This window comes from Microvirga sp. GN3 (genome assembly GCF_055792825.1).
On the sequence record NZ_JBVVAK010000023.1, the window covers coordinates 1 to 56,606 of the forward strand.

The window sequence follows — 56,606 nt, forward strand, 5'->3', positions numbered from 1 at the left end:
CTATCTGACCGGCACCCGGGCCGTGATGGATGCGATCCGCAGCTTCGCGCCCGGCTTCATCTTCACCACCGCCCTGCCCCCGGCCGTCGCCGCGGCCGCCACCGCCTCGATCCGGCACCTCAAGGAATCCTCCGCCGAGCGTCAGCAGCAGCAGCGCCAGGTGGCCCGCACCAAGGCGGTCCTGACCGGCGTCGGCCTGCCCGTCATGGACACCGTCACGCATATCGTGCCGGTGATGGTCGGCGACGCGGAAGCCTGCAAGGCGGCCTCGGACCGGCTGCTGAACAAGCACGGCATCTACATCCAGCCGATCAACTATCCCACCGTGCCCCGCGGCACCGAGCGGCTGCGCATCACTCCAGGACCGTTCCATTCGAACGCCCATATCGACGCCCTGGCCGCCGCCCTGGTGGAGGTCTGGACCGCGCTTCGTCTCCCCCTGGAGCCGAAAATCCAGGCGGCTGAATAAAGATCATTTTCAAGCTTGCATGGAGGGCTGCCCTGTGGCAGTAAGCGGCCCTCCCCGTTGGCGCGCTGCCGTAGCTCAGTGGTAGAGCACTCCCTTGGTAAGGGAGAGGTCGAGAGTTCGATCCTCTCTGGCAGCACCAGCCAAACGCCTGACGCGCGGCGGTTCTAATCTCGATCCGGACCGGTCGCTTTCCGGAAAGTATTGGCGTCACTCCCCGACATCTGAACCTGTTCAAAAGTGCAGTTTCTTTCCGGCTGCAGCTTTGCCATACTTGTGACCTAGGAACACTTGTCACTTAAGGCAGGCATTCCGTCCAAAATGACCGGGGAAAACTCCGGCATAAGGGGGGACATCATGAAGGATGCGGCCACGGCGCCCGAGATCGCGGATCCCTATGCGACGCTCGAACAAATTCTCAAAGTGATCGGCAGGACGTGGCTGAGCGAGGAATGGCGGCTTGAAGATGTTCGCCTTCTGGCTCAGGAGGCGATCGCAACGCGCGATAAAGGAGTGAGTGGGGAAAGCGTCAGAACCGCAGTCTCACCTCTTCATACGCAAATCCGCTTCAAAGCGAGTATCCGCCAAGCTCTCGCCAAACGGGGCGGGCGTCTTTCCTCATAGGGACAGAAAAACCGGTCGCAGAAAGCCCTGACACAAGATGTCCCGGAACCGGCGTACAAGGAATGCTGCCATGCGGCATGTTGTCGGGCGAGGTAATATTCAAGCAGATCCGCTTTTAGTCCTCTCGAGAATCCGTTATGGGCTCTGAAGCGATAAAGTTCGCGCGAAATCAACTGACGAAAACAATCTCGCTGGGGCCTCCATTCGATGGCATGCCATGATCTATTGTAACGCTTTGCGTTGCAGCGCAGTCGAACGGCACGCTTAAGCTTTCCGGAAGAGATTTTTCTTATTTTCCGAAAACAAGGCTGCTTTCCATTTGCCGGCCAGATCTCGCACGAACCTTCGCCTTATCAGTTTCTGCTCTATTCGATTGAAGAACCATGCCTGCTGTCGAGACATATAGTTCAACGGGAAACGCTTACATCGATGCCATTCTCGGCAACATCAAATGGGTGCCGAGCAACCTGACCTACAGCTTTCCCACGACCGCCACCTCATACGGTTCGTCCTATGGAGATGGTGAGGCCGCGAAGGGGTTTGGCGCGTTCAATGGTGGGCAGCAATTCGTTACGCGTTCGGCGCTGAATCTCTACTCGGCCGTCAGCAATCTGACCTTCCAGGAGATGGACAGCGCAAGCGGACCATCGGCCGATCTGCGCTTTGCGCAATCGGACCTGCCGAGCACCGCGTGGGCTTACTTCCCGACAACGGATGCAACGGGCGGCGACGTCTGGATCAACCATTCCAGTCGCATCTATGCAAGCCCTGCGAAGGGCAATTACGCCTATCTCACCATCGTCCACGAGATCGGGCACGCCCTCGGCCTCGAGCATGCCCATGAAGGGGGCATGCCGCTCGATCGCGACGGCATGGAATATACCGTGATGAGCTACCGCTCATATGCGGGCGCTTCGGCCGATATGGGCTATACCAATGAGACCTGGGGCTATGCCCAGTCTCTCATGATGTACGACATCGCCGCGGTCCAGCACATCTACGGCGCAAACTATGCGACCAATGCCGGCGACACGTTGTATTCGTGGAGCCCGTCGACGGGTGAAATGATTGTGAATGGAGTCAGCCAGGGCGCTCCCGGCGGCAATCAGATCCTGCTGACCGTCTGGGATGGCGGCGGTTCCGATACCTACAGCTTCGCCAACTACACCACCGAGCTCTCCATCGATCTCCAGCCCGGAGCCTGGACGACCACGTCCCAGGAGCAACGTGCGAAGCTGCATTGGGATGGTTCGAAACTTGCGGCCGGCAACATCGCCAATGCTCTTCTCTATCAGGGCAACACGCTTTCCCTGATCGAGAATGCCTCTGGCGGCTCCGCAAGCGATGTCATCAAGGGCAATATCGCCGGCAACTCACTTCGCGGGAATGGCGGCAACGACAAGCTTTATGGCTTGAGCAACAACGACGTGCTGATCGGCGGAAGCGGCAAGGATCTGCTGAACGGCGGAACAGGCACCGACATTGCAAGCTACGTCGCGGCGAAGGCCACCGTGACCGCCGATCTGCAATCCTCGTCAAGCAATCGGGGCGACGCCTCGGGCGATAGCTATGCGAGCATCGAAGGTCTTGTCGGCAGCGCCTATGGCGACACACTCCGCGGGAACGGCGCCTCCAACACGATCAAGGGTGAAGGCGGCAAGGACACGCTCTACGGGCGCAGCGGCAACGATGTGATCGAAGGCGGCTCGGGCAGCGACAAGCTCTGTGGCCAAAGCGGGAAGGACACGCTCACCGGGGGCAGTGGAGCGGATGCTTTCATCTTCCAGGCTGTGAGCGACTCCCGCAGATCCGTCATCGATACGATCACGGATTTCCGTCGCGGCTCGGATCATATCGATCTGCGCAGCATCGATGCGAAGACCTCTGCGACGGGCAATCAGGCCTTCACTTTCATTGGGAAGAACGCTTTCCATGGCAAGTCCGGTGAGCTGCGCTTTGCCGACGGCATCGTATCAGGTGACGTGAACGGCGATAAGTCAGCAGATTTCAAGATCAATGTCGCAGCGCTCTCCGCATTGTCGAAAAGCGACTTCTATTTGTGATCAGGTTTTTGTGATCGGCCGCCTCAGAGAGGCGGGTTGCCATCTGGCAAGTGATGATGCGAGGAGGGTTTCTTCATCCGTTGAACAGACTCGACCTTGGGAGCCGTGAATGAAAACATCCATCGCCGCCTGCCTCGCCCTGTTTGCCGGATTGGCCGCTCCGACTTTCGTTCTCGCGGCCGACAGCGAAAAGCCACTGCCCGAGACGGATCTTGCCGCCTCCTTCCGCTCGACGGAGCGCACCTATTTTCGTGAGCATCGGCTGCGGGCCTATGAGCGGACCCGCGCGGGAATCCGCCAGGGCTCGACCTGCGTGACACCGAAAGGTGTGTGCTGGATCGCCGAACCGCTCTCCAGCGGCGGCGATTGCTCCTGCGAAAGCCGGCGCCTCGGAACGATCCACGGGACGATTGGTGGTTGACTGAAAATTATGTGTTAACCATCTGGACAGACGGCAAGCTTAGGCATTATCCACATCGCAAGACCTTCCGGCTTGAGAGGAAGCGCGATGGATCAAACGGGAAAACGCCACCCCGCCAATGATGCCCTGGCCTATCTCATGAACCTGATCGCCCTTGCGTTCAGCTTCAGCTGCCTTTGGATTGTGGCATCCGCCGCGAAGATGTGATTCAGTATCGATTTCGCGCGTTCAGCGGGAGCGTAACTCCCTGGCCGCATCGGCGGCCTGATAGCTCCAATAGGTAAGCTGAACTGCGGCACGGCCGAAGACGCCGCCATTCCATGCCAGATCGAACGGCGCAAAAAGGCGATAGCGATCGCTCTCTCCGGTAATGCCCTCCGCGATCACCGTCCCGCCAATCGCCGTCGTGTTCATGCCGTGGCCGCCGAAGGCCGTACAGTACCACACACCCGGCTTCCATTGACCGATCTGAGGCATCAGGTGCCGGGCATAGGACATGAGGCCTGACCAGGCGAGTTCGACCTTCAAACCGGACAGTTGCGGATAGGTCGTCACCATCTCGCGCCTGAGCAGGGCCGCGATATCGCTCGGATCAGTCGTGCGCGTGGTGATACGTCCGCCCCACAGGATCCGGTTTCCGTCATCGACGAGTCGATAATAATCCCCTGCCCGGCGATCATCGAGGATGGCGGCCCGCGTGCGGATGGCGCTCTGCACCAGATCCGGCGCCTGTTCCGTCAACAGGACGTAAGTGGCAATGGGCAGGAAGGCGCGCTTGAGCGCGGGCAGGATGCCGCCGGTATAGCCGCCCGTTGCGAACACCACATGCTCGGCCGAAATCTCGGCATGCTTCGTGCGGACGACCTTGCGCACGCCGTCGAGATCTGCAGAGACCACCGGCGAGTGCTCATGAATCGAAGCGCCCAGGCGTGTGGCTTCGCGGGTCAGCGCACGTCCGTAATTCAACGGGTGGAAGTGGAAGGCGCCTTCATCCAGAACCGCCTCGTGATATTTCGGCGAGACGAAGAGTTCTCCCACCTCTTCGCGAGGCAGATACCGAAGCTGCAACCCGAACTCGCGCTGCTGGCGCTCGCGCGCAGCCTGCAGGGCTCCGTGCGAGTCGTACCGCAGCGCCTTCGCAATGCCGGGTACTGGATGCGCATCCTGAATCCCGAACTCGCCGATATTGCCGTGGACGATCTCCACCCCCTCCATGGAGAGGCGGAACAGCTCTCGCGCCTGATCGGGCCCGACACGGCGCTCGATGGCAGCGAGTCCTGTGGCATAACCTGCCGAGACGAAGCCGCCGTTACGACCGGAGGCGCCCCAGGCCACGCGTTGGGCTTCGAGCAGTACGACCTTTCGCCCGCTGCGCACAAGCTTCAAAGCCGCCGTCAGTCCAGCTAATCCGCCGCCAACGATACAGACATCCGCCTCGATCCGTCCCGTCGCCTGCGGATAGGTTTCCGTCGTGGCGGCGGTCCGGCTGTAATAGGTGTCGATATAGGCGGGCTGCATATCTGAGGACTAAAGTGGGAACTCGGAAGCCTTGAGATAGATCTGCACCAGCTTCTCGCAGCCCTCGCGATCCTCCTCGTCGAACCGGTTCGGGTTGGGACTGTCGAGATCGAGCACGCCCAGCACCTTGCCGTCCTTGATGAGCGGCACGACGAGTTCGGAGCGGGAAGCACTGTCGCAGGCGATGTGGCCGGGGAAGGCATGGACGTCCGGCACCACAATGGATTCCTTGCGCTCCACCGCCGTGCCGCACACGCCGCGCCCGACCGCGATGCGCACGCAGGCGGTCTTGCCCTGGAAGGGAGCGAGAACAAGGCCCTCGCCGCGCATGAAGTAGAACCCGGCCCAGTTCAGATCGGGCAGGAACTGATAGATCAGGGCCGACATGTTGGCGGCATTCGCAATCGCATCCGGCTCGCCTTCCAGAAGTCCGGAAAGCTGCTGGGCGAGCGAAGCATAAAAGTCCCGCTTGTTGTCGGAGATGGGGATGTCTTTGACTTCAAACATGGGATTTTCCTTAGGATTCTGAAGGGACCTTGTCCAGATCCCTATTCGGCAGCCATGTCGGACCGGGGCGCCTTGGCGAGATCCAGCCCCTGGTGGTCGCAGAGGCGGCGATAGAGGCCGCCCTTGCGATAGAGGGTCAGATGATCCCCCTCCTCCACCAACCGCCCCTTGTCGAAGACGAGGATGCGGTCGAGGGTGCGCACGGTCGAGAGGCGGTGCGCAATCACGATGGAGGTACGCCCCACCATGAGCCGCTCCATCGCCTGCTGGATCAACACCTCGGACTCCGAATCGAGCGCCGAGGTCGCCTCGTCCAGGATCAGGATTGGCGCATCGGCCAGGAAGGCGCGCGCGATGGCAACCCTCTGACGCTCGCCGCCCGAAAGCTTCACGCCGCGCTCGCCCACGAGGGTGGAATAGCCCTTGGGCAGGCTCATGATGAAGTCGTGCGCATTGGCGAGCCGTGCCGCCCGCTCGATCTCCGCCATACCGGCACCGGGACGAGCATAGGCGATGTTCTCGGCCAGCGTGCGGTGGAACAGGATCGGTTCCTGCTGCACGATGGCGATCTGCGAACGCAAGGATGCCTGCTCGGCCTGGGCGATGTTCTGTCCGTCGATCAGGATCTGCCCGCCCGTCACGTCGTAGAGACGCTGGATCAGCTTGACGAGTGTCGTCTTGCCCGATCCCGAGGGCCCCACGAGGCCGACGCGCCCACCCGCCCGGATCGTCAAGGACAGATCCCGGTAGAGCGGCGTATCATGTCCCGCATAGTGGAACGTGACACGGTCGAACGCGACCTCGCCGCGCGAGATGCGGATCGGCTTCGCATTGGGCCGGTCGGGCACGCCGACGCGCTCCCGGTGGATCTCGACGAGCTCCTCCATGTCGTTCACGGAGCGGCGTAGGTTATTGATGTGCATACCGACATCGCGCAGGTAGCCGTGGATCACGAAATAGGTCGTGAGCACGTAAGCGAGATCACCCGGTGTCGCACGATCCTGCCACCACAGCCAGATCGCCGTACCGATGATGGCAGCTCGGATGCCGAGCAGCGCGATGAACTGCACCGTGCCGCTGTTGGTGCCGCGCTGCCAGACGCGGCGCGTGCGGCTCTGCCACTTGCCCAGCACCCATGTAAGGCGCTGGTCCTCGCGCACCTCCGCACCGAAAGCCTTCACGACGGGATTGCAGCTCAAGGCATCGGCGAGAGTGCCGCCGACCCGTGTATCCCACGCATTCGCAAGCCGCGCCGCCGGCGCGACATAGCGGGTCGCGAGAAAGCCTGTCATAACGATGTAGCCAAGCGCGCTCAGGCCGATGACGACGCCCATCACCGGCCAGCGCAGACCGAGCACGATCATCGAGCCGGCAAGCACCGTGAGCGAGGGCAGTAGAGCGAGCAGGAGCGTGTCGTGCATCAGGTCGAGCGCCCACATGCCGCGCGTGATCTTGCGCACGGTGGAGCCGGCGAAGGAATTCGCGTGCCAATCGGTCGAGAAACGCTGGACGCGCGCAAACGCATCCTGCGCCACACGCCCCATCACCCGCAGCGTCAGCTCCACGATGCCGTAGAACGCCAAGTGCCGCATGACGATCATCAGTAGGCCGAGGCTGGTCATGAAAGCGAAGGCGACGAGGGCCGCATGCAATGCAGCATCGCGGTCGCTGACGCCCATGGCGATGGCATCGACGAGGCGCCCCGCGAAGACGGGCATGAACACGTCGGCGAGTGTCGAGACCATCATGGTGACGACGATCAGCACCACATAGCGCGGTTCCTCGCGCCAATGGCGGAAAGTGAATCTCAAGACGTCGCGGGTGGCGTCCCCGCTCTTCTTCTGCTGGTTCATGGAAGCGAACAGGCGGCGCCTGGAGCGCACACCTCTCCCCGAAGTTTTGAAGAGCGACAGCGGAGACGGCGGCTTACAGCGTCCGACGTCGCTCGAAGATCATGAATGATGGAAGCTTGGTAAGGGTTGCCGGGCCTTGGAGCCCCGTCTGGTCGGACCTAAAGTCCGAACGCGGGAGGAACGTTCAGCAAGCACACAAAAGCCATGCAGTCCTCCCTCTCTAGAAATTAAACCTAAGCGCAAAGTAGTGCAGTTCGTTCAACTTGGCAACTGCAGTTTTGTTTCATCGACTCGAGAAAGGTCAGACGACCTCGAGAGGCCGGTGCGGTTCGGATGGCATTTCCACCCGAATGGCATCGCCCGCTTTCACCTCGCCGCCTTCGAGAACGATGGCCATGACACCGGATCTGCGGATGAGATTGCCATGATCGTCCTTGTCCAGAACCGCCTTCATCAGGCCCTTCTGAAAGCGGTCGATCTGAACGCAGGGATTGCGCAGTCCCGTCACCTCGATCACGGCGCTCTCGCCAATCAGCAGACGTGAACCGGCCGGAAGGGCGAGAAGATCGATGCCGCGCGTGGTGACGTTCTCGCCCATGTCGCCGGCCGATACGGCAAAGCCCTTCGCCCGTAGCTCGTCGTGCAGCTCTGCGTGGATCAGATGAACCTGCCGCAGGTTCGGCTGGCTCGGATCCTTCGCCACGCGGGAGCGATGCTTGACCGTTGTGCCGCGATGGGCATCGTCCTCGACCCCGAGGCCAGCGAGAAGGCGGATGGAATCGCGGGTGGGCTTGCTGAAGCTATGGCTGGGACTACTGCTCACCGCCGTGACGACTGCCTGCATCTCTTGCCCTGCCTTCCTGTGCCCCTCTCGCTTGTAGCGTCAGAGAACCGTCAGATCCACCGTCTCGAAGCCCCTCTCGGCGAGACGCTGGGCCAGAATGCGCCGATGACAATTGGCCGGATCGCGCTCGAAACAGAGCAGGCAAATCGGCTGGGCTTGAGCGAGAGCCTCCAGTTCGCGAAAAGCCTCCTGAGCCGGTTCAGTGGCCAGAACCTCGTCGCAATAAATCCGGCGCATCAGGTCGCCGTCACCGGCCCGAGCCGCCTGACGTCCCTCCTTCGGCGTGCCGAGCTTGATGAAATGCTGATAGCCAATATCTTGGCTCGTCAGGGCATCGCAGAGAGCCGATTTCGAGAAACCGCGCTTGCGCGAGAGCGCAACGGCGCGGACGTCTGCGAGGGTTGCGACTCCTGCGTCCTTCAAGGTTGTGAGGAAGCGGTCCACATCCGCTCCCTCATATCCGATGGTAAAAACTGGCGGCTTTGTCATGCCGCGAAGTTACATGGACGGCTGAGGATGTCGAGGCGATTCTGGTTGCGTATAGGGCCGCAGCGCCTCGGGCGTGCGGAAGTCCCGCGGAACCTCGAAATCGCTGGCCGCACCACGACTTTGCTCGATACCGCGCGGATAGCCGGTGCGGTCGGAATAATCCTGTAACGGCTCCAGCGGATGCGGGCTTTCGCGGCTTAAGGTCTGCGCACAATAGACATCGAGTGCCGTCATGCCGGCGACCGCCGCCATGGCGATGCCGACATTGCCCTTCTGCGGGTTGTCGCCTTCGAGAGCCGTCGCCAGCGTTGCAAGGTCGAGCCCGTCACCGGCGACACGCCCCCAGATCCAGGGTGTCGGGTCCTTCGATGCCAAGATGCCGATGCCGGTTGCGATTTCGCGCATGCCATAGCCGGCGATCAGCCCCTCCTGCCCTTTCAGGCCGAGCGCTCGTGCCAGTGCACGAGGTGCTGCCACTTCGGCGATCCCGAGAGCGATGGAGAACAGGCCGAGCCCGCGGGCCAAAGTGTCGGTTGCCGTGTCGGCTTGACCACGGCGGCGCGTTCTTTCGGTTTCGTAGCGCATGATCTCACCTGTCAGGGTTTGATGACGACCTTGATGCAGCCGTCCTGTTTGTCGCGGAAGACCTTGTACATGTCAGGCCCCTCATCGAGGGACACCGTATGCGTGATGACGAAGGACGGATCGATCTGACCTTCTTCGATGCGGCGCAGAAGATCGTCGCTCCAGCGGTTCACATGTGTCTGGCCAGTACGGATAGTGAGCCCCTTGTTCATGATTGCCCCGAAGGGAATCTTGTCGAGCAAGCCGCCGTAAACGCCGGGAATCGAGAGCGTCCCGGCCGGGCGGCAGACATAGGCCATCTCGCGCAGCACATGCGGACGATCCGTCTCCATCATCGTCGCCTGTTTCACCCGGTCATACATGGAATCGATCGTCGCGGTCGCATGCGCTTCCATGCCGACGGCATCGATGCACTTCTCGGGCCCCTTGCCATTGGAGAGTTCGTTGAGGCGCTCGATCACGCTCTCTTCATCAATGTTAATCGTGACGGCGCCGCCGGCCTCTGCCATGGCGAGCCGTTCGGGGATCCGGTCGATGGCGATGACCTGCTTCGCCCCGAGCAGAACGGCGCTGCGGATCGTCATCTGGCCCACGGGTCCGCAGCCCCAGATCGCTACCGTGTCGGTCGGCTGGATGTCGCATTGCACGGCAGCCTGCCAGCCAGTGGGGAAGATGTCGCTGAGGAAGAGAAGTTTCTCGTCCGGTATACCGTCCGGCACCTTGATATGGGTGGCATCGGCAAAGGGCACGCGCAGATACTCCGCCTGCCCGCCCGCATAGCCACCGGTCAGATGCGTGTAGCCGAACAGGCCCGCCGTCGCGTGGCCGAATGCTTTGGCCGCGATATGACCGTTGCGGTTCGTGCGCTCGCAGACAGAGAAATTGCCGCGCTTGCACTGCTCGCACTCGCCGCAGATGATCGTGAATGGGATCACCACCCGGTCGCCGACCTTCAGTTTGCTCTTGGACTCGGCACCAACCTCAACGACTTCGCCCATGGTCTCGTGCCCCATGATGTCGCCAGATTTCATGCCGGGCATGAAGTGGTTATAGAGGTGAAGATCGGAGCCGCAGATGGCACAGCTCGTCACCTTGATGATTGCGTCGCGCGGATGCTCGATCTGCGGATCGGGAACCGAATCGCAACGAATATCGGTGGTGCCGTGCCAAACAAGCGCCTTCATCGAAGTCTCCTCACTGCATGGAAATGGTCAAGCTCCGCCGCTTGACCGCATTCGTCAGGGGAAAGACTTCTTGAAGGGCCGCGGGTTCCCTGGGCTTCCGTAAATTCCGCCCGCTACCCCACCGATGCGAGGGGTTGCACATGCTCGGGCAGGCTTCGGATGAGATCGGCGAGCGCCGGTTCCAGAACCTGATGCGCCGCCTCTTCCACCTCGAACCACTGGGCTCTGCGTTGCCCCTTTTCACGCCAGGACTTGAGCTGCTTGGAGACTTCGAGCGGATAGACGTTGACGCGGCAGAGATCGAAATGCGTGGTCCGGCGCTTCCAGTAATCGTAAAAGCCGAGAGGCTTGTTCTCGATCTCGCCCTTCACGCCGGCCTCTTCTTCGGCCTCCTGAGCAGCTGCCTTGTGCGGTTTCTTGCCCTTCATCGGCCACCCCTTCGGAATCAGCCAGCGCTTGGTCTCGCGCGACGTGACGAGAAGCACCTCGATCCTGCCGTCCTTGATTCGGAAAGGGAGCGCCGCAACCTGGCTGAGTTCTTCTTTTGGTGTCTGGGGCATTCGACGAGAGTAGAATTCCTAGTGAGATAGTTTGTAACATAGATGATTTGAGCCGGCTAAGGAAGGATCAATTCGAAAAGATATGAGGACATCGTCGATCTCCGCCCTCATACGATTCTCCATCCTCTCAAAGTTCCATGACTGCCACATAACATTGGAAACGCCGTTTTTGATCCGGAAGGACACCCCGACACGATGACGACAGACAGCCTGGAGATGAGATTTGCCGCCGCCTGCGCCATCGCCCGGGAAGCGGGCGTGTTGGCGCGAAAGCGCTTTCTGGAACGGCCGCGCTCGCAGCGGCCGGATTTCAAGGGCCCCCAGGACTTCCTGACCGCCACCGATGCAGAGGTGGAGGAGCTGATCCGGCGCCGTTTGAGCGAGCTATTTCCCGACGATTCCTTCTTCGGTGAGGAGGGCGGCGGCTCCTTCGAGCGCGATGTCTGGGTGGTCGACCCCATCGACGGTACGGCGAATTTCGCCCGCGGCATCCCACACTTTGCCATTTCCATCGCCTTCGTGCGCGAGGGAACAGTCGAGATCGGCGTGATCTATAACGTGATGCAGGCCGAGCTCTACACCGGCCGGCGCGGTCGCGGCGCGCTCCTCAACGGCGAGGCGATCCGTGTCAGCGGCCTTGCCGACATGCGGCAGGCGACCGTGGAGGCTGGCTGGTCATCACGCCTGCCGCCGGAACCCTACATCGCCGCCGTCGACAGATTGAAGAGGAGTGGCGCCAATGTGCGCCGCGCCGGCTCGGGCACGCTCGGCCTCGCTTACGTTGCGGACGGTCGCATCGATGCCTATTGCGAGCTCCACATCAATTCCTGGGATGTCCTAGCCGGGCTTCTGATCATCGAGGAAGCCGGAGGCTGGACCAACAATTTCCTGGCCAAGGACGGACTCAGGAAGGGCAATCCGGTTCTCGCCTGTACGCCAGAGCTGGCCGATGTGCTGATGGCCGCAACCGGCATCTCGCAAGAGCCTTGAGTCCGGCATCTTATTCTAAAGATTCAGATTTGAATGGCCGGCTAGGCTCTTGACCCGCTGCCCCAATGGAGAGAGCTTAGCCGACCAATCAATAACAAAAACAATACCATGGGAGGATAAAATGAGTGTGAAGAAGAATTTCGTTGCAGCAACCATGCTGGCGGGCACCATGACGGCCCTGTCCTTCATGTCCGCAGGCACGGCCCAGGCGCAGGGCGCACTGGTCATGTATTGCGGAGTCCAGGAGGAATGGTGCCGTGCCATGACGACCGCCTTCGAGCGCGAGACGGGCATCAAGGTTTCCATGACCCGCAAGAGCTCCGGTGAGATCTACGCCCAGGTCAAGGCCGAGGCTGCCAATCCCCGCGCCGACGTCTGGTGGGGTGGTACAGGCGACCCGCACATGCAGGCGGCAGAGGAAGGGCTGACCGAAGAATACAAGTCGCCGAAGATGGGTGACCTGCAGGATTGGGCCATGCGCCAGTGGGAGCAATCCAAGAACCGCACCGTCGGCATCTATTCCGGCGCACTCGGCTTTGGCTACAACACCGAACTCGCGCAATCGAACAAGATCGGCGAGCCGAAATGCTGGGCGGATCTGCTGAAGCCGGAGCTGAAGGATGAAGTGCAGGTCGCAGATCCAAACTCCTCCGGCACCGCCTATACGCTTCTCGCCACCATCGTGCAGATCATGGGCGAGGACAAAGGCTTCGAGTACCTCAAGGCCCTGCACAAGAACGTCAATCAATACACGAAGTCGGGTGCTGCCCCCGCCAAGGCCATGGCCCTCGGCGAGACCACCGCCGGCATCGCCTTCATGCACGACATCGTGACGATGGTCGTCGACAAGGCGCCGGTGAAGGTGGTCGCTCCCTGCGAAGGCACGGGCTACGAGATCGGCTCCATGTCGATCATCAAGGGAGCCAAGAACCTCGACAACGCCAAGAAATTCTACGATTGGGCGCTCACCGCCGATGCGCAGAAGCTCGGCGCGGAAGCCAAGTCGTATCAGGTACCGTCCAATAAGAACACGCCGGTTCCCCCCCAGGCGCCGAAGCTCACCGACATCAAGCTGATCAATTTCGACTTCGCGAAATACGGTTCCTCGGCCGAGCGCAAGCGCCTCCTGTCCAAGTGGGACAACGAGGTGAAGAACCTGCCGAAATAGTCGGACATAAAGCATGCCTTGGCGAAGAGATGTTTCACTTCGCCAAGGCATCCCCATACCCTGATCACAGTGAAGACCGAGCTTCGCATCGGTCTTGAGGCGAGAACAGAAGATGTCACGGGCAACCCTTGGCTGGATCGTTCTGAGCTGGGTCGGCTTTGCCCTCCTGCCCTGGTACGGCTTCGACCGGACTGCCGTTCCCACCCTCGCCGATTATTTCGTCAGCGGATCGGCTCTGGTCCACGGGTTCAAAGGCGCGTGGTGGCTCCTGCCGATCCTGGCCCCCCTGTGCATGGCGTTGGCTCCGGTGTTTCGCCCTGCGGCGCAAGCCAACGGCAACTGGCTCATCGCATCGGGCCTTCTCGGCCTCGCTTTCGTCGTTCTCCAAGGCTTCTCCATTGGCCTCAACGGCTGGACGCTCGATATTCTGAAAGGTCTTTTCGGCGAGCCCGGTCCCAGCCAGGCCGGCATGGGCTATGGCGCAGCCCTGACCGCGACCGCCTTCCTCATCATCCTGTGCCACGGCCTTGCGGCCCATGGCTGGTGTCGCGGCGATGCCTTCGTCACCTCGTCCATTGGCGTCGTCATCGCCCTCATCACTGTCTTTGTCTTCTTCCCGGTCACCACGATCCTCGCGAGTGCCTTTGCCGACAACAGCGGCAACTTCGCTCCATACGAATTTTTCGTGAAGTTCCTGGACCGTTCGATCTGGGGTCTGGATTGCCTGTCGAGCGATCTGCGCTGCGGCGTTGCGTGGAACACGCTCTTCCTTGGGCTGCTCGTGGGCGTCGGCACCACGGCACTGGGCTTGGCCTTCGCGTTGATCGCGACGCGCACGAGCTTCCGCTACAAGAAGCTCCTGCGCGTGATGAGCGTTCTGCCCATCATCACACCGCCCTTCGTGATCGGCCTCGCTCTCATTCTGCTCTTCGGCCGCTCGGGCGCGCTCTCCGCGGTGCTGTGGGAATGGTTCGGCGTGCCGCGCTCACGCTGGATTTACGGCCTTCCCGGCGTGCTCATCGCACAGCTCCTCGCCTTCACGCCGATTGCCTTCCTCGTCCTGATCGGCGTCGTGCAGGGTATCAGCCCGACACTCGAGGAGGCTTCACAAACCCTGCGCGCCAAGAGCTGGACGACCTTCTGGACGGTGACGCTGCCGCTCATGCGTCCGGGTCTCGCGAACGCCTTCCTCCTCGGCTTCGTCGAGAGCCTCGCCGATTTCGGCAATCCGCTGGTGCTGGGCGGAAACTACGAGGTTCTTTCCACAAAAATCTTCTTTGCCGTCGTGGGCGCGCAGCAGGATCAGGGCCGCGCAGCCGTGCTCTCCATCATCCTGCTGGCCTTCACACTCGGGGCCTTCTGGCTGCAGCATGCCTGGCTCGGCAAGAAGGTCTACACCACGGTGACCGGCAAGGGCGACGCCGGCATTCCCCTGCCGCTCCCTCGCCGGGTGGCACTGGCCTCCTATCTCACGGCGCTGCCCTGGGCGCTCTTCACCGTCGCCATCTACGCGATCATCGTGGTCGGCGCCTTCGTCCGTTCCATGGGCCGCGATTACACGCCGACCTTCGAGCATTTCCTCACGGCCTTCCGCATCGAGCGTTCCGGCTCGGGCTTCTATTTCTCCGGCTCGGCCTGGGATTCGTTCTTCGCTACCGTGAAGGTGGCCGCACTCTCGGCACCGCTGACCGCCGCCATCGGTCTTCTGACCGCCTATCTCCTCACCCGCCAGCGCTTCTCCGGCCAGCGCGCCTTCGAGTTCGGCACGCTCCTGAGTTTCGCCATTCCCGGCACCGTCGTCGGCGTGTCCTACATCCTCGCCTTCAACGTGCCGCCGATCGAGATTACCGGCACCGGCTTCATCCTCGTGATGTGCTTCGTCTTCCGCAACATGCCAGTGGGCGTGCGTTCCGGCATCGCGACCTTGAGCCAGATCGACAAGAGCCTGGATGAGGCCTCATTGACGCTGGGCGCCCGCTCGTCGACCACCATGCGCCGCGTGGTGCTGCCGCTGCTGCGACCGGCCATCGTCGCCTCGCTCGTCTATTCCTTCGTGCGCGCGATGACGGCCGTGAGCGCCGTGATCTTCCTCGTCACCGCCGAGTACAACATGGCGACGACCTATATCGTCGGCCGCGTCGAGGCAGGCGAATTCGGCCTCGCGATTGCCTATTCCACCGTGCTCATCCTCGTCATGCTGCTCGCCATCGTGGCGATCCAGCTGGCCGTCGGCGAGCGGCGCCTCGGGCGCCGCAGCGCGAGCACCTCTCCCTCTCCCGTTGCCGTCCAGGCCGTCCCATGAACAAGATGTCCTCCATCAGCACCCTGTCCCGCCCGGTAGCCTCCAAGAAGGAGGCGGCATCGGTGGAATTCCGCAATGTGACGAAGCGCTATGGCAACGTCACTGCGGTGGACGATGTGTCCTTCACCATCGAGCCGGGTCAGCTCGTGACCCTGCTCGGGCCCTCCGGCTGCGGCAAGACCACGACTTTGCGCATGATCGCAGGGCTTGAGATGGCGAGTGAAGGCCAGATTCTGATCGGTGGCCGCGACGTGACGAACCTGTCGGCTGCTGATCGCGATGTGAGCATGGTGTTCCAGTCCTATGCGCTCTTCCCGCATATGTCGGTGCTGGAGAACGTGGCCTATGGTCCCTCCGTGCAGGGCGTGTCGAAGAAGGACGCCAACGAGATGGCGATGGAGAAGCTCGAACTCATCGGCCTGAAAGGGCTTGAGAAGCGGGCGCCGTCCGAACTCTCCGGCGGCCAGCAGCAGCGCGTGGCGGTGGCCCGCGCGCTCGTGCTGGAGCCGCAGGTCCTGCTTTTCGACGAGCCGCTCTCCAACCTCGACGCCAAGCTGCGCCGCCGGGTGCGCGAGGATATCCGCGAGCTGCAGCGGAGCCTCAACCTCACTGTCGCCTATGTGACGCACGACCAGGAGGAAGCGCTCGCCGTCTCCGACCACATCATCGTCATGTCCAACGCTCGCATCGCCCAGACCGGCGCGCCGCGCGAACTCTACGAAGAACCGGCGAACCTGTTCGTCGCCGACTTCATCGGCGATGCCAACATCATCTCCGGCGACCTCGTGAGCATCTCGGGATCGACGGCGCAGGTGAATGTCGGCAATGTAGGCCTCCAGCTTCCACACAGGAATGCGAGCCAGGGTGCTGTCAAACTCGCCGTTCGGCCGGATGCCATTTTGATTGACGAGTCGGCGGTCGCCTCCGGCGCGCTCGTCGGCACAGTGCGGAAGGCGTCCTATCTCGGTACGCAGGTGGAATACGAGGTGGAAAGCGCCATCGGGAACCTGTTCGTGGTTCAGTACGGCCGCAAGGAACCGATTGCTCCGGGCACGCCCGTATCGATCTCATTCGTGATGCAGCGCGGCGTCGCCATCGTCCCGAACGCATAACGCGTTCAGATCGCTCCCTCGTCCGGAATATTGAGGGTCGTGCCGCAGGCCTTGCAATGAACCGCGTCTCTGTCATGCCGCTGCAGGCCGCAGACGGGACAGGGAAAGCGCACCTTGTCGGGACGGAGAAGCACCTGCACGAGCCGCAGGAAGAGTGTGACGCCGAAGATCATGATGATGACGGAAATCAGATGTCCCAGCGTCCCCGTCAGCGTAATGTCGCCGAATCCCGTGGTGGTGAGAGCCGCGATAGTGAAGTACAGCGCGTCGATGTAATTGCCGATTTCCGGATTCGTCCGGCGCTGCGTCTCGTAGACGAAGCCGGTCATGACGAAGATGAAGACACAGAGATTGACAGCGGCAATGATGATATCCTCGTTGCGCCTGAAGAAGACGCTGTCGGTGCGCAGGCGCGCGAGCAGCTGATAGGTCCGCAGCAGGCGCAGCGTGCGCAGGATTCTCAGGAATCCTAAGCCCTCCCCAATCCACAATGCCAGAAAGGACACGATCGTGACGATGTCAGCCCAGGTGGTCGGATGGGCCAGATCCCTCCATGGCGTCCGGCTGATGGCGAGGCGAGCCGAGAAATCGGCCAGAATGATCAGGCCGATGATTATGTCCATCCACTCGAAGGCCGGGGATCGCGGCAGGAAGGAGGTGACGACGATGAAAAGGATCGTCGTCACGTCGAAGACCAGGAGCGCATAGCGAAACTGGTGCGCCTCCTGCGTGTCCCCCTCGTAAAGAAGCCTCAGCTTATCGGTCACCCGCATCGGAAGATCTCATCGATTGAGCGGGAAAGGATACGAACCATCGGTGGGATCACGCTTTATACGGTTTATCAGGTCCCCGATTATCTATAGAGCAGGGTTGCAATTCCAACGGGGTGCCTTCCGAGGCGAAGCGGGCTATCCCTCGCCCCGAGGCCCGACATTGTTGAGAGACGTCCCGATGCTCAAAGCTCTGATCTTCGATATGGATGGAACATTGGTGCACAGCGATCCTGTCCACCTTGAGGCTTTTGCCGAGGTCCTCAAGGATGAGGGCGTGGCGATCGACGAGGAGATCTACCGCTCGAAGATCATCGGGCGAACCAACGAGGCCATCTTCGCCTCGCTCCTGCCGCATCTGCCAGTCGACCGGCACGAAGCCTATGCCGACGAGAAGGAGGCCACCTTCCGCCGCATGGCTACACAACTGAAGCCGCTGGAGGGCCTGCTGGATCTCCTCGATTGGGCCGAGGGCAGCGGCATCAAGATCGCGCTCGTCACCAACGCGCCGCGTCTCAACGCGGACCACATGCTGGAAGTGCTCGGGCTGGCAGGGCGGTTCAAGGTTGAGATCACTATCGAGGAGGTCGAACGCGGCAAGCCCGATCCCCTGCCCTATCTGACAGCGCTGGAGCGACTGGGAATCAAGGCGGAAGAGGCCATCGCCTTCGAGGATTCACCCTCCGGCATGAGGGCCGCCAAGGCTGCCGGCCTATTCTCCTTCGGCGTCCTGACGGGACTCACGGCGGACGAGATGCGGGATGTCGGCGCCGATGGTGCCGTCATGACCTTCCGGGACCCCGCGCTCTGGGAGATCCTGGAGCACCGGACCGGTCGCTAAATCAGGCAGCGTCGAATTTCCGCGAAACGTCGCCGTCAGCATCACCGCCCTCGTCGAAGCGTTGCCGGGCTGCCAGAATCTCGTCGCGGTTGGCGATCGCCCATTCGCCGAGGCCGCGTACAGTCCTGAGCAAGGAGCAACCCAGTCCTGTGAGCTGGTAATCCACCCGCGGCGGAATGGTCGGGTAGACGGTACGGGTCACGAGCCCGTCGCGCTCCAATCCGCGCAGCGTCAGAGTCAGCATGCGCTGCGAGATCCCCGTTACCGAGCGGCGTAACTCATTGAATCTCTTAGGTCCTTCGCCCATCTGGACCACAACCTGGACGCTCCACTTGTCGCCGACGCGCGACAGGATTTCGGTCACCGTCCGGCAATGGTCAGGCACATGGATGTGACTGGGTGACATGAAAGTGCCTCCTTGCAAAGCAGCCGATAAGTTACTTAATGAGCGTCGGTTACAAAACGGAACTTACGGGTTCCACTCACCGATTGCAAATCAAGGACGCCCCATGAAGCCCAAGCTTCACATCATCATCGGCAGCACCCGTCCCGGCCGGATTGGCCCCAGCATCGCTGAATGGTTCAGCAAATACACGGCCGAGCATGGCAAGTTCGAGCCGGTCCTGGTCGACCTGGCGGAGTTCAACCTGCCGGTCTTCGACGAGCCCGAGCACCCGATGAAGCAGAACTATCGTCATGCTCACACCAAGGCTTGGGCCGAGAGCGTGGCTGCCGCCGACGCCTTCGTATTCGTGACGCCCGAATACAACTACGCCCCGCCCCCGGCGCTCGTGAATGCGTTGAACTTCCTCTCGCGGGAATGGAACTACACTCCGGCCGGCTTCGTGAGCTATGGCGGCATCTCGGGCGGCCTGCGCTCCGTTCAGGTGGCGAAGCAGATCGTCACGACCTTGAAGATGATGCCGATCCCGGAAGGCGTTCCTATGCCGATGGTGTTCCAGAACCTGGACGAGAACGGCAATCTCAACGCTCCCGACATCTACAAGACCTCGGCGGCCACGATGCTCGACGAACTCTTCCGCTGGACGGAGGCTCTCAAGTCGCTGCGGGCCGAGCGCAAGACGCCTCTGAAAGTTGCCGCCTAAACACCGGTCATCATCTCTCAAATCAAAAGGCACCGCTGATATCCGCAGCGGTGCCTTTGTCATTGATCGAGCGATGTTCTTTTAGCGCATCGTGCGGAAAAGTGGACCCGGTTTTCCGCGTCGAACGATGCGCTCTTCAAAGAGTGGAACATTGGATTGAATCCCAAAAGTGGGTCCACTTTTGGGTCCGATGCTCTAGAGCCGTCCGGCCAGCGCATCCTCGAAGAGCTTGCGGGCGCTCTCCTTGGTGATCGGCACCGGATTGCCGCCGGCGGTGGGATCGTTGGGCGCCATCTCGGACATCTCGTCGAAACGGGCCGCATCGACCTTCAGGCCCCCCAGGGTGTGCGGCACGCCGAGATCCTTGCGCAGTTGCAGCACCCAATCGAGGAAGGCCTGGAACGACGGCTCGAGACCGATATAGGCGGCAAGCCGCTCGATCCTCTCCTCGATGGCCTTGCGGTTATAGACCAGCACGTAGGGCATGAAGACCGCATTCGTCAGGCCGTGATGCGTATCGTAGAGCGCTCCGGTCGGATGCGAGAGGGCATGGATCGCGCCTAAGCCTTTCTGAAACGCCGTGGCACCCATGGCGGCGGCCGACATCAACTGCGCACGGGCTTCGATGTCCTTGCCATCCTTGTAGGCGCGCGGCAGGTATTCCTTTACGAGGCGGATGCCTTCCACCGCGATGCCGTCGGCCATCGGGTGATAGCCCGGTGCGCAATAGGCCTCGATGCAATGCGCGAGCGCATCGAGACCGGTACCGGCCGTGATGTGGGGCGGCATGCCGATTGTCAGCTCTGGATCGCAGATCACGATCTTCGGCATCATCAGCGGGTGGAAGATCACCTTCTTGGTGTGCGTGGCTTCCTGCGTGATCACGCCGGCGCGGCCAACCTCCGAGCCTGTGCCTGCAGTCGTCGGCACGGCGATAATCGGAAGAATGCCTTTCGGGTCGGCGCGGGTCCACCAATCGCCGATATCCTCGAAATCCCACATGGGTCGCGTCTGGCCCGCCATGAAGGCGATGACCTTGCCAGCATCGAGCGCCGAGCCGCCACCGAAGGCGACGACACCGTCATGCTTGCCGGACCTCAGGACCTCGAGCCCCTTGTAAACATTGGTCTCGACCGGGTTCGGCTTGATGTCCGAAAAGATCGCCGCCTTGAGGCCAGCACCCGTCAGTTGTTCGAGCGCCGCCTTTGTCATTGGTTGTGTGGCGAGGAAAGGATCCGTCACGATCAACGGCGACGAAATGCCGACAGCCTTGCAGGCCTCGGCGAGTTCCGAGATGCGGCCCGCGCCGAAGCGGACGGCGGTGGGGTAGTTCCAGTTGGAGCGGGGAGATGTAGTCATGATACTCGCAATCAGATCTGACGGAGGTGGTAGGATTTCGGACGGGTGAGCGACTCGTAAGCCAAGCTCGACAAGCTTGCACCGCGGCCCGTATCCTTGACGCCGGTCCAGGCAAGCGCGGGATCGAGATAATCGCAGCGGTTCATGAACACGGTGCCGGTCTCGAGCTTCTCGCCGATGGCTTCCGCCGCATCGACGTCGGAGGTCCAGATGGCCGCGGAGAGACCGTAGGGCGAATCGTTCATGAGGCGGATCGCCTCCTCGTCGCCCCTCACCTTCATGATACCGACGGTCGGACCGAAGCTCTCTTCGCGCATCACGCTCATGGAGTGATCGACTTCTGTGAGCACCTGCGGCGCGAGATAGGCGGTGCTGCCCACATCGGCGGCGAACTTCTTGGCATCGATATGCGCCTTCGCGCCCTTCGACACCGCTTCCGCATTCTGCTGGCGCACGAGATCGGCGAAGCGCCTATGCGCCATCGGTCCCAATGTCGTCGCATCGTCGAGCGGATTACCGAGCACGTAGGAGTTCACGAGGTTGACCGCGCCCTCCACGAAGCGGTCGTAATGCTTCTCATGCACATAGACGCGCTCGATGCCGCAGCAGCACTGGCCCGAATTGAAGAACGCGCCGTCAACGAGGTTCTCGATGGCGTGATCGAGATTGGCATCCTCGCGCACATAGGCCGGATCCTTACCGCCGAGTTCGAGCCCGAGCGAGGTGAAGCTTCCTGCCGCCGCATGCTCGATGGAACGCCCGCCGGAGACGGAGCCGGTGAAGTTGCAATGGTCGACGAGACCAGAGCCCAGGATACGGCTCGTCTGGTCGTGCGAGAGATGCAGGTTCTGGAACAGGCCTTTCGGCAGTCCAGCCCGGTCCATGGCCATCTGGAAGCGCTCGCCGGCGAGCACCGTCTGCGAAGCGTGTTTCAACAGCACGGCATTGCCGGCCATGAGCGCCGGCACGATGGTGTTGATGGCGGTGAGATACGGATAGTTCCAGGGCGCGATGACGAGCACGAGGCCAACCGGCTCGCGCTTGATCATGCGACGGAAGCCCGGCTTCTCGTCATCGGCCGGGATCGGCTGCAGGCTCTTCTCCGCAATCGAGATCATGTAGCGCGCGCGCTCCTCGACCCCGCGGAACTCGCCGCCATAGCGCACCGGTCTGCCCATCTGCAGAGCGATCTCCGGCACCACCTCCTGATTCATGGCCAGCAGCGCATCAAGGAAGGTGGAGACCTTTTGCACGCGCTCGGCAATGGACGTGTTGCGCCAAGTAACTTGAGCCTCACGCGCAGCCTTGACCGCCGCATCGATGGCGGCCTCGGATAGAATGGGACGGCGGACAAGCTCGCGTCCATCGATGGGGGAAATGCAGACGATATCGGTATCAGCCATGATAATGCTCGAAAGACTATGAGTCTTCACGGATCATAGTCCTCTCCTCTCGTGTGTCATGAAGTCTCTTAAATGATCTCGAAGTAGCGCGCGAGCTGCCAATCGGTGATGGCCTTGCGAGCCTCGCGCTCCTCCCATTCACGGGTCGCCGCGTAATGCTCGACGAAGGTGTCGCCGAAGAGCTGCCTTGCGGCCTGCGAGCCCTTCAGCCGCTCCGCAGCCTCGCCGAGCGAACGCGGCAGCGCCCGCTCCTTCGGGTGCTCCACCGCATAGGCGTTTCCTTGGATCGGCTCACCCGGATCGATCTGGTTCTCGATGCCCCACAGGCCCGAGCCGATGGCGGCGGCGAGCGCGATATATGGATTGATGTCGGCGGCGGCGACCCGATACTCCACACGCTGCGACTTCTCGGAACCGGGAATGACGCGGAGCGCCGTGGTGCGATTCTCCACCCCCCAGGCGGAATCGGTCGGCGCCCAGAAGCCGGGAATGAGCCGGGTGTAGCTGTTCACCGTGCAGGCGACCATGGCGAGGAGTTCCGGCATCAGCTTCTGCTGCCCGCCGACGAACCAGCGCATGGTCTCCGACATATTGTGCTTGGCCTGGGCGTCGTAGAACGCGCCCTTGCCGGTGCGCAGATCCTTGAGCGAGGCGTGCAGGTGACCGGACTGGCCAGGCCAGTCGCGCGACCATTTCGCCATGAAGGTTGCCATCCAACCGCGGCGCTGGGCAAGGATCTTAGTGTAGGTCTTGAACAGGGCCGCCTTGTCGGCTGCGTTCAACGCGTCGTCGACACGGATCGCAGCCTCCAGCACGCCGGGTCCAGTCTCGGTGTGCAGGCTCTCGATCTCGAAATCCATCTTGTTCGCGAGGTCGAGAAGCTCGTGGTAGAAATCCGCGTGAACGCCTGAACGCAGTACCGAATAGCCGAAGAAGCCCGGCGTGATGTTCTTGAGATCGCGATAATTCTTCTCGCGCACGGAATGCGGCGTCTCTTCAAACAGGAAGAACTCGAACTCGGCTGCGGCCGATACTGCGAAGCCCATATCCTCCGCCTTTTTCAGCACGCGGCGTAGCACGCCACGTGGGCAGGCGGCCTCCGCGTAGCCATCGAACTCGGCGAGGAAGAACGGCAGATCGTTCTCGAACGGAATGAGCCGCATGGTCTCCGGCAACACCCGCACGGATGCATCCGGATAAGCCGTATGCCAGCCGGTGAGCTTCGTGTTGTCATAGAGCTGATCGTTGGAGTCCCAACCCAGCACCACGTCGCAGAAGCCGAAGCCCTTCTCGAGAGCGGATTCGAACTTGTCGCGGGCCATGTATTTGCCGCGCATGATGCCGTCGGAATCGGTCACGCCGACCTTCACGAATGGAAGATCGCGGCTGCGCACATATTCCGCGGCCTCAGTGGCATTCTTGATTTTGGGAGCGTCCATTAAGAAAAACCTTGACCGAAGAGGGAAATGAGAGCGCGCGGTTGCGCGCGCTCCCGGTTCGCATCAATGCGACTTGTACTCGCTCTCGCCCTTGGTGAGGGCGAACTCCTCCTCCGGCGAAAGGATAAGCTTATGGCGTCCGATCAGCAGGAAGTAGGCCATCATCACGGCATAGTAGATGGCGACGCCGATGACGGCGGTCTGGAAGACCGAGTCCGTCAGCTGGAAGTAGAGCGTTACCGCCGCGATCACCATGCAGATCACGGCGCCCGCGATGCCGAAGGGGCTCGTGTAGGGCCGGTGCAGGTTCGGGAACTTCTTCTTCAGGACGATGTAGGACATGCCCTGCATGAAGTAGGCGAGCATCGCGCCGGCGACCGCCATGTTGAGCAGCGTGCCGCCGATAACGGTAGCTCCGGCCTCGGCACCGCGCGCGAACCAGATGATCAGCATCACCAGAAGGCCGAGCACAGCACCTGCGATCAGCGCCACATGAGGCGTCTTGCGTTCGCCGTGGGTCACCGACAGGAAGCTCGGAAAGTACCCGGCCCGCGAGAGCGAGTAGATCTGCCGTCCGAAGGCGAAGATGATGGTGTGGAAGGAGGCGATCAGTCCGATCACCGCAACCGCCGCCAAGATCTTCGCGATATCCGTGCCGAACAGGGTACGGAACCCGTCGAGCAGCGGCTCGCCGGATTTTCCCAAGCCTGCGGCGCCCGGCGCGATGCCCGTGTTCAGGAAGAGCACGAGGAATGCGGAGGCGATCAGGGTCAGGATGCCGGCGATGATGCCCTTGGGCATGTCGGTCTGCGGATCGTGCGACTCCTCCGCCGCAAGCGGCAGCTGCTCGATGGCGAGGAAGAGCCAGACCGCGAAGGGCAGCGAGGCGAGAATGCTGCCGATTCCTAAGGGCAGGAACGGTCCACCGCCGCTCGGCAGTTCGGCACCGTCGGCACCGATGTTCAGCGCCCAGCGCGCGAAGTCGAACTGGCCGGAGAACAATACCGACACGTAGAAGAAAGCCAGCACCGCAAGCGCCGCCAGCGTCACCCCGACCGTCACCTTGAACGAGAGCTCGACGCCGACAATGTTGAGCCCGACGAACAGGGCGTAGCACAGCACCCAGTAGACGGGCTGGAAGGCCGGCGCCGTCTCGAAGATCGCGGACAGATACGAGCCGATGAAGAACACGATCACTGCTGGGGTCAGCACGAACTCGATGTTCTCCGCGATGCCCGTGATATATCCCGCCCACGGCCCCATGGAGGTGCGCGCGAAGGAATAGGCACCGCCCGTATGCGGCAGAGCCGGCGACATCTCGGCGAGCGAGAAGGTCAGCCCGAGATACATGATCGCGATGATAATGGTGGCGAAGAACATCGCGCCGAAGCCGTTGGTGAGGCCCAGGTTCCAACCGGAATAATGGCCCGAGATCACCGCGCCGACGCCGAGCGCCCAGAGTGACCAGACGCGGGCATGGCGCTTGAGACGCCGCGCCTCGAAATAGCTTTCATCCACCGTGGTGTAGGTGATGCCGGCAGCGCCTTGCGCTCCGGCCGGCGGGGCATGGACCCCCGTGCTTCCTTGTCCGACTGACATCGAGTTGATCCTCCAAGAAGTTCTGCGTTTCAGGTCATGGCACGTCATGCGCCATGCCCATCATCAGAGCGTCCGTGCCCCCTCCCTCAAAAGCGGCGCCAGACGGTTGGCCCACAACCCCTGTCCGTCTTGTATGCGGATCAGGTCGTTGCGGATTTCGATCATCAGCGGGGGGAGGCCACGCCTCTCGGCGTGGCGCTCCAGGGTGTGGAACACCCGGTCCGCTGGTGAATAGGGTTCGTTCATACCGACGACGAGCGTCGGATCCTGCTTCAGTCCGGCCTCGACGCTGCGCGCATAGCGCTCGTCGCGGTCGAAGATCAGGCCGATCTGCCAGGGACGCGGCACATCGCGATAGACCGGCGTGAAGGAATGGATGGAGACGATGGCGGTCAGCTGTCCTGCGGCTTGGCGCGCATTCGCAAACTCATCGACCGCATTGTGAAAGGCATCGTACACATCACGCACGCGTGTTGCCCGCTCCGCGTCGTCGAGATCGAGATTGCCGGGAATCGTAGTGCGTTCGCTCAGCGTCCAGATCGAATCCGGTGCTGTGGGCTCGCGGTTGAGATCGAGCACCAGGCGCGACACGCTGGCATGGATCAGCGGTGCGTCGAGCAGGCGCGAGAGTTCTTTCGCGACGCCCAGCGCTCCGGGGTCCCAGGCGATGTGGCTTTCGAGTTCGGCAGGCCCGAGGCCCAAAGTGCCATAGCGGGCCGGGAGGCGGTTCGAGGCATGCTCGCAGATGAGCAGGATCGGCAAGCGCCCTTGCGGATTCTCCACGACGGCAACCGGCTGCTCTGCCGTTGCGGCAGAGGACAGATCGGCCGTCTTCCGACTCGCATGCGCCATGCGGTCCTCCGTTTGCCTGCGGGAAGCAGGCCCTAGCCCTCGATTGAACGCTTGGTACGTTTCTCACGGACTTTTCTTATGTGAAATTTTTGGTACAGCTTTTAAAAACCGTCAAGGTGGGGAAACGAAACATTCCAACATGAAACGAGACAGCGCTATTTCCCCTGTGGACCCGCCGAGCCTCGCCGAGCGCATCCGGCACGAGATGGATTCCTTCACCCCCAGCGAGAAGCGCGCCGCGCATCTGCTTCTGAGCCATTACCCCTTCGCCGGGCTCGATACGGTGGCCGAATTCGCCTCCCGGGCCGGCATCTCCGCCCCTTCGGTCCTGCGATTCGTCACAAGGCTGGGGTTCGGCGGCTTCCCGGATTTCCAGAAGCACCTGCGCGAGGAACTCGAAGCCCAGCTCCTCTCACCACTCGCCAAGGCGAGCCCTTCCGACAAGGGCCAGGGTGCGCCGGCGCTCGCCTCCTTCGCAGAGGCGGTGATCGGGAACCTGCGGGCGACGGTGGAGAACATTGCACCGGCCGAATTCGACGCCGTCGTGACCCTGCTCAGCGACCCACGACGATACATCCACTTCACCGGCGGACGCTTCACCGGGGCGCTCGCGCGCTACGCGGAGAGCCATTTCCGCATCGTGCGCAGCCATGTGGATTACATTGAGGGGCAGCCTGCTCTCTGGCGCGACCGGATGATCGAGATCGGGAAGAAGGACGTGATCGTCGCCTTCGATATCCGCCGCTATCAGGAGGACGTCACGGCGCTTTGCGAGACGGCGGCCAAGCAAGGCGCGACCGTCGTTCTGCTTACCGATCCCTGGCTCTCGCCCATCGCCCGTGTCGCCCGGCACGTGCTGCCGGCCCACATCGTCGCCCCGTCCAATTGGGATTCTTCGGCCGGCCTTCTGCTGCTGACGGAGGCGCTGGTCGCTACCGTCACCAGACGCCTGTGGAATACGGCCAAGCCGCGCATGGAAGCGGTCGAGCGGCTGCGGAACGAGAAGTCGTAAAACCTATTCCGCAGCCTCCGGCCGGCTCCTCTGCAGCCAGCCGATGAAGAACGGCAGGACCAGTCCGATGCCGAGGAAGCGGACGAGGTGGTGAATGCCGACATAAAGTGGGTCGAGCCCGAGGACCAGCGCCAGCACGGTCATGGCCTCGAGCCCGCCGGGAGCGAAGGCCACGAGCCCGTTGGCGAAGCTGACCCCGGCAAGCCATGCGGCGGCTCCAGCGAAGAGCGCCGCCACCACCATGCCGATCGAAAAGGATCCGAGCGCGGCGACCAGCGCGCTTTTGAGCGTCGAGCGCTGGATGTGGCGGAAGCGCTCGGCGATGAAGAGTCCGATCAGCACAAGACCGCCCGTGGCGATGACCGGCGGGATAACGCCCGTCACAAATTCCGTGCCATGGCTGACGGAGCTGACGACGGTAGCACCGAGCAGGATCGGTGCGGCCACCTTCAACCGGATGAACACCAACCCCAGAGCGAGCCCGCCGAGAAGAATGAACGCCATGCCTTCCGGGCTCTGGACGGGAAGCCCCTCGCCGATCAGAACGCCCGCATTGCCCCCGCCCCCGGTCATGACGACGAGGCTCGGCAGGAGCGCGATCAGCACGAAGAGCCGGAAATTCTGCACGATGGCGATGGAGGCCACCCCCGCTTTCCGGTCGGCGGCGACGGCAAGAACAGTGGAGAGCGCCCCCGGCACCGAGGCCAGCACTGCGTCGGCCTTGCCCCAGCCCGACATCCGCACGAGCCAGGCGCTCGACGCCGCGGAGATGGCGACGACGCCGATGACCAGCAGGATCAGGCTGCCCGGATAGCGCCCCATGGCGGCGATGGCAGCCGGCGTCACCGCAGCGCCCATGGCGGCGCCCGAGATCAGCATGGCGGCATCTGCGAGCGCCTTCGGCATGTGCACGGCCCGGCCAGTGAGCCCCCACAACGTCGCCGCGATGGCAGCGCCCGACAGCCACGCGGCCGGAACGCCGAGCCAGTGGAAAATGAGCCCGCCGAGAGCGGCAACGAGAATCTGGGTGAGATGGGCGAAGACGAGACGGATCACGGCTCTGCTCATGGACGCCCTTTTCCCTGACGTCAAATGCCGATCATGCGCAGATGCCATGCGGCCAAGGTCTGACCATATCCAAGGCTCCGGGCTGAAGCGTTGCGGAGATCTCGAAACCCTGCTGAGATTGCACGATCAATCAAGATAGGGAGGAAACGGTGCTGCACGGAATCGACCCGGCGCTCAATGCCGATCTGCTGTATGTGCTCCGGGCCATGGGCCACGGCGACGATCTCGTGATCTGCGACGCCAATTTTCCTGCCGATTCCATCGCGCGCCAGACGACCTTCGGCCGGCTGATCCGCATGGACAACATCACCTCGCCACTGGCCGCGCGCGCGATCCTCTCGGTCATGCCGCTCGACAGTTTCGTCGATACTCCCGCGGAGCGCATGGAGGTCGTCGGCAATCCGGACGAACTCCCGGCCATTCAGCAGGAGGCCCAGGCCGAGATCGATGCGGTCGCCCGGCGCGACGCCGGGCGCGACAGCTGGCCGATGGGATCGGTCGAGCGGTTTGCGTTCTATGAGCGGGCGAAGAAGGCCTATGCCATCGTCGCCACCGGCGAGCGTCGCTTCTACGGCTGCTTCATCCTGAAGAAGGGCGTGATTCCGCCTCCTTAGAGAACTTCGCTCAGACCACGAGCCTCGGCAGGGCCTCGCTGATGCGGCGCACCGCCTCTTCCACGTCCTCGGGCTTGCGCAGGTAGCACAGGCGCAGGTAGCCCTCGCCCGCATCGCCGAAGGCGGAGCCTGGTGCGAGGCCGACATTGGCCTCGTCGATGAGACGGAACGCGATGTCCTTAGAGTTCGTCGCGCCCTTGATCTTCAGGAAGGCATAGAAGGCGCCGCTTGGCGGCGGCAGTTCCACGAGACCGGTTTCCGCCAGCCGCCCGACGACCTCCCGACCATGGCGGGCCTTGGCGATCTGATCGGCGAGGAAATCCTCGCCCTGCTCGATGGCCGCGACACCTGCACGCTGCACGAAGACCGGCGTTCCGGAGGTCTGGTACTGCACGAGGTTCTCGATGACCTGCCCGAGCGCAGGCGGAGCCTCCAGCCAGCCGAGGCGCCAGCCGGTCATGGCCCAGTTCTTGGAGAAGGTCTGGACGAAGATGACCTTGTCCTCCGGTTCCATCACATCGCGGAAGGACGGCGTGCGGCCATCGATCGCGAGCGCCGGGTCGTGGACGAAGCGGCCGTAGATCTCGTCGGCGACGATCCAGAGACCATGCCGGCGGGCAAGATCGAGCGCTGCGCGCAAGTCCGCATGGCTCGCGACCCATCCGGTGGGGTTCGAGGGCGAGTTGATGACGAGCACGCGGGTGCGCGGCGTGATCGCCCCCTCGAGCCGCTCGAAATCGAGGTGCCAGCCTCGTGTATCGATGTTCATCGGAACGGCGACGGGACGCGCGCCGGCAATGGTGATCGCGCCGGCGAAGTTCGGCCAGGCGGGCGTCGGAACCAGGACCTCATCGCCGTTGCCGGCCAGCATGCGGAAGGCGATCTGCATCGCCGGCATGCCGCCGGAAGTGACGAAGAAGCGCTCCGGATCGAAGGCCCTGCCGTAGACCCGCTCGTGATAGGCGGCGATGGCCTGCCGCAGTTCCGGGATGCCGCGCTGATAGGTGTAGAAGGTCTCGCCCTTCGCCAGCGACTGAGCGGCCGCCTCGCAGATGAAGGATAGCGTCGGCAGATCGCCCTCGCCCACCCAGAGCGGAATGATGCCGGGCTTCAGCCGACCGTAGCTGAACACGTCGACGATGCCGCTCGTCGGCGCCTGCTCCGCCTCGGGGCGCAGGTTGAGGACGGACGGGATCGAGACGGACACGTTCATGGGAGATTTCCTCGAGGACAGGCGAACAGGGATGGCCCGTTCGCCCGCTCAAGGCAAGTATGGAATGCGTCTCATGACAAAAGACGAAGGGTCCGATCGAAAACCGTGATCGATGTCAGGTCGTGCGGTCTGTCTTCAGAAGGTCGCGGATTTCCGTCAGCAGCTTCACATCGGCGGGGATCTCCGCAGGCTTGTCGGCCGTGCCGGTCTTGGCATCCTCCGTGCGGCGCAGGCGATTCATGCCCTTGACCAGCAGGAAGAGGATCCAGGCGATGATGATGAAGTTGATGGTGACAGTGATGAAGTTGCCCCAGCCGAGCACGGCGCCCTGCTTCTTGGCCTCATCGAGCGACCCGGCCGTGACGTTGCCCGACAGAGCCGTGAAGTAGTTCGAGAAGTCGAGGCCACCTGTCACGGCCCCGATGATTGGCATGAAGATGTCGCCGACGAGGGAATCGACGATTCTGCCGAAGGCGACACCGATAATGATGCCGATGGCCAGATCGACCACATTGCCCCGCAAGGCGAATTGCTTGAACTCGTTCCACATGACCGGACCTCTTTAGCTTAACCCCAAGGTTAAGCTGTCCGATCTGGGAATTTCGTCAAGTCTCGCGGGCCGCCAGCAGATCCTGCAGATCGAGACGCTGCGTGACCATCGCGAGTTCGCCATTGGTCGTTCGCGGCCACTGCTCCTCGGGGCGGTCGACATAGAGCTCGATGCCGTTGCCGTCCGGATCGCTCAGGTAAAGCGCCTCGCTCACCCCGTGATCGCTCGCGCCCTGCAGCGGAATGCCGGCCTCGGCCAGCCGGTAGAGCGCATCGGCGAGGGCCGCCCGCGTCGGGTAGAGGATCGCCACATGGTAGAGGCCTGTGGTTCCGAGAGGCGGCGGGGACCCGCCCTTGCTCTCCCAGGTGTTCAGGCCGATGTGGTGATGGTAGCCGCCCGCCGAGACGAAGGCGGCCTGGGTGCCGTAGCGCTGGATCAGCTCGAAGCCGAGCACGCCGCAATAGAAGGCGAGCGAACGGTCGATATCGGCCACCTTCAGATGGACATGGCCGATCCTGACGCCGGGATCGATGGGCCGCGCCACCGGCGTTCCGGTGGCATCATGGGGAATGGGCTTGATCATGGAACGTGCCTCAGGCCGAACGCGTGGACAATGCGGGAGCAGTCTTCGCCGATCCGGCCCGCACCGCAAGGGCGCCGTCGCCCAGGAGAGCCTGCGTCATGAGAGCGGCGATCCAGAATGCCAGATATTCCCAGCCGCCATTCGGATTGTTGAAGAAGAAGCCGGCCGGGCCGTGCACGAAGACGATGGCGCCGAGAAGGACCGGGATCAGGGCGAGCGACACCCAGCGGGTGTAGAAGCCGAGGATGAGGGCAAGGCCACCGGCTGCTTCGACCGCGATGGTCAGATAGGCCAGGGCCGGAGGCAGGCCCAGGCTGCCGAAGAACTGGGCCGCGCCGGCCGGCGTGAACACGAAGACCTTGAGGCCAGCATGGGCGAGGAAGAGCACGCCGAGCGTGATGCGCAGGATCAGCGCGGCGTAAGGAGCGGTACGGGTATCGATCATGAGAGATCTCCTGAAATGGGTCCTCCCATATGATCTCAAACTAAAAATATGATAATTCTCCCTTCAGAATATCACTTCACACCATCAGAGTGAGATCATCTCGATGCTCGACCGTGTTACCGGCATGCAGGTCTTCGTTCGCGTCGCAATGCTTGGCAGCTTCTCGGCAGCGGCGCGCGCCCTCGATCTGTCCCAGACGATGGTGACGAAACATGTGGCTGCCCTCGAAGACCGGCTCGGGGTCAAGCTACTGCACCGGTCCACGCGCAAGCTGGTGCTGACCGAGGGGGGCCGAAACTATCTGGCTGCCTGCGAGCGTATTCTTGCCGAAATCGAGGAGGCGGAAGCCTCTGCCAGCCTCGACCGGATCGAGCCCCGGGGGACGCTGCGACTCAACGTTCCCCTCACCTTCGGCTTCCGACAGGTCGTCCCGGCTCTCACCGAGTTCAGTCGTCTTTATCCCGCCGTCTCGTTCGATCTGGGGCTCGCCGACCGCTATGTCGATCTCATCGAGGAAGGATGGGATCTGGCGATCCGGATCGGGCGGCTGAAGGACTCGAGCCTCGTCGCCCGGCGGCTCGCCACCTGCCGGACCATCGTCTGCGGCTCTCCCTCCTATCTGAAGGCGCACGGAACCCCGCAGAATCTGGACGAACTCTCCCGGCACAACTGCCTCGGCTATACCTTGCCCAGTGCCATCGGGGCGAACCGCTGGGCTTTTGGCATGGATGCCGAAACCATCGTGCCAGTGCAGGGCAACCTGCGTGCCAATAACGGCGATGCACTCTTGGCCGCGGCCGTCGCCGGACAGGGGCTGATCTATCAGCCGACCTTCATCGTCGGCGACAGCCTGCGCGACGGCAGCCTCGTTCCGGTCCTGACCGATTATCCGACTTACGAACCCGCCATTCATGCCGTTCTGCCCTCGGGTCGGCAGGCTCCGGCCAAGGTGCGCGCCTTCGTGGCGTTCCTGGCCGAGCGCTTCGGGCCGGAACCGGAATGGGATAAGGGCCTGTGATGGCTTTCACGCCCTTAACCCGCTAAAGCTATTCCACGTTTGCTTGTGAGGGTTAAAGCCTATGGTCGCCACCTGGGCCGTCGTGCTGTCGGCGCTGGTTTATCTCTGCTTCCTGTTCACGGTGGCCCATTGGGGCGACAATGGGGGGCGGCGCTTCATTCAGGGTCCTGCCCGCTCCACCATCGCGGCCCTCGCGCTTGCAGTCTATTGCACGTCCTGGACCTTCTTCGGATCAGTGGGGCTTGCCAGCCATTCCGGCTTCGACTTCCTGGCCATCTATATCGGGCCGATCATCGTCATCGGCTTAGGGTATCCCCTCGTCGCCCGGATCGTCAGGATCGCAAAGACGCAGAACATTTCCTCCATCGCCGACTTTGTCGCGGCCCGCTACGGCAAGAGTGAGCGGGTCGCCGCCCTCGTCAGCGTGATCGCCGTCGTCGGCTCCATTCCCTATATCGCCCTGCAATTGAAGGCCGTCTCGTCTTCGCTCGACGTGTTCATGAGCGCCGCCAACGAGACATTCCTGTCCAAGCCGCCGTTCATCGGCGATCTCGCCCTCGTCGTCGCCCTCGTGCTGGCAGGTTTTGCCGTCGCCTTCGGCACCCGTCACACGGATGCGACCGAGCACCAGAACGGGCTCCTGCTGGCAATCTCACTCGAATCGGTGGTAAAACTAATCGCCTTCCTGGTCGTCGGCGGGTACATCACCTTCGTGATGTTCGACGGCTACGATGCCATCGTGCAGCGCCTCCACGCGCAAGGGACCAGCGCGGACCTGATGGGCCGGACTTCGGGCTTCGGCAGCTACATCACCCTTATCCTGCTTTCGACCTGCGCGGCTCTTCTCCTGCCGCGTCAGTTTCATGTGACGGTGGTCGAGAACCACGACATCGCGGATCTCAAGCGCACTGCATGGCTGTTTCCGCTCTATCTGGTTCTCATCAATCTCTTCGTCATCCCGATTGCGCTGGCGGGCCTTGCCTCGTTTCCCGAAGGCACTATCGACCGCGACATGACCCTGCTCGCGCTGCCGCTCACAGACAAGGCGGGCACCGTCGCCGTCCTCGCCTTCCTCGGCGGCTTCTCGGCCGCCACGGCCATGGTCATCGTCGATTCCGTCGCCGTGGCGGTGATGATCTCGAACCATCTCGTCATGCCCATCGTGCTGCGGCGGCGCGCCTTTGCCGGCGTCGATCCCGGCAACTTCGTCATCGGCGTTCGGCGCGTCTCCATCGTCCTCGTGATCCTCCTCGGCTACGCCTATTACCGCTCCTCCGGGGAGGCGGCGCTTGCCGCCATCGGCCTTCTCTCCTTCGCCGCGATCGCGCAGGTCGCGCCCGCCTTTCTCGGCGGGCTTATCTGGTCGCGCGGCACGGCGCTCGGCGCCAGCGTCGGGCTCGTCGTCGGCTTTCTCACCTGGGCCTACACGCTTCTGCTCCCGAGCCTCGTGTGGGACGGCGTATTCTGGTCCGACATGGTCGTCACCGGCCCCTTCGGCATCACGGTTCTCAAGCCCACATCCCTGTTCGGTGTCGACCTGCCTCAACTCACGCACGGCGTCGTCTGGAGCCTGACGCTCAACATCCTCTGCTATATCGGCTTCTCCCTGTGGCGGCCGGTGACGGCGATGGAGCAGATCCAGGCTAATGTTTTCCTGGGTGAGGCTGCAGCCTCCGCGACACCGAGCTTCCGCCTGTTCCGCGCCAGCGTCACCGTCGGCGAGCTGCGCGCCACCGTCGCCCGCTATCTCGGCGAGGAGAGAACGACTCGCTCCTTCGAAGGCTTCACCCATAGCCGCGGGCAGCATCTGGATCCGCGCGCCGAAGCGGATATCCATCTTCTGCGCTATGCGGAGCACCTGCTGGCTTCCGCGATCGGCACGGCCTCGTCGCGTCTCGCGCTCTCATTGTTGCTGCGCCGTCGCACCCTGTCCACGGAAGCGGCGCTCAAACTGCTCGACGATGCCTCCGCGGCGATCCAGCACAGTCGCGATCTGCTCCAGCATGCGCTGAACTACGCCAAGCAGGGCATCACCGTGCTCGACAGCGATCTGCGCGTGCTCGCCTGGAACCAGGCCTTCATCGATCTCTACGACATGCCGCCCAATTTCGTTCACGTGGGCATCGGCATGGAGCGCATCGTTCACTACAATGCCTCGCGCGGATCATACGGTCCCGGCAAGATCGATGAGCTTGTCGAAGCTCGTCTCCACTCCTTCCGTCATGATGTGGAACCCGTGCGCCTCAAGCTCTTTCCCTCCGGCAAGGTGATCGAGATCCGCTCGAACCTGTTGCCGGATGGTGGCCACGTGACCACCTACACCGACGTGACCGAAACTGTGGCGGCGGAAGAGGCGAGCCGGCGCGCGAACGAGACGCTGGAACAGCGCGTGCGCGAGAGAACCGAGGAACTGACGCGCCTCAACGAAGCGTTGAGAAACGCAAAGGGCGAAGCCGACGAGGCGAACATCTCCAAGACGCGCTTCCTCGCCGCCGCCTCGCACGACATTCTGCAGCCGCTCAATGCGGCACGGCTCTATGCGGTCTCCCTGGTGGAGCGGGATCGCGAGGCAGGCGATGCAACGCTGGCCGAAAACATCGATGCGTCGCTCGATGCGGTCGAAGAAATTCTGACCGCGATTCTCGATATCTCGCGCCTCGACACAGGCGCCATGAAGCCGCAATGGTCGAGTTTCCGCATCGACGATCTGTTCCGCCAGCTGCAGCGCGAGTTCGAGCCCGTCGCCCGCAACAAGGGCTTGAAGCTTGCCTTCGTTACGTCGTCGCTGACGGTACGCTCCGACCGGCGCCTGATGCGCCGCCTGCTGCAGAACCTGATCTCCAACGCGATCAAGTACACGCCGTCGGGACGCGTGCTCGTCGGCGCGCGACGGCGCGATGGCCATCTGGTGCTGGAGGTGTGGGACACAGGTCTCGGCATCCCGCCCTCGAAGCAGCGCATCGTGTTCCGCGAGTTCCAGCGCCTCGATCAGGGCATGAAGGTCGCACGCGGCCTCGGGCTTGGCCTCTCCATCGTCGAGCGCCTCGGCCGCGTGCTCAAACACCCGATCACGCTGAATTCGGAAGTGGGACGCGGCTCGGTGTTCCGGGTCGAGGTGCCGGTGGTGGCGGCTCTTCCCGCAACCGCCGCTGCGCCCGAGCCGCCAAAGGCTCCCGCGACCGTGCTGTCGGGGCTGCGCGTGCTCGTCATCGACAACGAGCCCGCGATCCTGGAAGGCATGCGTCTGCTTCTCTCGGGCTGGGGCTGCGACACCTGGACGGCGTCCGATCTGGAGAGCGCGCATCAGGCGCTGAGAACGCACAAGGCCCTGCCGGAAGTCATCATCGCGGATTATCACCTCGATGACACGGACGGTCTCGAACTCATCAAGGCTCTGCGCTGGAAGACCCAGGTCGACACGCCTGCCGTCCTTGTCACCGCCGACCGCACGCCGGTGGTGCGCGACGCAGCGGCGGCGATGAACATCCATGTGCTCAACAAGCCCCTGAAGCCGGCGGCCTTGCGGGCGCTGCTGACGCAATGGCGGGCGACGAAGGTGGCGGCGGAGTAGGTACAACCGACCCACTGTCATTCCGGGGCCGCGCAGCGGAGCCCGGAATCCATAAACACGACATTTCAAGATAGAACCAGAAACGTCGGGCTTCTTCCGGCACCGTCAGCGGTTATGGATTCCGGGCTCGCCTACGGCGCCCCGGAATGACAGTGGGTGTCGTTGGCGTGTCATTCCCGGCCGGAGCGTGGCGGAGGGGAAGGGAATCCACCCGCACGCTTAGCGCTATGGATCCCCTTCCCTCGCCTTCGGCTCGCCGGGGATGACACAGCGTATATCTCAGGCAGACTTCAACGCCTCATCAACTGCTGCCACCGCATGAATCGTCGTGGTGTCGAACAGCGGCACGGCGCTGTCCTCGTCGGAGACCAGGAGCATGATCTCGGTGCAGCCGAGAATGACCGCCTGCGCGCCACGTTCGATCAGGCGCGCGATGATCTCGCGATAGGCCTGGCGCGATTCCGGCTTGATGATCCCCAGCACGAGTTCCTTGTAGATGATCTCGTGCACGATCCGCCGGTCGTTCTCGTCCGGCACGATGACCTCGAGCCCATGGTGCTGCTGCAGGCGGCCCTTGTAAAAGTCCTGCTCCATGGTGAAGGCCGTGCCGAGAAGGCCGACGCGTTCAAATCCTGCGGCCTTGATCTTTTCTGCCGTCGGATCGGCGATATGAAGCAGTGGAATTGTGACGGATGTCGAGATTGCGTCGGCGACGCGATGCATGGTGTTGGTGCACAGAACGATGAAGTCCGCTCCACCGCGTTCCAGCCGCTGAGCGGCCTCCCTCATCGCCTCCGCGAGGCTGTCCCAATCGCCCTCATGCTGACACCGCTTGATCCCTTCGAAATCGACGGAATACATCAGGCATTGGGCCGAATGCACGCCGCCGAGGCGACGGTTCATCTCCTGATTGATGATGCGGTAATATTCGGCCGAACTTTCCCAGCTCATGCCGCCGATGAGCCCGATGGTTGCCTGTTCCATAATGGTCTCAAGGGCTCGGCGTATAGGGTGCGCGACCGGAACTCAGGGCATCGTCGAGCAATTCGAGCCTGTCCTGTCCCCAGAACACCTCGCCGTCGAGCACATAGGCCGGCGAGCCGAAGACATCGCCCGCGACGGCGTTTTCGAGGTTGAGGGCGTAGATCGCCTCGGTGGTGCTGCCGGTCACCACATCCATGAGCGCTGACGAGTCGAGACCCGCCTGCTCCGCCAACTCCGTCAGAACGAGCGGATCGCCCAGGTCACGTTCCTCTTCCCATATGGCGGCAAAGGCGCGGCGCAGGAAGGCATCGGGACTCTTGCCGGAAGCGGTGATCGCAATGACGAAACGGTCGGCGAGATTGACGTCGAAGGGCCAGTGCTTCGGGTTGATATTGAAGGACAGGCCGCGCTTCTCGCGCCAGCGCTGCAATTCAAGAATCCGGTAGCGCTGCCGCGCCGGGTGGCGCTGAGCGAGCGGCAGGCCACCCGTCTCCGAGAAGACGCGGCCGAGGAAGACCGGCTTGAAATTGACCTCGACCCCGTGCTTCTGGACGATCTCCATGAAGGGCACATGGCCAATAAAGGCCCAGGGGCTCACGAGAGAGAAATAATAATCGATGGTGCGGGGCATGGGTCCGATTCGGGGTTGTTCAGGCCTAAAACGGCGTCGGCTCCACCTTGGACCATCAGGCGGCGCTCTTCAACGTCTCTTCGGCCGTGAGAAAAGCCGCGACCTCAGGGGCAGCAGCCGGTGCCTTTGCCTCGATGCCGATCTCCCCAAGCAGGCGATCCATGGAAACGAAGCGCCGCTCCTTGCGGTCATAGAGCCCGGCCCGGACCAGAGCGATGGCGTTGAGAATGGGGCTGCCGTCCTTGGATTCGGATAGTAGTCGATGCTCCATCACCACATGGCCCTCGGACCAGGTGAGAATGCGAGTCTCAAGCGTGAAGATGCGAAAAGCCTTAAGCTCCCGCCGGAACCGGATCTGCCCCGCGCCCACCACCGGCACCCAGCCGTGCCTGAGAATGGGCCTCCACAGGCCGGAGCGGATCATGATGTCGGTGCGACCGAGATCCATGAGCGTCCAGTAGCGCCCGTTGTTCATGTGCAGAGACGTATCGAGATCGTGCGGCCAGACACGGAACTCTAAGCGCGACACGTCCCGCGCCGGATCGAGCCTCGGCCGGAAGAACGATGCGATGATCAGGTGAAGGACGCGCAGCCACAGGTTCATGAGAGGCCCATTCCGCTCTGGCGTTGGAACAGGATGAGATCCAGCGATGGCCCCTCAAGCCCGAAGCCTGTCAACAGGCAATGAACCTGCCCGCGATGATGGGTCTGATGGTTGAAGAAATGGGTCAGGGCCGGTGCCAGCGGCTGCTCGATCTCCATCGGATTCGTGATCGTCCGGTACCGGATTCGTCCAGCCAAATCGGCATCGGACAGGCTGTCGATATAGGCGACGATCCGCTCATCCTCCTTCTCGCGCGCGGCCCGAAGCTCGTCGAGATTCTCGAACAGGATCGCGTCGAGCCGGTCCGGCGCCTCGCCTTGTCCAGAGAAGCGCTTCAGCCAGATGCGGTCGGCGACGAGGAGATGGTTGAGGGTGCCGTGAACCGACTTGAAGAACGCCCCGCGATCCGCACGATAATCCGCATCGGATAATTGCGCGGCCGCATCGTAGATGCGCTCGTTGCACCAGGCATTGTAGCCCGCCATCATGGCAAAGTGCGATTCCATGGAAAGGCTCCTTGAGGTCGTCCCGATTTCCAACGTCGACACCATACCGTCATCCCGGACGGAGCAAAGCGAAGATCCGGGATCGTGGGACGAGAGGGACGCTATTCCCCTCCCCCCTTGTGGGGGAGGGCTAGGGAGGGGGGTGCTGGCGCCATACACGGATAGGCTATCGCTCACACCCCCCTCTCCATCTCTCCCCCACAAGGGGGGGAGAGGGCCTGTCAGCGCTCTTTCCCTCGCGATCCCGGATCGGCTTCGCCGTCCGGGATGACAACGTTGGCTCACGCCGCCTTCTTCGTCCCAGCGGCGCGGCCGTAGAAGGTGTCGCCGCTCGATGCCATATCGAGGAGGATCTTCGGCGGTGCGAAGCGGTCGCCGTGCTTGGCCTGCAGGTTCCGACACAACTCCACGAAGGTCTTGGCGCCCATGAAGTCGATGTAGGAGAGCGCCCCGCCCGTATAGGGCGCGAAGCCGAAGCCGAGGATAGAGCCGACATCTGCCTCGCGCGGATCGGTGATCACACCCTCCTCGAAAGTGCGCGCGGCCTCCAGAGCCTGCGTGACGAGCAGGCGCTGCTTCAGCTCCTGCATGTCGACGAGCTCGGGCTCCACGTGCTTCGTCTGAAGATCCTGCAGGCCCGGCCAGAGATGCTTCTGGCCGCCTTCGGGATAATCGTAGAAGCCTTTGCGGTTCTTGCGACCGAGGCGCCCTTCCTTCTCCACCAGCGTGGTGAGCAGCTCTTCCTGCTGCGGAATGATGGCGGTCTCGCCCAGCTGCGCCTTCGTGGCACGGAGGATCTTGAGGCCGAGATCGACGCCAACCTCGTCGTTGAGGGAGAGCGGACCGACCGGCATGCCGGCCTGCTTGCCCGCCTGTTCGATCATCGCCGCCGGCAGGCCCTCGGTGAACATGAGATGGCCTTCGAGGATATAGGCGAGCACGCAGCGATTGGCGAAGAAGCCGCGCGAGTCGTTGACGACGATCGGCGTCTTCTTGATCAGGCGCACATAATCGAGCGCGGTGGCAAGCGCCTTGTCGCCGGTCTCCTTGCCCATGATGATCTCGACCAGCATCATCTTCTCAACCGGCGAGAAGAAGTGAATGCCGATGAACTGACCCGCATTCTTCGATTGCTGGGCGAGCCCCGAGATCGGCAGGGTCGATGTGTTGGAAGCAAAGATGCAATCCGGGCGGATCGCCGCCTCCACCTTCTGAATCACCTCGGCCTTCACCTTCGGATCCTCGAACACGGCCTCGATGACGAGATCGCAATCCTTGAGATCGTTGTAATCGGCAGAAGGCGTGATGCGCGCGAGCAGCGCATCGCGGTCCGCCGTCTTGGCGCGTCCCTTCATGATCTGGTCGGACATGAGCTTGTGCGAATGCGCCTTGCCCTTCTCGGCCGATTCCACGTCGCGATCGATGAGCACCACGTCGAGACCGGCATTGGCGGTGACATAGGCGACGCTCGCACCCATGAATCCTGCGCCGACGACGCCGACCTTTTTCAGGTTCGTCGGCGGCACGTCCTTCGGACGGCGAGCGCCCTTGTTGAGATCCTGCATGGAGATGAAGAGCGTGCGGATCATGGCCGCCGCTTCCTTCGAGCGCAGGATCTTGGCGAACCAGCGCGACTCGACCTTCAAGGCGAGATCCATCGGCAACTGCAGGCCCTGATAGACGGATTCGAGGATCGCGCGGATCGCCGGGTAATTGTCCTGCGTCTCACGACGGTAGATCGCGTTGGCCGGCGGCCAGATCTGCATGCCGGCGGCGGAATAGACCTTGCTGGAGGGCAGCTTGTAGCCCTTCTGGTCCCAGGGCGCGACGGCCGAACCGCCTTGCTTGATCCACTCCTTCGCCGTCTGCACGATCTGGTCGCGCGGCGCGACCGCATGGGCGAGACCCATGTTGCGTGCCATGAGCGGGCGGATCTGCTCGCCCTTGAACAGCATCTGCAGGGCATCGCCGGTCTGCATGAGACGCGCCACGCGCTGCGTGCCGCCGGCGCCGGGGAAGAGCCCGACCTTCACCTCTGGCAGGCCGACGCGGGTGGAATCCACGTCCGAGAGCACGCGGAAATGGCAGGCCAGTGCCAGCTCGAAAGCGCCGCCGAGACACACGCCATGGATGGCTGCGGCAAACGGCTTGCCGCTGGTCTCAAGGCGACGATAGAGCAGCGAGAGCTTGCGCGACTCGTCGAAGAAGAACTGCATCGCAGTCTCTTCGCCCTTCTCCTTCGCAAGACGCCCGTATTCGGCGCCGAGTCCCTGGAGCATGGTGAGGTCGGCGCCGCCGGAGAACGCCTCCTTGCCGGAGGTGATGACGCAGCCCTTGATGGCCTCGTCACCCGCGGCCTTCTCGATGATCTGCTCCAGTTCGCCCATCACCTCGGGGGTGATCACGTTCATGGAGCGGCCGGGCATGTCCCAGGTCGCGAGCGCGATGCCATCGGCATCGGTCTCGAAGCGGAAATTGGTGAAGTTCGTCATCATGTCCTCCCGGGAGGGTTCCCGTCATCCCGGCCGGAGCGAAGCGAAGAGCCGGGATCGTTATCCGATTTCTGGTCTTACGATCCCGGGTTCCGCTCCGCGGCCCCGGGATGACAGTGAAATTAAACCCGCTCGATGATCGCAGCCGTGCCCATGCCGGCGGCGACGCATAGTGTGATCAGGGCCGTCTGCTTGTTGGTGCGCTCCAGCTCGTCGAGCACGGTGCCGAGGATCATGGCGCCAGTCGCGCCGAGCGGATGGCCCATAGCGATGGCACCGCCATTCACGTTGACCTTCGCCGGATCGAGATCGAGCGCCTGCATGTAGCGCAGCACGACCGACGAGAAGGCCTCGTTGATCTCGAAGAGATCGATGTCGTCCTTCGTCATGCCGGCCTTGCGCAAAGCCAGCTCCGACACGTCGATGGGGCCGGTGAGCATGAGCGCGAGATCGGAGCCGATGGAGGCGAAACCCTTGATGCGCGCGCGCGGCTTCAGGCCCGCCTTCGCGCCGCCCTCCTTGTTGCCGACGAGCACGGCGGCGGCACCATCGACGATGCCGGACGAGTTGCCCGCGTGGTGCACATGATTGACGAATTCGACGTCCGGATGCGCGGCCGTAGCCACCGCATCGAAGCCGCCCATCTCGCCCATCTGCACGAAGGCGGCTTTCAACTGGCCGAGGGACTGCATGTCGGTCTGTGGCCGCATGTGCTCGTCCTTGGCCAGGATCGTGAGGCCGTTCACGTCCTTCACCGGCACGACGGACTTGGCGAAGCGCCCCTCGTCCCAGGCTTTTGCTGCGCGCTTCTGCGACTCGACCGCATAGGCGTCGACATCGTCGCGTGAGAAACCATACTTGGTTGCAATCAGATCCGCCGAAATGCCCTGCGGCAGGAAATAGGTGGGAATGGCGAGGCCCGGATCGACCGGCCAGGCGCCGCCGGACGCGCCCATGCCGATGCGGCTCATGGATTCGACACCGCCGCCGATGGTAATGTCCTTCATGCCCGACATCACCTGCGCGGCCGCGAGGTTCACGGCGTCCAAGCCCGAGGCGCAGAAGCGGTTGATCTGCACGCCCGGCACTTCCTTACCGAAACCCGCCTTCAACGCCGCGGCACGCGCAATGTCGCCGCCAGCCTCGCCGATGGGATCGACACAGCCGAGCACCACGTCCTCGACCAGCATCGGATCGAGATCGTTGCGCTTGCGGATCGCATCGAGCGCCGTCACGGCGAGATCGACCGCCGGCACCTCGTGCAGCGAACCATCCGGCTTGCCGCGTCCGCGCGGGGTGCGAACGGCATCGTAGATATAGGCTTCAGCCATGGAGGCCTCCCGGTCATGCTGTCATCCCGGACGCGAAAGCGATCCGGGATCGTTATCAGAATAGAGTGCTTTATTCGTCTTGCGATCCCGGCCCTTCGGCCGGGATGCCACATGTTGTCAGAATGCTTCCGCCGGCAGCGCCATGGTCGTGTCCGCGCCGGTGGTGATGCGGGCAAGGCGCGTGCCGGTTTCCGGCATGAGGCGCTCCATGAAGAAGCGACCGGTCAGCAGCTTGGCGTCCATCCTGTCCGCGACGCCGTTGCCTTGAGCCTTCTTCGCCTGCGCAGCCTTCGCCATCTTGGCCCACATGTAGCCCATCACCACGAGGCCGAAGAGATGCATGTAGTCGGTGGCACCGGCGCCGGCGTTGTCGGGCTTCGCCATGGCGTTCTGCATGAACCACATGGTCGCCTGCTGCAGGTGACCGAGGCCCTGCTGCAGCGGCGCGATGTAAGCTTTCAGGTTCTCGTCGCCTGCGTTTTCCTGGCAGAAGGCGCCGACCTCGTTGAAGAAGGTCATGACGGCGCGCCCGCCATCCTTGCCAAGCTTGCGGCCGACGAGATCCATAGCCTGGATGCCGTTGGCGCCCTCGTAGATCATGGCGATGCGGGCATCGCGCACGAACTGCGACATGCCCGATTCCTCGATATAGCCATGGCCGCCGAACATCTGCTGCGCCTTGACGGCATTGTCGAAGCCGAGATCGGTGAGCACGCCTTTCACCACCGGTGTCATCAGGCTCATGTAATCATCGGCAACCTGACGCTGCGCCTCGTCGGACGAGCGATGCGCGATGTCGCTGTTGAGACCCGACCAGACGATGAGCGCACGTCCCGCCTCGTTGACGGCCTTGATGGAGAGAAGCGTGCGGCGCACGTCCGGATGCACGATGATCGGGTCGGCCGGCTTGTCGGGAAACTTCGCTCCTGTGAGCGCGCGACCCTGCAGACGGTCCTTCGCATAGGCGACGGCGTTCTGATACGCGACCTCGGATTGCGACAGACCCTGAACACCGACGGCGAGGCGCGCCTCGTTCATCATCACGAACATGGCGTTGAGCCCGCGATTTTCCTGGCCGATGAGCCAGCCCTTGGCACCGTCGTAGTTCATCACGCAGGTGGCGTTGCCGTGAATGCCCATCTTGTGCTCGAGAGAGCCGCAGGAGACGCCGTTGCGCTCGCCGAGCGAGCCGTCCTCCTTCACGAGGAATTTCGGCACCACGAAGAGCGAAATGCCCTTCGTGCCGGCGGGTGCGCCCTCGATGCGGGCAAGCACCAGATGGACGATGTTGTCCACCATGTCGTGCTCGCCGGCGGAGATGAAGATCTTGGTGCCGGAGATGGAGTATGACCCGTCGCCGTTCGGCACTGCCTTGGTCTTGAGGAGACCCAGATCCGTGCCGCAATGAGGCTCGGTGAGGTTCATGGTGCCGGTCCAGGCGCCTTCGATCATCTTCGGCAGATAGGTTTTCTTCTGCTCCTCGGTGCCGTGCACCAGGAGCGCCGCGATGGCACCCTGCGTCAGGCCCGGATACATGCCGAGCGCGAGATTCGCCGCGGAGATGAATTCCTGCATCACCGTGTTCAGGACCGAAGGCAGCCCCTGGCCGCCGAACTCCTCCGGCGCGGCAAGGCCCATCCAGCCGCCGGCGGCATAAGCCTCATAGGCTTGCCTGAAGCCCTTCGGCGTCGTTACCGAGCCGTCCGCGTTGTGGGTGCAGCCCTCCTGGTCGCCTGAAAGGTTCAGCGGTGCGAAAACCTCCTCGCAGAGCTTGGCACCCTCGGCGAGGATCGCCTCCACCGTGTCGGGCGTCGCATCGGCAAACCCAGGCAGATTGTTGTGACGCTCAATCGGGAACACGTCGTTCAGGAGGAACATGACGTCTTCGACGGGGGCCTTGTAGACCGGCATTCGGACTCTCCCAGATCGGATACCGGCATCAAAACTTCCCCAAGGGAAGAACACCGGCCAAGTAGATAGTTCACATATAAACTACCTCGCCGTTTTGGAAAGAGGTAGGGCGGGAAATCTTTGGTGGAACCAAGGGGAGCCGATTTCCGGCCAAGCCGCACTCATATCCCTCGGAGACTTAACCCTTGAGGGCCTGCACCAGCGAACAGCGACGCCCACCCGGCAGCAGGCAAGTCGCCTGCCAGCGGATGGGCGCTGTGGAATCCGGAGTTTTGAGGAAACGCGGCTCAGGCAGCGGCCGCGAGGCCGGCACGCCGAGACTGAAGCTCGGCCAGAGCCTCCTCGATCTCGATCTTCTGCTGCTCGAGATGACGGATCTGGTCCTCGATCTGGTCGAGCGAGAGCTTGAGATTCATGGCCGCCCCGTTGCCCGAGCGCTCCTCGGCCACCATGGCGCGGATCTCGGTCAGCGTGAAACCGAGCTGCTTGCCCTTGAGGATGACGGAGAGACGCTCGCGGTCGCGGACATCGTAGATGCGCGCCGTCCCATCCCGACGCGGGGCGAGAAGGCCCCGATCCTCATAGAAGCGCAGGGTGCGGAGGGTCACTCCGAACTCGCGTGCGAGATCGCCGATCGTGTAAAATTTCGCGCCCTCTCCGGTGTCACCGGCATGGGTGGCGCCTGCAAGCTGATCCATGGACTGCCCCATCATTTTCTCTTTTGGGTTCAGCGCCCTGAGCACTTCCCCTTCGGTATCGAAATAATAGAACATATGTTTATTAACTTGCAAGGGTGTTGCATAGGCTCCATGCCCCAGAGACGGAGGAATGTGCCGCTTCGCACATAACCAAGGGGAAGATGCCCAATTTCCGGGCACCGCTTGTCTCTAAATCCCCTCTGTTTAACGGGTTTTTTACTACGACGGACAAAAGTTGCGGGTCGGATGAAGGGATTGGGAGCGTCGTGATTCGCCTCTTTCAGGCCTCACACCCGTCAGGCGGGCATCGGCACGGGGCCGTGTCAGCCTTCATGAGTTCACGCGTATCCCCGCGAGCCCCATCATGAGACGACACGTCTTCTCGAGACCCGACGACCTGGACCTCGACGCCCGCGAGCTGATTGCCGCGGCGGCTCGCCGGACCGGCATGAGCCTTGAGGAATGGGTCGCGACCGTGCTCGACGAGACGCAGGAGAGACCAACGCCCCCGCGCCGGAAGACCGGCAGCGATCTCGACAGCCTGATCGCCCGGATGTCTTCCGCGCCCCGTCCGCAACAGAGGCGGGATTATGACGCCCTCATGGCCGCCATAGCGGCCGAGAGCGAACGCCAAGCGCAGGACCAGTCCTCCCGCACAGCGGTTGCGCTCGAATCCATGGCGAGCTGGATCGAGCAGGCCGAAATCCGATTGAACGACGCGGCGCGCGGCTCGGCGGACCAGCAGGACCGGATCGCCGTGGTGCTGTCTCAGGCCCTGTCGTCCCTGAAGGAACGCCTCGACACGGTGGAGCGCCAGGTCGCCTCGGAACGGGCCGCTCCGCCGCGCATCGAATTTCCGATGGAGGAGGCGCTCAAGGCGCTCGCCCCCGTTTCCGAAACGCTCGTCGGCCTGCGGGCCGACATGTCGCGTCTCGCCACCCATCTGGAACAGCCGGCTCCAGGACTTGCACCGGCCGTGGAAACGATCCGCACCGAGATCGAGGGCCTTCGCTCCGGCATCGAAGGCCTGGCAACCCGAGAGGAGATCGCAGCCCTCGATGCCTCTCTCGGCTCGATCGCCAAGGATCTCGAACACGGACCGACGACCAAGGATCTGCGCACCCTCGCAGGCTCCATCACCGTTCTCTACGAACAGATTCAATCTCTTTCGGGAGAGGTGGGCGAAGACCTGTACCGGCGCATCGGCCATGAGATCGATCTCATCAAGCATAAGATCGACGCGGTGGCCAAGACCGGGATCGACCGCTCCGTCGTCGATTTCCTCAGCAGCCAGATCGTCGACATGCGCCAGGATCTGGCACACCGGGCCGAGCCGCAGCAGATCGCCCGGCTCTCCGACGACATCGAGATCCTCGGTCGCCAGGTCTCGGAGCTTCGCCTGCATCAGGTGAGCAAGAGCGACTTCACTGCCTTGAAGACCTCCCTCGATGATGCCTGCTCGGCCCTCTACGTCTCCGCCACGGCGCAGGAAACGAGCAAGATTCCCGAGCAGCTGGAGACCTTAAGCCGACGCATCGAGCTCCTCGCCCGCCGCCCCGAACCGACCCCGGCCGATCTCACCCCGATCGGCGAACAGCTCGCGCTCCTGACCGAGCGTATGGCGAGCCTGTCGGAAAGCCGCACTGAGGGCGGCGAGGCATTGACCGGCACCATCGAGCGCCTGTCCTCGCGGATCGAGGCCGTCGCAGAGCGGGAAGCATCCTCCCATGAGCCCCTGATGCAGCGGTTCGACCGCATCGAGCAGGAGCTGCGCGAGCTCGGCCGGCAGTCCGACACCTCCAGCATGGCGCAGATGCTGCGCTCCATCGACGAGAAACTCGAACGCACGCCGCCTCAACCGGCAGGCTTCGATGCCCTCGAGCGGCAGGTCATGGCCCTGACCAGGCATTTCGAGCAGATGCCCGGAGAAGCTCTGCATACGGCTCTCACCGAGGCGACCGGGCATCTCAAGAACCTTCGGGATGAGGTCATCGGCATTGCCGAACGCGCCGCCCGGACCGCGCTGAACGATATCCGTCCCTCCCTGCCGGATTCGGGAGATCTCGACGCTCTCAAGCATGGCGTTGTCGAACTGAAGGCGATGCATAGCCGGTCCGACAAGAAAACGCAGGAAACCCTGCGGGCCGTTCATGACGCTCTGGAGTCGCTCGCGGTCCGCCTGCCGAAGGAAAGCACGTCGTCCATCACCGGCACGAGCAACGCTGTTCCGCTGCTGCCGGCCGATCCGTTGCCCCCGGCGGACCGTCTCGAAGCGGCTGTGCGCAGACTTCATGCCGCCACCCTGTCGCAGATCGAAGAGGTCGCGCCCCTTGCTTCAGACACGGCCTCTCACGAAGCACCGAAGGTCTCGGTCGTTGAAACGGCTCCGGAATCCGGCCTCGGCACCATGCGTGCCAGCTTCATCGCCGCGGCCAGAAGGGCGGCACAGAGTGCGGCACTGGACCCGGCGCCATCGGCATCCCCGACGCCTCTGACGGAGGCGGAATCTGCGGACGAAGCCGAGCTGCTGGAGGCTGAAGAGCCTATATCGCCTGCCTCGTCCCTGTTCGAGCGCCTGCGCCGGAGCCTCGACAGCCGGCGCCGCCCTCTCCTCCTCGGGCTCGCATTCCTGATCCTGACCGCCGGCACCTACCAGATCCTATCCATCGCGCGGAACCCGCATGATCTGCCTCCGCTGCCTGCCAGCGCGCGACAGGAACCGGCGAAGCCCGGCGAAGAGGCCAGCAACGCTTCTCTGACCGACGAGAAGAACATCTTCCAATCGTCCAGTTTCGCTACGGGATCCATCGCGGCCGATCCGCTGGCGACCGGGCAATTTCTCGTCGATCCCGCGACCATCGACGGCATCCCGACGGATACCCCGGCATCGCTGCAGCACGCGGCTCTCTCCGGCGACGCGATGGCGCTCTACGAGATCGCATCCCGGGCTGCCGAGGGACACGGCATGACAAAGGACGTGAACGCCGCGGCACGTCTGTTCGAGCGCGCCTCCCAGGCCGGTTTCCCTCCGGCCCAGGAACGGCTCGCCCTGATGCACGAAAAGGGAGACGGCGTTCCGCTGGATCTCAAGCAGGCCACGTTCTGGTACGAGCGTGCGGCTCTGGGCGGCAACATTCGTGCCATGCACAACCTCGCCACCCTCCTCGCCTCCGGCAAGAGCGGGAAGCCGGATTACGCCGCGGCCATGCGCTGGTTCGACGAGGCCGCCGAAGCCGGCTTCCGCGAAAGCCAGTTCAACATGGGCATCCTTCTCGCCCGTGGCATCGGAGCGAAGCCCGACCGGGCCAAGGCCTTCCAGTGGTTCTCCCTCGCGGCGAGCCAGGGAGACGCGGAGGCTGCCCAGAAGCGCGACGACCTGGCCGGACGGCTGGGCCCGGCCGAGCTGAAGGCCGCCAAGGCCGCTCTCGAACTCTGGCGCCCGAGGGCTGTCGACCCCATTGCCAACAAGCCGCCGATGACCGCTCAAGGCGGGACAGCCGCTCTGGATCGAACATCGGGCGACCGGAGTTGAAATCGCGCAGGCATTGTCATCTTCCGTTCAGAACATGACCGTTACACCGCCTGCATGATGCTGTAACAACAACGTGGCTGCACCGGCCATTGGGGGAACCGGGTTGCAAATCTATTTGCCGATCGCTGAGATGCCTGTGAGCGTTCTTCTCATTCTGGGGATGGGTGCGGCGGTAGGCTTCATATCCGGACTGTTCGGCATCGGCGGCGGCTTTCTCATGACCCCGCTCCTGATCTTCCTCGGCATTCCCCCGGCCGTCGCGGTGGCGACTCAGTCGGCCCAGATCGTCGCCTCCTCCACCACCAGCGTGCTCGGGGCGCTTCGCCGCAACGCCCTCGACCATAAGCTCGGCGCCATCTTGGTGGCCGGAGGTTTTATCGGCTCGGCGCTCGGCGTCTGGTTCTTCGCGGCCGCGCGGCGGGCCGGCCAGCTCGATCTCGTCATCGTCATCTCCTACGTGACGCTCTTCACCATCGTGGGCAGCCTGATGCTGAAGGAGAGCATCCGGGAATTCTGGAGCCGGCGGAAGGGCGGCGCCGTGCGCCTGCGGCGGCGGGCCGGCGAGCACGCGCCCTATCTCGGCTGGCCTCTGCGCATGCGCTTCTACCGCTCCAAGCTCTATGTCAGCATCATCCCGATCATCGGGCTGTCGCTGTTCATCGGCTTTGCCGGCGCGCTGCTCGGCATCGGCGGCGGCTTCATCGTGGTGCCGACTTTGCTCTACATCTTCCGGGTGCCGACCAACGTGGTCGTGGGCACCTCGCAGTTCCAGATCGTCTGCACCACCCTCGTCGCCCTCATTCTGCATGCGGTGACGAACCAGGCGGTCGATATGGTGCTGGCGATCCTGCTCATCGTCGGCGGTGTGTTCGGCGCTCAGTTCGGCGCGCGGATGGGGCGCCACCTGCGGGCCGAGCTGTTCCGTTTCCTGCTCGCGATCCTGCTGCTGGCGGTGGGCCTGCGCTTTGGGCTCGAACTCGTGCTGGAGCCGAAGGAACCCTTCTCCATCACGACGCAGGAGACGCGCACGTGAGGATCATCAGTGCCCTCCTGATCCTTCTCGGCATGATGGTGTCCGCGCGCGCGGAAACCCTAATCACCTCGCTGTCGAACCACCGGGTTCTGATCAATTCGAACTATACCGGCACGCAGATCGCCGTGTTCGGCGCCATCGAGCGGGATGCGCAGACGATCGCCCGCGCCACGGGCTACGACATCGTCGTCACCGTTCGCGGCCCGCGCCAGTTTCTGACCGTGCGCGAGAGGGAGCGCCTCGGTCCGGTCTGGATCAATCAGTCTCAGCAGAAGTTTCCGGCGGCACCGGCCTATCTGAACGTCCTCAGCTCCCGGCCCATCGATGAGATCACGAGCGACCAGCTGCGCCGGCGCCAGAAGATCGGCCTGAACGCCATCATCAATTCCGCCGATTTCACGAGCCATCGCGACGGCGCAGACCAGCCTTTCCGGGATGCGCTTTATCGGCTCAAAGCCGAGGAAGGCCTCTACCTCCAGGACGAGCGCGGGGTGACCTTCCTGACGCCCGAGATCTTTCGCGCGAGCGTCGCCTTGCCGGCCACCGCCCCGCCGGGCAATTACGATGTGGATGTCACGCTCTTTGCCGACACCGTGATCCTGGCCCGCACGCAAACCCATTTCGAATTGGTCAAGACCGGCTTCGAGGAACAGATCGGCGTCATCGCCCGCGACTGGTCCCTGGCCTACGGTCTCGCAACGGCCGTGATCGCCCTCTTCTCCGGATGGCTCGCCAACACGATCTTCCGGCGGGATTAGGCGAGACGCGCTTTCAGTCGACTGTCATTCCGGGGCCGCGCAGCGGAGCCCGGAATCCATAAACACGACGTGTCAGGGAAGGGCGAGCAGCGCCGTATCTAATTCTGCACTGTCAGCGGATATGGATTCCGGGCTCGCCTTTGGCGCCCCGGAATGACAGTGGCAAGGTCTGAGCCTCAATCCCTACAGAGCATCGCCCGGGCGATGGCGAAGATTCGCTCGGTGCCGATGAGATGCGCCGTGAAGCCCTTCGGGAAGAGCGGCTTGAAGGCGGCATCGCAGGCGTTCAGACCGCCGGCATAGGCGCCGAGCGCCGGCATGACGCAGCGCTTGCCATCGGTGAGGAAGCAGCGCCGCCGCGTGGCGCGTCCGCGCATCACCACCTTGCCGACCGGGTGCAGATGACCCGCGATCTCGGCCTGCTCTCCCGCCATGGGCTCATGGCGCAGGGTGAGCGATCCGAGCGCCATCTCCTCGATCACCTGACCGCCGATGCTCTCCGGCAGGATACGGTCGTGGTTGCCCGTGACCCAGATCCACTCGCGCCCCTTCTGCACATCGGTCAGAGTGGTGCGCTCCTCAGTCCCGAGCCGATCCGGCCCGCCGATATCGTGAAAGCTGTCGCCGAGCGCGATGACGGTCTTCGGGTTGAAGCGGAACACTGCATCGGAAAGGGCGATCAGGGTCTCGCGGGTATCGTAGGGCGGCAGCATCATGCCACGCCGGGCGAAGGACGATCCCTTCTCGAAATGGAGATCGGCCACAAGCAATGTGTCGTGCGCGGGCAGATACATCGCACCCGTCAGGTCGAGAAGCGCCAGCTGCCCGGAAAGCTCGATCTCGTGTGTTGTCTGTTTGTTCTTAACCAAAGCCGTCACGCCAAAGCCTCGTCGAGAAGAGCCGCTTCCGCCTCGGCCAGAATCTCGTCCGCGTTGTCGCTATAGACGCGCTCGCGGCCGATCTCCAGCATGACGGACACGCTTAAGGGAGATACCCGGTCGAGCGGCTTGTGGATGATTCGCCCCCGGATGCGCTCTAGCATCATGCCGAGGCGCCTCACGTCGAGGAGTCCCGTTGCCGCATCCGCCCGGGCGGCCCGCAGGAGCACGTGGTCGGGCTCGTGCTTGCGCAGCACGTCGTAGACGAGATCAGTGGAGATCGTGACCTGACGGCCGGTCTTCTTCTCCCCCGGAAACCGGCGCTCGATGAGCCCCGCGATCACGGCGCATTGGCGAAAGGTGCGCTTCATCAGGGCGGATTCGGCGAGCCAATCCTCGAGATCATCTCCGAGCATGTCCTCGGAGAAAAGGTCGTCCAGGAAGGTCGGATCGCGTGCAGCCCGCGCCGCTATATCGCCCGTGCCATAGACGGCGATGCCGTAATCGTTGGCGACAAACCCGAGAGGCTTCAGCTTCGCCCGCTCCAGGCGTCGGGTCAGCAGCATGCCGAGGGTCTGGTGTGCCAACCTGCCCTCGAAGGGAAAGCAGGTCATGTAGAAGCGATTGCCCCGCGGAAAGGTCTCGACCAGAAGATCGCGCGGCCCCGGCAGGATGGAACGCCGCCGCTGCTGCAGCAGCCATTCGGTCATCTGCGGCGGCAGACGGTCCCACTCGAACGGATCCGCCAGGATCTGGCGCACCCGCGCGGCGAGGAAGGTGGAAAGCGGAAACTTGCCGCCCTCGTAGGACGGGATCATCGGATCGGTGCCGGAGCCTGCGCGCGTGACCAGCACTTCGTCCTCGGAAATGCCTTCGAAGCGCAACACCTCGCCGGCAAACAGAAACGTGTCGCCGGGCGTCAGTGTCTCGGCGAAATACTCCTCGATCTCACCAAGGATGCGTCCGCGCGGCAGCACGGTACCCGGACGCGAGCGCGCTGTCTTGCCGAGCCGCACCTTGATCATGGTGGATTCGACGATGGTGCCGACATTCAACCGGTATTGCTGTGCGATCTTCGCATCGCGCACGCGCCACAGATCATCCTTGCCCTTCACGATCTTGGCAAAGCGTTCGTAGGCACGAAGCGCATAGCCACCGGTGGCGACGAAGGCGACACAGGCCTCGAAATCCTCCCACGTCAGATCGGCATAGGGTGCTGCAGAGCGCACCTCTTCATACAATTCATCGAGCTTGAACGGCTCGGCGCAGGCCATGCCGAGGATGTGCTGGCAGAGCACGTCGAGTGCGCCGATGCGCGCATCCGGCGTATCCTGCGCCGCCTCGTGCACCGCGTCCAGCGCCGCGCGGCATTCGAGAATCTCGAAGCGGTTCGCTGGCACGAGATAGGCCTCCGAGGGCTCGTCCATGCGGTGGTTCGAGCGGCCGATGCGCTGCATGATGCGGGAAGCTCCTTTCGGCGCACCCACATTCACCACGAGATCCACATCGCCCCAATCGATGCCGAGATCGAGCGTCGCGGTGCACACCACCGCCTTCAGTTTTCCCGCCGCCATGGCCTCTTCGACGCGGCGGCGCTGCGATACGTCGAGCGAGCCGTGATGGAGCGCGATGGCGAGGTTATCGTCGTTGAGCTTCCAGAGTTCCTGAAACGTGTATTCCGCCTGCAGCCGTGTGTTGACGAAAACAAGCGTCGTCTTGTGCGTGTGGATGAGATCGTAGATCGCCGGCATCGACAGCGAGGCCGTGTGGCCCGCCAGCGGCAGGCGCTCGTCGATCTCCAGCATCTGGATATCGGGCTGCGCGCCGCCATGAACCACGACGAGATCGGCGAGGGCCGCCACTTCCCTCCCCCCTTGTAGGGAGGGGCTAGGGAGGGGGGTAGTGCGGCCGGGTGGGACAGGCTCCGAGTCAGGCGCTGGCCTACCCTCTCCCCCACACGGGGGGAGGGAATCCGCGTCACGCCGCCCCACCAGATACCGTCTCAAGTCATCCGGCTCGCGCACGGTCGCCGATAGCCCCACCGCGGTCGCCTGCGGGGCGATGGTCAGAAGCCGCGCGAGGCCAAGCGACAGCAGATCACCGCGCTTCGAGGTGACGAGGGAATGCAGCTCGTCCAGCACCACGCGCCGCAGGTCCTTGAAGAACTCCCGCGCCTCCGCATGGGCGAGAAGCAGCGCCAGCTGCTCCGGCGTGGTGAGAAGAATGTCGGGCGGCCGCTCGATCTGCCGGGCGCGCTTGTGCGAGGGCGTGTCGCCGGTGCGCGTCTCGATGCGCACGGGAAGCGCCATCTCCTGCACCGGCGTCTCAAGATTGCGGGCGATATCGGTGGCAAGGGCCTTGAGCGGCGAGATGTAGAGGGTGTGAATCCCTCGCCTGTCCTTGGCCGTGCCCCGGCTCGGCCCCCGCTCCGCCAGTTCCACCAGGCTCGGCAGGAAGCCGGCAAGCGTCTTGCCTGCACCCGTCGGCGCCACGAGCAGCACCGAGCGACCCTGCCGCGCCTTGGCGAGGAGTTCGAGCTGGTGCTCCCGCGGCTCCCAGCCACGGCGCTTGAACCAGTCACGGAAGGATTTGGGGAGAAGGGAGGCGGAGGCTTGCAACATGTGTCCTCAACATAAGGGCCGCCGATACTTTCGCCAGAGACTTCCTTGACGCCCGATACAGCATTACGTTTACTGGGGTGCCGGAGGGACAGCCATGGGCGACGGACTTCGCGCGGCCGGGCACAATGAACTGGAAGAGATCGGCAGGCTCTACCATGCGGTCTGGCACGAGACGCAGGCTCCGCTGCAGCCACCGAGCGTGGCAGCCTTTCGCGACGAAACCTTCTTCATCGAGCGGGTGAAAAACTTTCCCGTACCGCCGCTCGCCGCCTATTCCGAAGACCGGCTTCTGGGCTTCGCCGCCTGGGCGGGAAACACGCTCGGCCAACTCTACATCGCTCCGGACGGGCGAAAGCTTGGCCTCGGCCGTGCCCTGCTTCAGGCGAGCGAACATGCAATCTGGGCGAGCGGCTTCGACCGGGCTCGTCTCCTTTGCCTCGTCGGCAATCGCGATGCCCGCGCCTTCTACGAACGCTGTGGCTGGCGCTATACGGCCGATATCGTCGAAGCTGCGGAGACCTGGAGCGGGCCCGTTTCGGTCGCATGCTGGGAAATGGTGAAGGAGCTTAAGGTGTGAGTGCCGGGGCCTAAACCCCTTGCCATCTCCCTCAAGATCATTTCAGTTCGGCTTAACGCCAACAACGAGAATGAAAAGGCCAACGCCATGCCCGACGATTTCCAATTCCAGAATGCCATCGCGGTTGTCACCGGGGGCACACAAGGATTAGGCGAGGCCATCGCCCGCACCTTCGCCGAGCGTGGTGCCAAGGGCCTCGTGATCTGCGGCCGCAACGCGGAGCGTGGGCATGCGGTGGCGCGTGAGATTTCCGAACAGGGCTGCCACACGGAATTCGTCCAGGCCGATCTCGAAAGCGTCGAGGAAGTGCGCCAGGTGACCGCGCGGGCGGACAACGTGTTCGGGCGCATCGACGCGCTGGTGAACGCCGCCGGTATCACCGATCGCGGCACGATCTTCGACACCAGCCCGGAGCTGTTCGACCGCATGTTCGCGGTCAACGTCCGCGCGCCGTTCTTCCTGATGCAGGAAGCCGCCAAGATCATGCGGCGCGAGAAGATTCAAGGAGCGATGGTCAATATCCTGTCCATGTCGGCCCATGGCGGCCAGCCCTTCATCACCGCCTATAGCGGTTCGAAAGGCGCGCTCGCGACGCTGACCAAGAACGCCGCCTTCAGCCTTATGCCCTGGCGTATCCGCGTGAACGCGCTCAACATCGGCTGGATGAACACGCCGGGCGAGGACCGGATCATGAAGACCTACCACGCGGCCCAGGACGGCTGGCTCGAAAACGCCGTGAAGAATCAGCCCTTCGGCCGCCTGTTGGAGCCGCGCGAAGTGGCCCGTGCCGTCGCGTTCCTGTGCAGTTCGGAATCCGGCATGATGACCGGCTCTGTGATCGATTTCGATCAATCGGTGGCAGGCTGCTACGAGAGCGCGCCGCACCCCTCGACGCCGTCTCAGTACTGATCAGCGCTGCAGCACCACGAGAAGCCCGGGAACCGGTACACCGCGATCCTCCCGGGTCGAGACGCGCTCGACGATCGCCGTCGCAAAGCCGGTGTCGTCCGCGAGCCTGCGCAGATAGAGCTCACTATGGGCGTAACGCGCATCCTCGCCGAGGACGAAACCCTCGCCCTCGTGAGCCTGGACGGTAAAGGCGAAGAGTCCTTCGCGCTTCAATACCCGATGCGCCTCGCGGAAGGCCGCATCGAGCGCCGCCATGTAGACGAACACGTCGGCCGCCACCACGAGATCGGCCTCGCTCGTCCGGTGTCCGCTTAAGAACGCACCGAGTTCGCCTTCGTGAAGGGCATCGTAGAGCTTCGTTTTCTCCGCCTTCTCCAGCATGCGCGGGGAGAGATCGACACCCTCGATGGAGTCACAGAATCCTGCGAGTTCCTGCGCCATCAGCCCGGTGCCGCAGCCGAGATCGAGCGTCAGCGCGAAGCGATAATCCCGGATCCGCTTGGAGCAGGCGCGCCGCAGCGCATCGGCGATCAACTCCGGACCGCGATAGGCGAGGCTCTTGGTCAGGTGCCGGTCGAATTTCGGCGCGTAATCGTCGAACAGCGCTCGCACATAGCCGTCGGTGATCGCCTCGTCGGGCGCGAGCGCGCCGAGCTTCGCAAGATCGAGGCGCACGCCCAGCGCGTCCTCGGGCTCGAGCGCGAGGGCCTGACGGAGCGCGTTCACCGCCTCATCCCGCAACCCCAGTTCGGCCGCCGAGCGCCCCAACATGGCCTGAGCAGGCGCGAAATCCGGAGCAAGCTCGATCACCTGCCGCGCCAGATCGGCGGCGGCCTCGAAATCACCCTCGTCGAAGGCGGCGCGGGCATATTCGTAGCGGCGATCGGCGCGAAAATCGCCGGTGGATCGAACGGTCGTGGTCTGCGGCATGACGTTTGGATGCGGGAGAGAGGAAGGGCTGTCAATGGTGAGCCTTTGGCGTCCCTTCGTCCGCCTCTCCGTCGTCATCCCC

The 56,606-nt window shown here is 63.1% G+C and carries 50 protein-coding genes and 1 tRNA gene; 20 read left to right on the plus strand and 31 right to left on the minus strand.

Annotation, left to right across the window (positions count from 1 at the left end; genetic code table 11):
* The 5 genes from ACS5Q1_RS13365 to ACS5Q1_RS13385 form a co-directional block, all read left to right on the plus strand.
* The coding region (locus ACS5Q1_RS13365) for an aminotransferase class I/II-fold pyridoxal phosphate-dependent enzyme (protein ID WP_473098657.1) at positions 1-469 on the plus strand (469 nt) is incomplete at its 5' end.
* Positions 470-533: 64 nt separating this feature from the next.
* Positions 534-608: transfer RNA gene (locus ACS5Q1_RS13370), tRNA-Thr, on the plus strand.
* A gap of 215 nt (positions 609-823) precedes the next feature.
* A complete protein-coding gene (locus ACS5Q1_RS13375; protein WP_473098658.1) occupies positions 824-1,090 on the plus strand; it encodes a hypothetical protein in 267 nt (88 codons plus the stop codon).
* 383 nt (positions 1,091-1,473) lie between these two features.
* A complete protein-coding gene (locus ACS5Q1_RS13380) occupies positions 1,474-3,153 on the plus strand; it encodes a M10 family metallopeptidase (RefSeq protein WP_473098659.1) in 1,680 nt (559 codons plus the stop codon).
* 109 nt (positions 3,154-3,262) lie between these two features.
* On the plus strand, positions 3,263-3,574 hold the full coding sequence (locus tag ACS5Q1_RS13385; RefSeq protein ID WP_473098660.1) for a hypothetical protein: 312 nt from the start codon (positions 3,263-3,265) through the stop codon (positions 3,572-3,574).
* A gap of 228 nt (positions 3,575-3,802) precedes the next feature.
* Here ACS5Q1_RS13385 and ACS5Q1_RS13390 read toward each other — a convergent pair whose 3' ends face one another.
* The 8 genes from ACS5Q1_RS13390 to ACS5Q1_RS13425 all read right to left on the minus strand — a co-directional run bounded on the left by ACS5Q1_RS13390 (position 3,803) and on the right by ACS5Q1_RS13425 (position 11,114).
* Positions 3,803-5,092, minus strand: a complete 1,290-nt coding sequence (locus ACS5Q1_RS13390; protein ID WP_473098661.1) for an NAD(P)/FAD-dependent oxidoreductase — start codon at positions 5,090-5,092, stop codon at positions 3,803-3,805.
* Between the two features lie 9 nt (positions 5,093-5,101).
* Positions 5,102-5,599 carry a GAF domain-containing protein gene (locus ACS5Q1_RS13395; protein ID WP_473098662.1) on the minus strand — a complete coding sequence of 166 codons (498 nt, stop codon included), beginning with the start codon at positions 5,597-5,599 and terminating at the stop codon, positions 5,102-5,104.
* Positions 5,600-5,640: 41 nt separating this feature from the next.
* Positions 5,641-7,452 (minus strand): ABC transporter ATP-binding protein, encoded by a 1,812-nt coding sequence (locus ACS5Q1_RS13400; protein WP_473098720.1) that lies wholly within the window; start codon positions 7,450-7,452, stop codon positions 5,641-5,643.
* A 301-nt stretch (positions 7,453-7,753) separates the two neighbouring features.
* On the minus strand, positions 7,754-8,296 hold the full coding sequence (locus tag ACS5Q1_RS13405; RefSeq protein WP_473098663.1) for an MOSC domain-containing protein: 543 nt from the start codon (positions 8,294-8,296) through the stop codon (positions 7,754-7,756).
* Positions 8,297-8,335: 39 nt separating this feature from the next.
* A complete protein-coding gene (locus tag ACS5Q1_RS13410) occupies positions 8,336-8,785 on the minus strand; it encodes a DUF488 domain-containing protein (RefSeq protein ID WP_473098664.1) in 450 nt (149 codons plus the stop codon).
* A gap of 9 nt (positions 8,786-8,794) precedes the next feature.
* Positions 8,795-9,370: a cyclase dehydrase gene (locus ACS5Q1_RS13415; protein ID WP_473098665.1), complete on the minus strand. Its 576-nt coding sequence runs from the start codon at positions 9,368-9,370 to the stop codon at positions 8,795-8,797.
* Positions 9,371-9,381: 11 nt separating this feature from the next.
* A complete protein-coding gene (locus tag ACS5Q1_RS13420) occupies positions 9,382-10,554 on the minus strand; it encodes a zinc-dependent alcohol dehydrogenase (RefSeq protein ID WP_473098666.1) in 1,173 nt (390 codons plus the stop codon).
* Between the two features lie 113 nt (positions 10,555-10,667).
* Entirely contained in the window at positions 10,668-11,114 is a 447-nt protein-coding gene (locus tag ACS5Q1_RS13425) for an NUDIX hydrolase (RefSeq protein ID WP_203440988.1), read from the minus strand.
* 195 nt (positions 11,115-11,309) lie between these two features.
* Between ACS5Q1_RS13425 and ACS5Q1_RS13430 the strand changes: the two genes are divergently transcribed.
* The 4 genes from ACS5Q1_RS13430 to ACS5Q1_RS13445 all read left to right on the plus strand — a co-directional run bounded on the left by ACS5Q1_RS13430 (position 11,310) and on the right by ACS5Q1_RS13445 (position 16,686).
* On the plus strand, positions 11,310-12,104 hold the full coding sequence (locus ACS5Q1_RS13430; RefSeq protein WP_473098667.1) for an inositol monophosphatase family protein: 795 nt from the start codon (positions 11,310-11,312) through the stop codon (positions 12,102-12,104).
* A gap of 121 nt (positions 12,105-12,225) precedes the next feature.
* The gene (locus ACS5Q1_RS13435) at positions 12,226-13,272 is read left to right on the plus strand and encodes an ABC transporter substrate-binding protein (RefSeq protein WP_473098668.1); all 1,047 of its coding nucleotides are present in this window, start codon (positions 12,226-12,228) and stop codon (positions 13,270-13,272) included.
* A 112-nt stretch (positions 13,273-13,384) separates the two neighbouring features.
* Complete coding sequence (locus tag ACS5Q1_RS13440; RefSeq protein ID WP_473098669.1) at positions 13,385-15,574, plus strand: ABC transporter permease; 2,190 nt, start codon at positions 13,385-13,387, stop codon at positions 15,572-15,574.
* A 5-nt stretch (positions 15,575-15,579) separates the two neighbouring features.
* Positions 15,580-16,686, plus strand: coding sequence for an ABC transporter ATP-binding protein (locus tag ACS5Q1_RS13445; RefSeq protein WP_473098721.1), 1,107 nt, complete (start codon positions 15,580-15,582; stop codon positions 16,684-16,686).
* A gap of 5 nt (positions 16,687-16,691) precedes the next feature.
* Here ACS5Q1_RS13445 and ACS5Q1_RS13450 read toward each other — a convergent pair whose 3' ends face one another.
* Positions 16,692-17,459 (minus strand): ion transporter, encoded by a 768-nt coding sequence (locus tag ACS5Q1_RS13450; protein ID WP_473098670.1) that lies wholly within the window; start codon positions 17,457-17,459, stop codon positions 16,692-16,694.
* A gap of 178 nt (positions 17,460-17,637) precedes the next feature.
* Here ACS5Q1_RS13450 and ACS5Q1_RS13455 point away from each other — a divergent pair, with 178 nt between their 5' ends.
* Positions 17,638-18,297, plus strand: a complete 660-nt coding sequence (locus ACS5Q1_RS13455; protein WP_203440993.1) for an HAD family hydrolase — start codon at positions 17,638-17,640, stop codon at positions 18,295-18,297.
* A 1-nt stretch (position 18,298) separates the two neighbouring features.
* On the opposite strand, the gene ACS5Q1_RS13460 is transcribed toward ACS5Q1_RS13455, so the two are convergent.
* On the minus strand, positions 18,299-18,703 hold the full coding sequence (locus ACS5Q1_RS13460) for a winged helix-turn-helix transcriptional regulator (protein ID WP_473098671.1): 405 nt from the start codon (positions 18,701-18,703) through the stop codon (positions 18,299-18,301).
* 103 nt (positions 18,704-18,806) lie between these two features.
* Here ACS5Q1_RS13460 and ACS5Q1_RS13465 point away from each other — a divergent pair, with 103 nt between their 5' ends.
* On the plus strand, positions 18,807-19,403 hold the full coding sequence (locus tag ACS5Q1_RS13465) for an NADPH-dependent FMN reductase (protein ID WP_473098672.1): 597 nt from the start codon (positions 18,807-18,809) through the stop codon (positions 19,401-19,403).
* A 195-nt stretch (positions 19,404-19,598) separates the two neighbouring features.
* Here the strand turns inward: ACS5Q1_RS13465 and ACS5Q1_RS13470 are convergent, their stop codons facing one another.
* The 5 genes from ACS5Q1_RS13470 to ACS5Q1_RS13490 form a co-directional block, all read right to left on the minus strand.
* Entirely contained in the window at positions 19,599-20,762 is a 1,164-nt protein-coding gene (locus ACS5Q1_RS13470; RefSeq protein ID WP_473098673.1) for an iron-containing alcohol dehydrogenase, read from the minus strand.
* An 11-nt stretch (positions 20,763-20,773) separates the two neighbouring features.
* On the minus strand, positions 20,774-22,165 hold the full coding sequence (locus ACS5Q1_RS13475) for an aldehyde dehydrogenase family protein (protein ID WP_473098674.1): 1,392 nt from the start codon (positions 22,163-22,165) through the stop codon (positions 20,774-20,776).
* Between the two features lie 68 nt (positions 22,166-22,233).
* Entirely contained in the window at positions 22,234-23,604 is a 1,371-nt protein-coding gene (locus ACS5Q1_RS13480) for a glutamine synthetase family protein (RefSeq protein WP_473098675.1), read from the minus strand.
* A 63-nt stretch (positions 23,605-23,667) separates the two neighbouring features.
* Positions 23,668-25,203, minus strand: a complete 1,536-nt coding sequence (locus tag ACS5Q1_RS13485; RefSeq protein WP_473098676.1) for an amino acid permease — start codon at positions 25,201-25,203, stop codon at positions 23,668-23,670.
* 63 nt (positions 25,204-25,266) lie between these two features.
* Positions 25,267-26,055, minus strand: a complete 789-nt coding sequence (locus tag ACS5Q1_RS13490; protein WP_473098677.1) for an N-formylglutamate amidohydrolase — start codon at positions 26,053-26,055, stop codon at positions 25,267-25,269.
* A gap of 139 nt (positions 26,056-26,194) precedes the next feature.
* Here ACS5Q1_RS13490 and ACS5Q1_RS13495 point away from each other — a divergent pair, with 139 nt between their 5' ends.
* Positions 26,195-27,067: a MurR/RpiR family transcriptional regulator gene (locus ACS5Q1_RS13495; protein ID WP_473098678.1), complete on the plus strand. Its 873-nt coding sequence runs from the start codon at positions 26,195-26,197 to the stop codon at positions 27,065-27,067.
* Between the two features lie 3 nt (positions 27,068-27,070).
* Here the strand turns inward: ACS5Q1_RS13495 and ACS5Q1_RS13500 are convergent, their stop codons facing one another.
* Positions 27,071-28,135, minus strand: a complete 1,065-nt coding sequence (locus ACS5Q1_RS13500) for an AbrB family transcriptional regulator (RefSeq protein ID WP_473098679.1) — start codon at positions 28,133-28,135, stop codon at positions 27,071-27,073.
* Between the two features lie 149 nt (positions 28,136-28,284).
* Between ACS5Q1_RS13500 and ACS5Q1_RS13505 the strand changes: the two genes are divergently transcribed.
* Positions 28,285-28,749 (plus strand): RbsD/FucU family protein, encoded by a 465-nt coding sequence (locus tag ACS5Q1_RS13505; protein ID WP_473098680.1) that lies wholly within the window; start codon positions 28,285-28,287, stop codon positions 28,747-28,749.
* Positions 28,750-28,759: 10 nt separating this feature from the next.
* On the opposite strand, the gene ACS5Q1_RS13510 is transcribed toward ACS5Q1_RS13505, so the two are convergent.
* From ACS5Q1_RS13510 to ACS5Q1_RS13525, 4 genes are all read right to left on the minus strand, one after another.
* A complete protein-coding gene (locus ACS5Q1_RS13510; protein ID WP_473098681.1) occupies positions 28,760-29,962 on the minus strand; it encodes a pyridoxal phosphate-dependent aminotransferase in 1,203 nt (400 codons plus the stop codon).
* Between the two features lie 115 nt (positions 29,963-30,077).
* Positions 30,078-30,512: a large conductance mechanosensitive channel protein MscL gene (gene mscL, locus ACS5Q1_RS13515; protein WP_473098682.1), complete on the minus strand. Its 435-nt coding sequence runs from the start codon at positions 30,510-30,512 to the stop codon at positions 30,078-30,080.
* A gap of 55 nt (positions 30,513-30,567) precedes the next feature.
* Positions 30,568-31,095, minus strand: coding sequence for a VOC family protein (locus ACS5Q1_RS13520; protein ID WP_473098683.1), 528 nt, complete (start codon positions 31,093-31,095; stop codon positions 30,568-30,570).
* A gap of 10 nt (positions 31,096-31,105) precedes the next feature.
* Positions 31,106-31,540 (minus strand): DoxX family protein, encoded by a 435-nt coding sequence (locus ACS5Q1_RS13525; RefSeq protein ID WP_473098684.1) that lies wholly within the window; start codon positions 31,538-31,540, stop codon positions 31,106-31,108.
* 103 nt (positions 31,541-31,643) lie between these two features.
* Between ACS5Q1_RS13525 and ACS5Q1_RS13530 the strand changes: the two genes are divergently transcribed.
* Both ACS5Q1_RS13530 and ACS5Q1_RS13535 read left to right on the plus strand, forming a co-directional pair.
* A complete protein-coding gene (locus ACS5Q1_RS13530; protein WP_473098685.1) occupies positions 31,644-32,558 on the plus strand; it encodes a LysR family transcriptional regulator in 915 nt (304 codons plus the stop codon).
* A 61-nt stretch (positions 32,559-32,619) separates the two neighbouring features.
* Positions 32,620-36,129, plus strand: coding sequence for a PAS domain-containing hybrid sensor histidine kinase/response regulator (locus ACS5Q1_RS13535; RefSeq protein ID WP_203441009.1), 3,510 nt, complete (start codon positions 32,620-32,622; stop codon positions 36,127-36,129).
* A 279-nt stretch (positions 36,130-36,408) separates the two neighbouring features.
* Here ACS5Q1_RS13535 and ACS5Q1_RS13540 read toward each other — a convergent pair whose 3' ends face one another.
* The 8 genes from ACS5Q1_RS13540 to ACS5Q1_RS13575 all read right to left on the minus strand — a co-directional run bounded on the left by ACS5Q1_RS13540 (position 36,409) and on the right by ACS5Q1_RS13575 (position 45,286).
* Complete coding sequence (locus ACS5Q1_RS13540; RefSeq protein ID WP_473098686.1) at positions 36,409-37,113, minus strand: aspartate/glutamate racemase family protein; 705 nt, start codon at positions 37,111-37,113, stop codon at positions 36,409-36,411.
* Positions 37,114-37,120: 7 nt separating this feature from the next.
* Positions 37,121-37,744: a 2-hydroxychromene-2-carboxylate isomerase gene (locus ACS5Q1_RS13545; protein WP_203441011.1), complete on the minus strand. Its 624-nt coding sequence runs from the start codon at positions 37,742-37,744 to the stop codon at positions 37,121-37,123.
* A gap of 55 nt (positions 37,745-37,799) precedes the next feature.
* Positions 37,800-38,348: a thioesterase family protein gene (locus ACS5Q1_RS13550; protein ID WP_473098687.1), complete on the minus strand. Its 549-nt coding sequence runs from the start codon at positions 38,346-38,348 to the stop codon at positions 37,800-37,802.
* Positions 38,345-38,854: a DinB family protein gene (locus tag ACS5Q1_RS13555; RefSeq protein ID WP_473098688.1), complete on the minus strand. Its 510-nt coding sequence runs from the start codon at positions 38,852-38,854 to the stop codon at positions 38,345-38,347. Before ACS5Q1_RS13555 ends, ACS5Q1_RS13550 begins: the two co-directional genes overlap by 4 nt.
* Positions 38,855-39,135: 281 nt before the next feature.
* Positions 39,136-41,346 carry an FAD-dependent oxidoreductase gene (locus tag ACS5Q1_RS13560; protein WP_473098722.1) on the minus strand — a complete coding sequence of 737 codons (2,211 nt, stop codon included), beginning with the start codon at positions 41,344-41,346 and terminating at the stop codon, positions 39,136-39,138.
* Between the two features lie 122 nt (positions 41,347-41,468).
* Positions 41,469-42,677: an acetyl-CoA C-acetyltransferase gene (locus tag ACS5Q1_RS13565; protein ID WP_473098689.1), complete on the minus strand. Its 1,209-nt coding sequence runs from the start codon at positions 42,675-42,677 to the stop codon at positions 41,469-41,471.
* A 117-nt stretch (positions 42,678-42,794) separates the two neighbouring features.
* On the minus strand, positions 42,795-44,588 hold the full coding sequence (locus ACS5Q1_RS13570) for an acyl-CoA dehydrogenase C-terminal domain-containing protein (RefSeq protein WP_473098690.1): 1,794 nt from the start codon (positions 44,586-44,588) through the stop codon (positions 42,795-42,797).
* A 287-nt stretch (positions 44,589-44,875) separates the two neighbouring features.
* On the minus strand, positions 44,876-45,286 hold the full coding sequence (locus tag ACS5Q1_RS13575) for a MerR family transcriptional regulator (RefSeq protein ID WP_473098691.1): 411 nt from the start codon (positions 45,284-45,286) through the stop codon (positions 44,876-44,878).
* Positions 45,287-45,650: 364 nt separating this feature from the next.
* On the opposite strand from ACS5Q1_RS13575, the gene ACS5Q1_RS13580 reads away from it, so the two are divergent.
* From ACS5Q1_RS13580 to ACS5Q1_RS13590, 3 genes are all read left to right on the plus strand, one after another.
* Positions 45,651-48,818 (plus strand): hypothetical protein, encoded by a 3,168-nt coding sequence (locus tag ACS5Q1_RS13580; RefSeq protein WP_473098692.1) that lies wholly within the window; start codon positions 45,651-45,653, stop codon positions 48,816-48,818.
* Positions 48,819-48,921: 103 nt separating this feature from the next.
* The gene (locus ACS5Q1_RS13585) at positions 48,922-49,851 is read left to right on the plus strand and encodes a sulfite exporter TauE/SafE family protein (RefSeq protein ID WP_473098693.1); all 930 of its coding nucleotides are present in this window, start codon (positions 48,922-48,924) and stop codon (positions 49,849-49,851) included.
* Complete coding sequence (locus ACS5Q1_RS13590) at positions 49,848-50,609, plus strand: TIGR02186 family protein (protein WP_203441019.1); 762 nt, start codon at positions 49,848-49,850, stop codon at positions 50,607-50,609. The genes ACS5Q1_RS13585 and ACS5Q1_RS13590 overlap by 4 nt, the downstream gene beginning before the upstream one ends.
* Positions 50,610-50,785: 176 nt before the next feature.
* On the opposite strand, the gene pdeM is transcribed toward ACS5Q1_RS13590, so the two are convergent.
* Together pdeM and ACS5Q1_RS13600 are read right to left on the minus strand one after the other, a co-directional pair.
* Positions 50,786-51,487: a ligase-associated DNA damage response endonuclease PdeM gene (gene pdeM, locus ACS5Q1_RS13595; RefSeq protein ID WP_203441020.1), complete on the minus strand. Its 702-nt coding sequence runs from the start codon at positions 51,485-51,487 to the stop codon at positions 50,786-50,788.
* A complete protein-coding gene (locus ACS5Q1_RS13600; RefSeq protein ID WP_473098694.1) occupies positions 51,484-54,108 on the minus strand; it encodes a ligase-associated DNA damage response DEXH box helicase in 2,625 nt (874 codons plus the stop codon). The genes pdeM and ACS5Q1_RS13600 overlap by 4 nt, the downstream gene beginning before the upstream one ends.
* A gap of 94 nt (positions 54,109-54,202) precedes the next feature.
* On the opposite strand from ACS5Q1_RS13600, the gene ACS5Q1_RS13605 reads away from it, so the two are divergent.
* Together ACS5Q1_RS13605 and ACS5Q1_RS13610 are read left to right on the plus strand one after the other, a co-directional pair.
* A complete protein-coding gene (locus tag ACS5Q1_RS13605; RefSeq protein ID WP_473098695.1) occupies positions 54,203-54,685 on the plus strand; it encodes a GNAT family N-acetyltransferase in 483 nt (160 codons plus the stop codon).
* 87 nt (positions 54,686-54,772) lie between these two features.
* Positions 54,773-55,594: an SDR family oxidoreductase gene (locus tag ACS5Q1_RS13610; RefSeq protein WP_473098723.1), complete on the plus strand. Its 822-nt coding sequence runs from the start codon at positions 54,773-54,775 to the stop codon at positions 55,592-55,594.
* Here the strand turns inward: ACS5Q1_RS13610 and ACS5Q1_RS13615 are convergent, their stop codons facing one another.
* A complete protein-coding gene (locus ACS5Q1_RS13615) occupies positions 55,595-56,524 on the minus strand; it encodes a class I SAM-dependent DNA methyltransferase (protein WP_473098696.1) in 930 nt (309 codons plus the stop codon).
* Positions 56,525-56,606 lie beyond the last annotated feature (82 nt).

Excerpts from the sequence above, each read along its gene's own strand:
- mscL (WP_473098682.1), bottom strand. The coding sequence starts at position 30,512 with ATGTGGAACGAGTTCAAGCAATTCGCCTTGCGGGGCAATGTGGTCGAT.
- ACS5Q1_RS13580 (WP_473098692.1), top strand. The coding sequence starts at position 45,651 with ATGAGACGACACGTCTTCTCGAGACCCGACGACCTGGACCTCGACGCC.
- ACS5Q1_RS13465 (WP_473098672.1), top strand. The coding sequence starts at position 18,807 with ATGAAGCCCAAGCTTCACATCATCATCGGCAGCACCCGTCCCGGCCGG.
- ACS5Q1_RS13600 (WP_473098694.1), bottom strand. The coding sequence starts at position 54,108 with ATGTTGCAAGCCTCCGCCTCCCTTCTCCCCAAATCCTTCCGTGACTGG.
- ACS5Q1_RS13425 (WP_203440988.1), bottom strand. The coding sequence starts at position 11,114 with ATGCCCCAGACACCAAAAGAAGAACTCAGCCAGGTTGCGGCGCTCCCT.
- ACS5Q1_RS13480 (WP_473098675.1), bottom strand. The coding sequence starts at position 23,604 with ATGGACGCTCCCAAAATCAAGAATGCCACTGAGGCCGCGGAATATGTG.
- ACS5Q1_RS13410 (WP_473098664.1), bottom strand. The coding sequence starts at position 8,785 with ATGACAAAGCCGCCAGTTTTTACCATCGGATATGAGGGAGCGGATGTG.
- ACS5Q1_RS13390 (WP_473098661.1), bottom strand. The coding sequence starts at position 5,092 with ATGCAGCCCGCCTATATCGACACCTATTACAGCCGGACCGCCGCCACG.
- ACS5Q1_RS13540 (WP_473098686.1), bottom strand. The coding sequence starts at position 37,113 with ATGGAACAGGCAACCATCGGGCTCATCGGCGGCATGAGCTGGGAAAGT.
- ACS5Q1_RS13615 (WP_473098696.1), bottom strand. The coding sequence starts at position 56,524 with ATGCCGCAGACCACGACCGTTCGATCCACCGGCGATTTTCGCGCCGAT.
- ACS5Q1_RS13435 (WP_473098668.1), top strand. The coding sequence starts at position 12,226 with ATGAGTGTGAAGAAGAATTTCGTTGCAGCAACCATGCTGGCGGGCACC.
- ACS5Q1_RS13440 (WP_473098669.1), top strand. The coding sequence starts at position 13,385 with ATGTCACGGGCAACCCTTGGCTGGATCGTTCTGAGCTGGGTCGGCTTT.
- ACS5Q1_RS13445 (WP_473098721.1), top strand. The coding sequence starts at position 15,580 with ATGTCCTCCATCAGCACCCTGTCCCGCCCGGTAGCCTCCAAGAAGGAG.
- ACS5Q1_RS13400 (WP_473098720.1), bottom strand. The coding sequence starts at position 7,452 with ATGAACCAGCAGAAGAAGAGCGGGGACGCCACCCGCGACGTCTTGAGA.
- ACS5Q1_RS13550 (WP_473098687.1), bottom strand. The coding sequence starts at position 38,348 with ATGAACCTGTGGCTGCGCGTCCTTCACCTGATCATCGCATCGTTCTTC.
- ACS5Q1_RS13385 (WP_473098660.1), top strand. The coding sequence starts at position 3,263 with ATGAAAACATCCATCGCCGCCTGCCTCGCCCTGTTTGCCGGATTGGCC.
- ACS5Q1_RS13570 (WP_473098690.1), bottom strand. The coding sequence starts at position 44,588 with ATGCCGGTCTACAAGGCCCCCGTCGAAGACGTCATGTTCCTCCTGAAC.
- ACS5Q1_RS13520 (WP_473098683.1), bottom strand. The coding sequence starts at position 31,095 with ATGATCAAGCCCATTCCCCATGATGCCACCGGAACGCCGGTGGCGCGG.
- ACS5Q1_RS13565 (WP_473098689.1), bottom strand. The coding sequence starts at position 42,677 with ATGGCTGAAGCCTATATCTACGATGCCGTTCGCACCCCGCGCGGACGC.
- ACS5Q1_RS13560 (WP_473098722.1), bottom strand. The coding sequence starts at position 41,346 with ATGACGAACTTCACCAATTTCCGCTTCGAGACCGATGCCGATGGCATC.
- ACS5Q1_RS13535 (WP_203441009.1), top strand. The coding sequence starts at position 32,620 with ATGGTCGCCACCTGGGCCGTCGTGCTGTCGGCGCTGGTTTATCTCTGC.
- ACS5Q1_RS13430 (WP_473098667.1), top strand. The coding sequence starts at position 11,310 with ATGACGACAGACAGCCTGGAGATGAGATTTGCCGCCGCCTGCGCCATC.
- ACS5Q1_RS13605 (WP_473098695.1), top strand. The coding sequence starts at position 54,203 with ATGGGCGACGGACTTCGCGCGGCCGGGCACAATGAACTGGAAGAGATC.
- ACS5Q1_RS13495 (WP_473098678.1), top strand. The coding sequence starts at position 26,195 with ATGAAACGAGACAGCGCTATTTCCCCTGTGGACCCGCCGAGCCTCGCC.
- ACS5Q1_RS13415 (WP_473098665.1), bottom strand. The coding sequence starts at position 9,370 with ATGCGCTACGAAACCGAAAGAACGCGCCGCCGTGGTCAAGCCGACACG.
- ACS5Q1_RS13450 (WP_473098670.1), bottom strand. The coding sequence starts at position 17,459 with ATGCGGGTGACCGATAAGCTGAGGCTTCTTTACGAGGGGGACACGCAG.
- ACS5Q1_RS13455 (WP_203440993.1), top strand. The coding sequence starts at position 17,638 with ATGCTCAAAGCTCTGATCTTCGATATGGATGGAACATTGGTGCACAGC.
- ACS5Q1_RS13500 (WP_473098679.1), bottom strand. The coding sequence starts at position 28,135 with ATGAGCAGAGCCGTGATCCGTCTCGTCTTCGCCCATCTCACCCAGATT.
- ACS5Q1_RS13485 (WP_473098676.1), bottom strand. The coding sequence starts at position 25,203 with ATGTCAGTCGGACAAGGAAGCACGGGGGTCCATGCCCCGCCGGCCGGA.
- ACS5Q1_RS13555 (WP_473098688.1), bottom strand. The coding sequence starts at position 38,854 with ATGGAATCGCACTTTGCCATGATGGCGGGCTACAATGCCTGGTGCAAC.
- ACS5Q1_RS13510 (WP_473098681.1), bottom strand. The coding sequence starts at position 29,962 with ATGAACGTGTCCGTCTCGATCCCGTCCGTCCTCAACCTGCGCCCCGAG.
- ACS5Q1_RS13610 (WP_473098723.1), top strand. The coding sequence starts at position 54,773 with ATGCCCGACGATTTCCAATTCCAGAATGCCATCGCGGTTGTCACCGGG.
- ACS5Q1_RS13475 (WP_473098674.1), bottom strand. The coding sequence starts at position 22,165 with ATGGCTGATACCGATATCGTCTGCATTTCCCCCATCGATGGACGCGAG.
- ACS5Q1_RS13545 (WP_203441011.1), bottom strand. The coding sequence starts at position 37,744 with ATGCCCCGCACCATCGATTATTATTTCTCTCTCGTGAGCCCCTGGGCC.
- ACS5Q1_RS13460 (WP_473098671.1), bottom strand. The coding sequence starts at position 18,703 with ATGTCACCCAGTCACATCCATGTGCCTGACCATTGCCGGACGGTGACC.
- ACS5Q1_RS13490 (WP_473098677.1), bottom strand. The coding sequence starts at position 26,055 with ATGGCGCATGCGAGTCGGAAGACGGCCGATCTGTCCTCTGCCGCAACG.
- ACS5Q1_RS13530 (WP_473098685.1), top strand. The coding sequence starts at position 31,644 with ATGCTCGACCGTGTTACCGGCATGCAGGTCTTCGTTCGCGTCGCAATG.
- ACS5Q1_RS13405 (WP_473098663.1), bottom strand. The coding sequence starts at position 8,296 with ATGCAGGCAGTCGTCACGGCGGTGAGCAGTAGTCCCAGCCATAGCTTC.
- ACS5Q1_RS13375 (WP_473098658.1), top strand. The coding sequence starts at position 824 with ATGAAGGATGCGGCCACGGCGCCCGAGATCGCGGATCCCTATGCGACG.
- ACS5Q1_RS13420 (WP_473098666.1), bottom strand. The coding sequence starts at position 10,554 with ATGAAGGCGCTTGTTTGGCACGGCACCACCGATATTCGTTGCGATTCG.
- ACS5Q1_RS13575 (WP_473098691.1), bottom strand. The coding sequence starts at position 45,286 with ATGGATCAGCTTGCAGGCGCCACCCATGCCGGTGACACCGGAGAGGGC.
- ACS5Q1_RS13470 (WP_473098673.1), bottom strand. The coding sequence starts at position 20,762 with ATGACTACATCTCCCCGCTCCAACTGGAACTACCCCACCGCCGTCCGC.
- ACS5Q1_RS13525 (WP_473098684.1), bottom strand. The coding sequence starts at position 31,540 with ATGATCGATACCCGTACCGCTCCTTACGCCGCGCTGATCCTGCGCATC.
- ACS5Q1_RS13395 (WP_473098662.1), bottom strand. The coding sequence starts at position 5,599 with ATGTTTGAAGTCAAAGACATCCCCATCTCCGACAACAAGCGGGACTTT.
- ACS5Q1_RS13380 (WP_473098659.1), top strand. The coding sequence starts at position 1,474 with ATGCCTGCTGTCGAGACATATAGTTCAACGGGAAACGCTTACATCGAT.